We start from the raw sequence: 56757 nt of genomic DNA on the forward strand, positions 1-56757 counted from the left end.
CCCGAACCTCGGCGATCTCCTCCGGTCCGGTCGATGGGACCTCTTCGGTACACACGTCTGACACCCCTTTCGTTCGCTCGACCATACCGAGTGCCGTCGCGCTCACCGGGACAGGTCGTTGACGGCCCGCCCGGAGCACCCGAATGTGAACCCATCTTGCCGATCACCGTTGGAGGTTGAATGTCTCAGGCCAAGTCCGAAGTGGGGTCGATCAGTGCCGTCGAGGAACTGCTCGCAATCGAGGAAATCAAGCGTGTGTTCGCCGCGCGCCTACGCTGCATGGACACCAAGCAGTGGCACGTCTACCCAACCCTGCACACCGCAGACGTCGTCAGCGAGACGTGGGGCGGACTCCCGACAGACAAGCAACCCAAGACCGGTGACACCTCGAACCAGGTAGTGGGCATCGACAAACTCACCGCGGCAATTCGGAACATGCTCGACGGCGACATCCCCCTCACCACGGCGCACCACGCACACACTCCCGAAATCGTGCTGACCTCGCCCACCACCGCAACCGGCATCTGGGCGATGGAGGACATGCTGTGGTGGAACGACGGCGAGAAAGAACTGCACCTACACGGCTACGGCCACTACCACGAGAAATACCGCAAAGAAGACGGCAAGTGGCTGATCAGCTACCGAACCCTCACCCGGCTCCGTGTCGACCAGGACCCCGGATTCTTCCGATTCATGAAAGCGCTGTGACGAAGTGACCAACCCGCTGTTCCAACCGCTCCGCATCCGTTCGCTCGAACTGTCCAACCGCATAGTCATGTCGCCGATGACGCGCACGTACTCCATCGAGGGCGTGCCCGGCCGCGACGTTGCCGACTACTACCGCCGACGAGCTGAGGGCGGCACCGGACTGATCGTCACCGAAGGCGTCGCGATCGATCACGAGACTGCTGTCGACCACGCCAACGTCCCCAACCTCCACACTCCCGCTGCTCAGGCCGGATGGCGGAAGGTAGTCGACGACGTGCACGCTGCGGGCGGCAAGATCGTGCCTCAACTCTGGCACGTCGGACCTCTGTGGGGCGCGATGACGCAGATGGACCCCTCACTCAAGCCGATGCGCCCCTCTGGCGAATGGGGCCCGCTCGGCGTCACCTCGTACTCCGCTGCCTACGTCGAACGCGCACAGGCGAGCACCGAAGCGATGACCGAGCAGGACATCCAGGACGTCATCGACGCGTACGTCCGTAGCGCGAAGCACGCCGTCGAACTCGGCTTCGACGGCATCGCGATCCACGGCGGTCACGGCTACCTCCTCGATTCCTTCTTCTGGGAGGGCACCAACCAGCGCGACGACGCGTGGGGAGGCGACCTGGAGCGTCGTACCAGGTTCCCGGCCGCCGTCGTCGCCGCGATCCGCGCGGCCATCGGACCGGATCTGCCGATCATCTACCGTTTCTCACAGCACAAGCAGCAAGATTTCACCGCGAAGATCGCCGAAACCCCCGAAGAGTTGGGCGTCATCCTGGGCGCGCTGGTCGACGCCGGAGTCGACGTTCTCGACGCCAGCATCAGGCGTTTCGACGTGCCGGCCTTCGAAGGCAGCGATCTCTCGTTGGCGGGTTGGGCGAAGAAGCTGACCGGCGCCGTCACGATGGCCGTCGGCAGCGTCGGTATCGGAAAGTCGCTGCGGGACAGCCGCATCGAAGGCGTCGCACCTGTAGTCGACAACATCCCACAGCTCGAGGAGCGCATCGGCAGCGGAGAGTTCGATCTGATCGCGATCGGCCGTCTCCATCTCGCCGATCCTGCATTGGCAACTACCCTGCGCGCCGGTGGCCCGCTACCGGCGTTCGATCGAGCGGTGCATGAGGGCAGCTTGATCTAGGGGCTCCGCCCCTGTGCGCCTTTCCGGTAGTTCGCACTACCAAAAAGGCGCACAGGGCCGAAGGCCTTTATGTTCGACCCATGACTACTTTCAACGCCTGGGTCGCCCGCGACAGCGACGGCACCATCGACTTCGCCCCCGAAACCGTCGACGAATCCTTCCTCCCGGCAGGTGAGGTCACCATTCGCGTCGAGTACTCGAGCGTCAACTACAAGGACGCGCTCGCGGTCACGCCGAAAGGCGGGGTGGTTCGCGAGTACCCGATCGTCCCCGGCATCGACGTCGCCGGCGAGGTCATCGCCTCCGAGTCCGACGCATTCGCCCCGGGAGACAAGGTCGTCGCACATGGCTACGAGATCGGGACCGCCCGCAACGGCGGCTACGCCGAGATCGCCCGTTTGCCTGCCGAGTGGGTCGTGAAGCTCGACGGCATTTCCACCGCCGACGCTGCCGCGATCGGCACGGCAGGATTCACCGCAGCCATGAGCGTCCAAGCCATTCTGGCCAGCGGAGTGAAGCCAGCCGACGGTCCCGTCCTGGTGACGGGTGCGAGCGGCGGAGTCGGCACCGTCAGCGTCGACCTTCTGGCAAGCGCGGGCTTCGACGTGATCGCCTCCAGCGGCAAGCCCGGCGCGGCAGACCTTCTGACGTCACTCGGTGCGTCTTCGGTGATCGGCCGGCTTCCCGAGGATCCCGACGCCAAGCCTCGCCCGCTCGGAAAATCTCAGTGGGCGGCGGCCGTCGACTGCGTCGGTGGAAAGACCCTCGCTCACGTTCTGAGCACGATCAACTACGGCGGTGTTGTCGCTGCCAGCGGATTGACCGGCGGCGCCGCGCTGCCTACGACCGTGCTGCCGTTCATTCTCCGCGGAGTCTCACTGCTGGGCATGGACTCGGTATTGATGCCGATCGAACCCCGTCGCGCGCTGTGGACCCGGCTGGGCTCCGACTTGGCCCCACGTCATCTGAAGGAGATCACGAACCTCGTTGCCGTCCGCGACGTCGTCTCGGTGATCGATCAGGTACGCGAAGGCAAGTACACCGGCCGGGCGCTGGTTCAGGTTGCCGACGGATTCTGAACCGCTCAGAAAAGTGTGAACAGATCTGCCGGTTCTTCGACCGTCGTGGACTTCTCCTTGTAAGGAGAGTTCACGGCGGTCGGTTCCTTCTTCACCGGGGCAGCAAGCGGGACCGATGCGATGTCCCCCGAGACGATGGCGCGTGCGGCTTCGCCGGCCAGCTTGTCTGCCATTTCGTTGTAGTGGTTGCCGACGTGCCCGCGCACCCAGCGAAAGCGCACCGGACCGACTCGATCGGTGATGGCTCGATCGATACTCTGCACCAGTTCGAGGTTCTTGACCGCCCCGCCGCTCGCGGTCTTCCAGCCCTTGCGCTTCCAACTGGGCAACCATTCGGAAGCGCACTTGATGGCGTACTGCGAGTCGGATTCGATGAGTAGAGGATCAGCACCGGGATGGGCGACGACGGCCTCGAACAGAGCACGCAACTCTGCAATCTGGTTGGTGCCGGACGCTTCTCCGCCGGACATGCTCGGACCCTCGTGATTGACCCACGCCCAGCCGATAGCCCCACCGGGGTTTCGCAGACAGGATCCGTCGGTGCTCACGATGATCATGGCTCGGACAATACGTTGCGCCACCGACACACGCCTTAACGGAGGATGGACGGTGGCGATACGCTGACCTCGATGACGCCGCTATCTCCGGTCGACGAAGTCACGGTGACTTCTCAGCGACCGCTCGATGCCGCGCTGACGCTCAGCCCGCATCAGCGCGGACCCGGCGACCCCGCACATCGACGGTCAGCCGACGGAGCGATCTGGCGAGTTTCCCGCCAACTTTCGGGTCCTGTGACCTACCGCATCACCCAGTCGGATCGCCATACGGTCCGGGTACAGGCCTGGGGTCCCGGCGCCACGGAATTCCTGAACGGCGCCGAAGCGCTGCTCGGTCTCGACGACGAAGCCGAAGATTTTGCCCCCGAACATCCCAAGCTCGCCGAAGCTCATCGACGCTTCCCTCATCTGCGCATCGGCCGCACCGGCCGCGTCATGGAAGCTCTCGTTCCCGCGATCCTCGAGCAACGAGTCCACGGCATCGACGCATTCGCCGCGTGGCGCCGCCTGCTGACCAAGTTCGGGGAGCGCCCACCCGGCCCCGCGCCCGACGGAATGCGGGTTCCACTCACCGCGGACCAATGGCGTCGAATGCCGTCATGGGAATTCCATCGCGCGAACGTCGATCCCGCGAGGTCCAAGACGATCGTTCAGTGCGCTCGCGTCGCCGACCGCCTCGAGCAGGCATCCACGTTCCCCAGGACCGAGGCGACCAAACGGTTGCGAGCGGTACCCGGCGTCGGGATCTGGACTGCCGCCGAAGTGGCTCAGCGTGCATTCGGCGATTCCGATGCACTCTCGGTCGGCGACTACCACCTTTCTGCCGTCGTCGGGTGGTCACTGCTGGGTGAACCGATCGACGACGCCCAGATGGTGCAGTACCTCGCTCCCCTTCAACCGCATCGATACCGCGCCGTGAGGCTTCTGCAGGTCAGCGGGCAAGCCGTCAAACCCAAGTTCGGTCCGCGAACTGCCGTTGCCGACCACCGTTGGCACTGAGCATCAGGAGTTGGAAAATGTCGACCCGATACGCACACATCGCCTTCTCCCCCGCTGCGGTGGAGCGTCAGCGGTCGACCGGAAGTTTCACCGTGTACGGTTCGAAACTCGATCAGCCCGACGAGGGCCCGATGGAATTCGATTTCCGCGCGCAGGGATTCGTGAAATCCGTGGATTCCTTCTTCATGTCCACGGTGACGCCCGACGGTTGGCCGTACGTCCAACATCGCGGCGGCCCGCGCGGATTCCTGCATGTGTTGGGCCCGAATCGAATCGGATTCGCCGATCTCCCCGGCAATCAGCAATTCGTGACGCTCGGCAATCTGGAAGAGAACAATCGCATCTCGCTGTTCGTCATCGATTACCCGACGCGAACGAGATTGAAGATCTACGGGCGCGCGCAGGTGATCGAAGCGGACGAGGACCCTGCACTACTGCAACAGCTCTTGCAAGTCCCCGGCGGCACCATGACGGCAAAAGCCCAGCGTTCCATCGTCATCGACGTCGAAGCGTTCGACTGGAACTGCAGTCGAAACATCACGCCACGCTTCGACAAGGAGCGCATGGACGAATCCCTCGCTCTGGCACGCCAACCCCTGCAAGCCGAGGTAGATCGGCTTACTGCCGAGGTCGAAGAATTGCGTGCGCGGTTGTCGAAAAACGAATGAGACTAGGCGGTTTCAGGGCACTCGGAGTCGGGTAGCCACCAAACACGGCCCGTCGCGCGGAGACGACGGGTCCCGTTGTGCCCGAGGAGGTCCGCACGATCGATCCAGACGGTGGAGTTCTGGTTAACGAACTGCACCGCCACCATTCACGACTGGTTCCACACAGACAGATTGGCCGTCCCCATGAAACTGTCCCGAACTCTCACCATGTCCGTACTCGTCGTCGCCGCAGTCGGCGCCGGAGCCGGCACCGCGGTCGCAGCGCCCCCGAATGCGGGCTTCGATCCGTCCCAACCCCTACTGACACCGACCGCAGAGTCGAACAGCCAGGCGGCGTTGATGCTCTTCCCCGGTAACGATCCGAAGCAGGCCGCGTTCGACACGATGGCCAACGAGGTCAATATCGGCTGGAACAACGGTGGTCTGCAATCGACCCTGATCGGAGCCAACCTCGGCGTCGGAATCGGCTGCCTGTCGATCTTCCCGAACTTCATCGCCGGCTGCATCGTCGGTGGAGTCATCGGCACGGTTGCCGGAGTCGGCGCAGGAATCACCAACGGAAACCCGAACGCTGCGCCGGCCGTCGAGAAGTTCTTCGCGACTCCTTGAGTAGCGCTCAGCTGTGCGTGTGCCCGGGGGTGGGTGTCTCGTCGTGAAAATGTGTGGCGCCGATCGAATGCAGCAGCTGGTGAACGGTGTCGTCCGCCAGTTGGTATCGCATCGATCGGCCGTCGCGGGTCGCGCTCACCCACCCCTGGCTACGCAGTAGCCGCAGCGCATGTGAGACGGCTGTGCCGCTCATCCCCAGCGCCACGGACAAATCCGTGACGCAGATACCCGGTGCGTGATGAAGGCAGAGCAACAGACGCAGACGATTGGTGTCGGAGAGAAGCTCGAAGCGACCGGACCAACTGGTGACGTCCAAACCCTCGAGTGCGGCCCTGGCGCGACGAACATCCTCGACGCTCAGCGCGCCACTGGTGTCTGCTGCGCCTGCATTCGTCAACCGACTGCCTCCGTAGAACTTCCGATCCCCCGCCGCAAGTGTACCCAGAAGCGAACCTCGTCAGGCAGACTCCACCACGGCCGCCATACCCTGGCCACCGCCGATACACATGGTCAACAGCGCTTTTCCGCCGCCGCGTCGGCCGAGTTCGTGAAGCGCGGTTGTTGCCATACGCGCACCCGTCGCTCCCACGGGGTGCCCGAGCGAGATGCCGGAACCGTTGACGTTCAGGCGATCGAGGTCCTCGAATCCCCATTCCTTCACGACGCCGAGAACCTGGCACGCAAACGCCTCGTTCAGCTCGACCAGATCGAAATCGGCAAAGCGTGCCCCGGTGCGAGCAAACAGTTTCGAGACGGCGGCAACCGGCCCGAGGCCCATCAGCGCCGGTTCACAACCGGCCGCGGCCCAACTGTCGAGGAACCCGATGGGTTCCAGCCCCAGCTCGTCCAGACGATCCTCGGCGACAACCAACATCGCTGCCGCAGCGTCGTTCTGCTGGCTGGCGTTACCGGCGGTCACGACGCCTCCCTCGGTCACCGCACGCAGCCGTGCCAGGGTTTCGAGTGAGGTATCCGGACGGATCCCCTCGTCAGCACGAAACTGTGTGACGTTCCCTTTTCGATCCGTCAGTTCGACGGCGACGATTTCGGCATCGAAGCGGCCGGATTCTCTTGCCAGTGTTGCCTTTCGGTGGCTGTCGACAGCGAAGGTGTCCGACTCTTCCCGCGTGATCCCGCAGCGTGTCGCGACGTTCTCCGCCGTTTCGATCATTCCGCTGATCCGGCCGAAACGCCACTCGGGTTGCGAGCGCTCGCGGCCACGATCGAGGCGGTCGAACAGTTGCAGCCCACCGGATCTGGTGCCCCACCGCGCTCCGGTGGTGTAGTGCTCGATCCCGCTCATCGATTCGACGCCACCCGCGAGAACCACGTCGGCCGCACCCGTCTGGACCATCATGGCCGCGGTAACGATGGCCTGCAGACCCGTTCCACATCGGCGATCCGTCTGGAAGCCGGCTACCGAAATCGGCAACCCGGCCTCGAGCGCCGCCCACCTTCCGATGCACGGTGCCTCCGAATTGGCATACGACTGCCCCATCGCGACGTCGTCGATGCGGGACGGATCGATTCCGCTACGACGCACGGTCTCCTTGACGACGGTGGCAGCCAGACTTTCCGCAGGCACGTCACGAAGTGCCCCTCCGAAACGGCCCACCGCGGTTCTGACCGGCGCGACCAATGCTGCTCGTTTCACAACTGACCTCGAATCTCGTTCTGGAAGAATGGAAAAGGATTCAGGAGACCAACAGGCGCACGGTATCCGCTACCAGCGCAGGTTTACCCGCTCCTTCGATTTCGATCGTGTACCGCACGACTATCGTCGCGCCCTTCGCGGTGCGCTCGAAGGAAAGAATCTCCGCACCTGCCCGCACCGAAGAACCGACCTTGACCGGTTCGGGGAATCGCACCTTGTTGCTTCCGTAGTTCACGGTCATGGAGATTCCGTCGACACGCATCACCTGAGCGCCGAGCACCGGCAATAACGAAAGAGTCAGATAGCCGTGGGCGATGGTGCCGCCGTACGGACCCTGCGCTGCGCGCTCGGGATCCACGTGAATCCACTGGTGATCCTCGGTGGCGTCGGCGAACTTGTCGATCCGATCCTGTGTGACCGGGAACCACGCGCTGTAGCCCAAGTGCTCACCGACAGCCGTCTCTACTTCGTCGATTCCGTTGAAAATTCGCATAGTTCTCTCCTGAAAGGTGTTGAACAGCAAAGAAAAGTGCAGCGCTAATGTGCGCCGCGGCGCAGCGTCAATGTGCGCCGCGGCGCAGCGTGACCCGATACGTGTACTGCTCCGGCAAGAAATAGCTCACCGACAACTCGTTGGCAACGCCCTGCGCGTTGGAGTACAAACGGTCCACCCGCAACATGGCGTGGCCGATTTCGCAATCGACGTCCCTGGCAACGTCCGCCGTGGCCGGGGACACCGTGATCGATTGTGCTGCTTCGACAATCGGACTGTCGATCAGCGGTTCCAGCAAGCCGATCACCGTATTGGCGCTCACCGCACCGGCCGCCATGGCGGGCAGGTCGATGATCTGCCGCGCGATCGCCTCCGGCAGATGCGCCGTCGTCTGCACGAACGGAACTCCCTCGTGTATCCGCCGGAAGACCACGGTGTACACGACGTCGGTGTCGAGCCGAAGCCGACTGGCCGCCTCGATGTCCACGCGCCGGTGCAGCGGTGACACCACTTCCATCGTCGTGTCCCGCGAAAGGTTCATGAGATCTTCGATGGATCCGAGATGACGGAGATAGCGGCCGCTGTTCTCGGTCACGAACGTTCCGCGCCCGGGTACTCGGTACACGATGCCCTCGGCAACCAGATCGTGAAAGGCTCGGCGGACCGTCTGCCGACTCACGCCGTGATGCTGCGCCAGTTCGGATTCGGTGGGCAGTTGAATGCCGTCGCGGTAGGTACCGGCAGAGATCTGCTGACGAAGCTCACGAGAGAGGCGTTGGTACGCCGGCTCCGTCTCTCTTTCCTTACCGCTCATAGCGACATGATCCTACTTGCTCACCGGTCCGTCACAGACCGCCGCGGGCAACCAGCTGCGAAACGATCACGTTGCGCTGAATTTCGTTGGTTCCCTCCCCGACGATCATCAGTGGTGCATCACGGAAATACCGCTCGACGTCGTACTCCGTCGAATAGCCGTAACCGCCGTGGATGCGGACGGCGGACAAAGCGATTTCCATCGCCACCTCGGAGGCGTACAGCTTGGCCATGCCCGCCTCCATGTCGCACCGCTCCCCACTGTCGTACATCTGCGCCGCGTGCCACGTCAGCTGCCGTGCGGCCGTCAGCTTCGTTGCCATGTCGGCGAGGTAATTGCCGATCGACTGGTGCTTCCAGATCGGCTGGCCGAAGCTCTCGCGCTGCTGCGCATACGCAAGTGAATCTTCGAGTGCGGCCGTGGCGACGCCCAGTGCGCGGCAAGCCACCTGGATACGGCCGGTCTCGAGCCCCTTCATCATCTGCCCGAAACCCTTTCCGGGAGTACCGCCCAGAATGGCCGACTCGGAGATGCGGTAATTGTCGAAGGACAGTTCACAACTCTCGACGCCCTTGTATCCGAGCTTCGGGAGGTCGCGGGAGACGGTCAGCCCTTCGCCGTGCTCGACGAGAACGATCGAGATGCCCGCATGACGAGGGCTTGCGCTTGGATCGGTCTTGCACAGCAAGGCGATCACGCCGGATCGGCGGGCATTGGTGATCCATGTCTTGGCTCCGTTGACGACCAGATCTGTGCCGTCGCTCTTGGCGTTGGTTGTCATGGCCTGCAGATCGGAACCTCCGCCGGGCTCGGTGAGGGCCATCGTTGCCCGGATCTCGCCGGTTGCCATTCGCGGCAGGTACTTCACCTTCTGTTCTTCGGTACCGAACAGCGAGATGAGCTTGGCGACCACAGTGTGCCCGCCCATCGCTCCCGCCAGGGACATCCATCCGCGCGACAGTTCTTGCGTCACCTGCGCATAACAGGGCATGGACACCGGCGATCCGCCGTACTCCTCGGGAATCGCGAGCCCGTAGATCCCGATCTGCTTCATCTGATCGATCCACTTCTCGGGATACTCGTTCGCGTGCTCCACCTCCTGGACCGTGGGCTTGACCTCTCGGTCGACGAACCGGCGCACGGTTTCGATCAGGAATGTCTCTTCGTCGTTGAGCTTGAGCATGAATCCGCCTCGACTTGAAATAAGTTTGTACGGCCATATTTCGATATTGTTCGCGCAATGTCAATACCGCGCCTTGACATCGATACGCAGCAACTGCCAGCATCGAGGCAGTTCGGTGCACATCAACGCCGTTCACGGCAGCTCATCCACTTCACAACTGGCCGTACATTTGATTTCCAGATCGAGGTAATCGACACACTATGGACGAGAACCACTACCGCGCCACCAGACGTCGCGCGTCCCTGGTCGCGCCGGGTTCAGACGAGCGCAAGGCACGCAAAGCACTCTTCTCGAACGCAGACGAGGTGATTCTCGACCTCGAAGATGCCGTCACTTCGGCGAACAAGGACCTGGCGCGAACCCTCGTGAGCACCTTGGTGCACGAGTTCGGTAGGGCGCGCACCATCTCGGTCCGAATCAACGGCCTGACCACACCATGGGCCCGCGACGACCTGATCGCCTGCGGCGCCCTCGGAGAATCGCTGACGAGCGTGATCGTCCCGAAGGTCGAGTCCGCCGACGAACTACTCGAGGCCGAGCACATCCTCTTCACTGCCGGTGGGCACCACACCACCCTGCAAGCCCTGATCGAAACTCCGCTCGGCGTCCAGAATGCCGACTCCATCGCCCGCGCGACTCCTCGTCTCCAAGCCGCAATCATCGGATACGCCGATCTCGGTGCAGCGCTCGGCCGTTCACGCTCGGCACTGCCTGAACACTGGCTTGCCGTCCAGGACAGAATCCTGATCGCCTGCCGCGCAGCCGGCGTCGCAGCCATCGACGGGCCCTTTCTCGGCATCACCGACGACGACGCTTTCCGCCGCGCCGCGCACTGGACCAGCGCTCTCGGGTTCGACGGCAAATGGGTCATCCACCCGGCGCAGATCGACTCGGCCACTACCGCATTCACTCCTTCGGACGACGCCGTCAATGACGCCCGACGGGTACTGACCGCACTCGAAGAAGCCGAAACCCTGGGTTCGGGTGCCGCCCAACTCGACGGCCAGATGCTCGACGAAGCTGTGGCCGTGGCAGCGCGTCGTACGCTTGCCCGAGCCGAAGGAGTCACCGTATGAGCGAGCACTACGTGGGAGGCCCGTACTTCGACGAGCTCACCCATGGTCAGATCTTCGACGAAGCCCCCGCGGTGACGTTGACCAGTGGACTCGCCGCCTCCCATCAGGCGATCCTCGGTGACCGCATGCGCTTGCCTCTCGACGCACACTTGTCGTCGAGCGTCACGGGTTCCGGTGCACCAGTGGCAAATCCAGGACTGGTCACCGACATCGCCATCGGCCAGTCAACCGTGGTCACACACCACGTCAAGGCGAACCTCTTCTACCGTGGACTGCGATTCCACCGTTTCCCGGTACTCGGCGACACCCTGTATACGCGCACCGAGGTTGTCGGTCTACGCGAGAACTCGGCCAAGCCGGGACGCGGCGCCACCGGACTTGCCGCGCTACGGATGACGTCTGCTGATCAGAACGGCAACACGGTCCTCGACTTCTACCGCTGCGCCATGCTCCCCCTGAGCCCCGACCCGATCGAGGCGAGAACTCGCCACGCCGACGACCTCGGGGCGATCGGTCCGTCCGAACCGGCTCCGTACGTATCACCTGACGGTTGGGACCTCGACACGTATCGAGAGCGGGTACCCGGCAGGCACTTCGATTCCGATTTGGTGGGCTCCGTCTTCCACAGCAGCGGCGACGTCGTCTCCAGCGCACCCGAACTTGCCCGGCTGAGCTTGAACATCGCAGCGACGCACCACGACGATCGCGTCGGCGCCCACGGTCGCCTCGTCTACGGCGGCCACACCATCGGGATCGCACTCGCCCAGGCGACTCGCGCTCTGCCCAACGTGGTGACGGTTCTCGGGTGGCACTCGTGCGATCACACCGGACCCGTTCACGAGGGCGATACCCTCACGAGCGAACTGCACGTCGAAAACTCGTCGCCCCTCGAACACGGAACCGCAGTGCAACTGCGTTCGCTCGTGTTCTCCCACAATGCTTCTGCAACACAAACTCCGGTTCTCGACTGGCGTTTCACCGTGTTGATGGCATGAGCACACACTCTTCTATCACGGAGGACCACACATGACTCAAAGCCCAGGCCCGCTGTCCGGGCTTCGCATCGTCGAGGTCTCGAGCTTTGTCGCCGCGCCGCTGTGCGGACTGACGCTCTCCCAACTCGGCGCCGAGGTGATCCGGATCGACCCGATCGGAGGTGCCTCCGATTACAATCGCTGGCCCGTCACAGACAAGGGCGAGAGCATCTACTGGACCGGACTCAACAAAGGCAAACGGTCACTGTCAGTGGACATGCGCGCCGAACGCGGCCAAGAACTGATACGCCAACTGGTCACGGCGCCGGGACCTGGCGGCGGAATCCTGGTCACCAACGCCGGCGGCCGTAAGTGGATGAGCCACGACTCCCTGGCCCAGTTGCGTAGCGACGTCATCACCCTCGAGATCCTCGGACGCCGCGACGGCAGCCCCGGAGTCGACTACACGGTCAACGCCGCCTTGGGATTTCCACAGATCACCGGCCCCGCCGACTACGCCGGAGTTGTCAACCACGCACTGCCCGCCTGGGACGTCGCATGCGGGCTCTACGCCGCCCTGTCGATCACTGCCGCAGTGCGCCAACGTGACTCGACCGGACATGGATCTCGGATCACGCTCCCACTCGAAGACGTCGCATTGGCCACCGCGGGAACCCTCGGTTACCTCACCGAGGTACAAGTGAACGGTCGCAGTCGCGAGTCCGGCGGAAACGCCGTCTACGGCACGTACGGAATCGATTTCGTCTCCAGCGACAACGAACGGTTCATGATCGTTGCACTCACTACCCGCCATTTCCGCGACCTTGCGTCGGTCACCGGCACCACGGCGGCTGTCGACGCTGTCGAAGCTGCGCTCGGAGCCGACTTCTCCACCGAAGCGGATCGCTACCGTCATCGAGAGGTACTCACTGCTCTGTTCTCACATTGGTTCCGGGAACACAGCGGCGCCGAGATCGCTGCAGCGCTGGACACATCGTCGGTTCTGTTCGAGAGGTACCGCAGTTTCGAGGAAGTGGTGAAATCTGGCGAACTGGAGAACAACCCGATGTTCTCCGCACTCGATCAACCTCGAATCGGAAGCTACCTGGCTGCCGCCAATCCTGCCTCGTTCGACGGCGCACACCTGGGTACCGGACCCGCCTCCGAGGTCGGCGGCGATTCGATCGCGGTGCTCGCCGACATCCTCGGAACCAACGCCGATCACGCCTCGACGCTGATCGCGGACGGCGTGGTCGGGGTTCCGGCGAACTGACCTACCCGGAAGATGTTTTCGGCCTCGGAACACTTGTTCCGAGGCCGACAACATGTCGAGAGTGCGTCAGAGACCAAGATCCTTCGCGATGATGGTCTTCATGACTTCACTTGTGCCACCGTAGATTCGTGTGACACGCGTGTCTGCGTAAAGACGCGCGATGGGATACTCGGTGATGTAGCCGTACCCGCCGTGCAATTGGAGGCACTTGTCGATCACTCGACCTGCCGCCTCGGTGCAGAACAGTTTCGCCTTCGCTGCGTCGGGAATCGTCAGAGTGCCGCGGTCATGACATTCGAGTGCGTTGTCGGACACCAGCTGGATGGCATCAACCTCGGTAGCGCATTCGGCCAGAACGAATTTGGTGTTCTGGAAGGCCGCGACCGGCTTGCCGAACACCTTGCGGTCCTTGACGTAGTCGATGGCAAAGCGAAGCGCTGCACTGGCAGTGGCGGCCGCTCCGAACGCGATGGTCAACCGCTCCTGAGCCAGGTTGTGGGTCAGATAGCTGAAGCCGTCGCCCTCTTCTCCGAGTCGGTCCTCGACGGGCACCTTGACGTCGACAAACGAAAGCTCCGCAGTGTCGGAGGTCTTGAGCCCGATCTTGTTGATCTTGCGCCCCACCGAGTATCCGGGCGACGACGTATCGATCACCAGAATCGACAACCCCGTGCGCCGGTTCTCCGCTGTGCTGGGCGCGGTACGGCACACCACCAGGACGCGGTCGGCAAGTACTCCACCGGTGATGAACGTCTTGGAACCATTGACCACGTAGTGCGTACCGTCCTCCGACAGCTTGGCCGTGGTCGCGATGTTCGCCAGATCCGATCCTGTTCCCGGTTCGGTCATCGCAATCGCGAACATCAGATCTCCGGAAGCGAAGCCCGGCAACCAGCGGCTCTTCTGTTCTTCGTTCGCGTACTCGAGCAGGTAGGGCAGGATCAGGTTCGTATGCACCGACTGCGAGCCGAACGACGCCCCGGCGGCAGCAACTTCCTCGGCGACGACGACGTTGAACTTGAGCGACTTCTCGCCGCCTCCGCCGTATTCTTCCGGCACCTGAATTCCGAGTACGCCCAGCTCTCCGAGTCGTCGGTAGAAGTCACGGGGCGGGTGACCGTCCTCTTCCCACTTCTCGTGGACCGGGGTTACTTCCTTCGCGATGAAATCGCGAACGGTTGCCCGGAATGCCTCGTGATCCTCGTTGAACACGGTGCGCTGCATGTATGAACTCCAGTCGGTCAAGGGGACAGGGTGATCCTGATCTCACCTTGCCTCAATGTTCCGCATTCGATCCAACACTCATCGGCTATGCGTCCGATAGGGCGTACCAATATGGCCTGACCTGCGATACATAGGCAACCGCTATCGTTCCGATCATCGACGCGACATTGCTCAAAGTGATCCAGAACACGTTGAATGAGTCAGCCGGCAAACACACCACCATCGATCGCTTCGAGGCCGCGCTTCGAGCACGATCGCATCCGCCCACCAGTCTCGAAGGGACGCCACGTGACCCCCATCGCGCCACAGCGTAACGACGTCCAGCCCGAAGCAACAGCAACGCCAGATTCGTCAGCAGTTCCCGTCTTCGGTACCCGCAAGCGTGCGTGGACGATGACCGGGCTCGTCGTTTTCCTCTACATCGTCAACTACGCGGACAAGGCAGTCCTCGGAATCATCGCTCAGCCCCTCGCTCGTGAGCTCGGACTGAAGTCTTCGCAAATCGGCATGGTCGGCTCGCTCTTCTTCCTGATGTTCTGCATCGGTGGATTCCTCGCCGGACCGCTCAACAAGTACCTGACCCTGCGTTGGGCGCTGTTGATCCTGGCCGCAATCTGGTCCGTGGTCATGCTCCCCCTCGTTCTCGGCGCCAGCCTCGCGATGTTGATCGTCTCGCGCATGCTCCTCGGATTTGCCGAAGGCCCCAGTTCGGCGCTGATGCACACCGCGGCGTACTCGTGGCACCCGCCGGCCAAGCGCGGCCTTCCCGGCGCAATGCTCGCCGGATCCGCCTCTGTCGCAAAGATCGCCCTCGCGCCGGTACTGACCTTCATCGCCGTTCATTACGGCTGGCGCGCAGCGGTTCTCTCGCTCTCCGTTCTCGGTCTCGTGTGGATGGGTTGCTGGCTGGCCGGTTGGTCCGAGGGCCCGTACACGAGCAAGGCCGTCAAGGCGACCAAGACTGCAGATACAGAAGCAACCGAGGCAGCCGGGACAGCCACGAAGGCGGTCACCGAGCCCAACGTTCCGTGGCGCAAGATCCTGCTCTCCCGCACGTTCGTCAGCTGCTGCTTCCTCATCGCGACCATCTACGCGCTGACCACCGTCGTTCTCACCTGGTTGCCGTCGTACTTCGAGGTCGGCCTCGGATACAGTGCGATGCAGGCCGGTTCGATGTTCGCGCTGCCCTCGATCGTCGGTCTCGTCCTCATGATCACCTCCGGTTCCGTCACGGACAAGTTGATCGGCCGCGGCTTCACCTCTCGTACGGTTCGCGTCATCGTTCCCTGTGTCGGCGTTCTGATCTGCGGATCGATTCTCCTGTTCCTGCCACAGATCTCCACTCCCATCGTCGCTGTCGCCATGGTCTCGATCGGCTACGGGTTCTCGGCAATCACCTTCCCGCTCATCAACGCTGCGATCTCGGAGCTGTGCCCGCCGCAGCAGACTGCCGGAACGATGGGATTCTTCCTCGCCATCATGTCGATCGGTGGCCTGATTGCTCCTTACGCAACGGGAGTCATCGTGGACAACGCTGCAACCCCGGCCGACGGTTACGCCCAGTCCTTCCAGGCAATCGGCGTCATCGGAGTGATCGCCGCGGTTCTGGTCCTCGTCTTCGCCAATCCCGAGCGCGATCGCAAGCTCATCCGAGGCTGAGTACTCCACGTATAGCCATTCGCTAACAAAGCCATTCACCGAAAGACATTGCCGGGTCGACCCGCTCGTGATCGACTCGAGACACGCCCCGACCGCACAGTCGCAGAACCGGGCACGAACAGCAGGAGAGATACATGCGAGATGCCGTCATCGTCGACGCAGTACGTACACCGATCGGCCGTCGCGGCCGCGCCCTCTCGGAGATCCATCCGGCCGAGTTGTCCGCCCATGTACTGCGTGCGCTCGCTGAACGGACCGGACTCGACGCGGCGACGGTCGACGACGTGATCTGGGGTTGCGTCAGTCAGGTCGGCGAGCAGGCCGGAAGCATCGCCCGCACAGCGGCACTCGCTGCCGGCTGGCCCGACAGCGTTCCCGGCGTCACGCTGACCCGGGCCTGCGGATCGAGCCAGCAGGCAGTTTCCTTTGCTGCGGCCACCGTCATCTCCGGTCAGAACGACGTGGTCGTAGCCGGAGGCGTCGAATCGATGTCACGAGTACCGATGGGTACCGCCAGCAAGAACGGTGAGCATTTTCCGGCTTCGGTACTCGAACGCTACGGGGTGGACGGTTTCAGCCAGGGGACCGGCGCCGAGATGATGGCCCGCAAATGGGCACTCACACGAACAGCTCTGGACGAATACTCCCTCCGCTCACACGAACTCGCGGCCCGTGCCACCGATGAAGGGGCATTCACCGGGCAGATCACTCCGATCGCGGGCTTGTCCCAGGACGAAGGCATTCGGCGAGGCGGAAGTGTGGAGTCGCTCGCGAAGTTGCCCCCGGCCTTCGACACCGACGGTGCCATCCACGCCGGCAACTCTTCTCAGATCTCCGACGGGGCGGGCGCCACACTCGTCACGACCAGCGAGTACGCCCGGGCACGCGGGTGGAAGCCGCTCGTTCGTATTCACACCGCAGTGGTCGCAGCCGACGACCCGGTCATCATGCTCACCGGTCCGATTGCCGCCACCGCAAAGGCATTGGACCGCTCCGGATTGTCCATCGACGACATCGGCGCCTTCGAGATCAACGAGGCATTCGCCCCCGTCCCGCTTGCCTGGCAGGCTGAAACCGGCGCAGCCATCGATCGTGTGAATCCGCTCGGCGGCGCTATCGCGGTCGGCCACCCACTCGGCGGATCAGGTGCGATCTTGATGACTCGCCTGGCACATCACATGCGCGACAACGGAATTCACTACGGTCTCCAGTCGATGTGCGAGGCCGGCGGCATGGCCAATGCGACCATTCTCGAATTGATCTGACCCGACAACGCTTTCGGGCCGACACGTCATCCAGCAGGAAAGAAGAATTGATTCATGAAACTCGAGGGACTTTCCACCGCGATCACCGGCGGCGCTTCAGGCCTCGGCCTGGCAACCGCTCGACGGTTGCTCGACGCCGGAGCGCAGGTCACGTTGATCGATCTGCCTTCGTCCGACGGTAAGCAGGTGGCGGCCGATCTCGGTGCTGCCGCACAATTCGCCCCGGCCGACGTCACCGACAGCGAACAATTCGCCGAAGCACTCGACGCGGCGCACGAGCGCGGCGGCCTCCGCGGCGTCGTCCACTGCGCGGGTGCCGGGCGTCGTATGCGCATTCTCGACAAGGACGGAAAAGCCGGATCGGTCGAAGATTTCGAGTTCGTCGTCAAGCTGAATCTTGTCGGTTCGTTCAACGCACTCCGTCTCGGCGCCGAGCGGATGGCGGAACTCGACGCAGTGGACGGTGAGCGAGGTGCCATCATCATGACGGCGTCGGTCGCAGCATTCGAAGGTCAGATCGGTCAGATCAACTACACAGCGTCCAAAGCCGGCATCGTCGGTATGACGGTCACCGCTGCCCGCGATCTCGCCAGCCGCGGAATCCGCGTAAACACCATTGCTCCCGGCATCATGGACACTCCCCTGCTGGCGCGCCTACGCGAAGACGTGCGCACGGCCCTCGAAGCCTCTGTTCCCAATCCCTCACGACTGGGTCGTCCGGACGAGTTCGGCCAGCTCGCCGTCTCGATGCTCGAGAACGGCTACCTCAACGGCGAGACCATCAGACTCGACGGCGCTATCCGAATGGCTCCCCGGTGACGGGCATCAGCGTGATCGCCAATCCACAACTGCGCCACAACATGCACTACCCGGATACCACCATGGCCTACTGGGCACCCAGCATGGCGGCGCTCTACGGTGATCGCCTCGCCGTCGTGGACGGCGAGCGCACGTGCACGTTCCGCGAACTCGGTCAGCGCAGTGCACAATTCGCCGGCGCACTGCGGCAGGCCGGGGTCGGCGTCGGCGATGTCGTGTTGCTACACCTCGGCAACTGCGTCGAGTTCCTCCAGGCCTACTACGGCTGCCTGCAGGCCGGGGCGACAGTCACATTGGTCAATCCGCTGCAGCCAGAACTTGGACTGCGCAAGCAGATCGAGGAGACGTCCGCCGTTGCTGCGGTCACTCAGAGTTCGCAGCTGCACACACTGCTCGCGGCCTCTTCCGGAACCTCCGTGCGTACGATCGTGATGGTCCAGGACACCGAGGGCGCGCTCGACACACCGGAGTCGGTCGTCGCATTCGACGCCTTCATCGCCGATTTACCCACCGAATTCACCCCTGCCTCCGTCCGAAGCGACGACATCGCACACATCGCGTTCACCGGCGGAACCACCGGAGTATCCAAAGGTGTTCGTGTTCTTCACCGCAACGTCGTCGGCAACATCACGCAGATGTGTGGGTGGAGAACCGGGCACGAGTTGGAGGCAGGTCCGGACGGTCTCGTCACGCCTCGACGCATCGACGGCCTCGACGTGCTCGGTCCGACGCCCGGGACCGGGGCGACCATCGTGGTCTCACCTCTCTTCCACGCACATTCGTTGCTCAACACGTCGTTCCTGTTGATTTCCGGTCTCACCCAGGTGTTCGCCGGTCGGTTCGAACCCGGCCGGATGCTCGAGCTGATCGAAAAGCACGAGGCCACCTATCTCACCGGGTCTCCCGCCATGTGGCACGCACTGTCGGTTCATCCCGACGCTACGGTGCGCAACACCGACAGCGTGTGCGTCGTGTCTTCGGGTGCCGCCCCGATCGACAGTGTCACGCTCGCCGCACTCCGCCGGGCATTTCCCAAAGCGCTCGTCGTCGAAGGGTACGGGCTGACCGAGGCCACCTGTGTGGTCACGGCCGCTCCGCTGATCAACGGCTCGGAATATCGGCAGAGCAGCGTCGGCCTCCCGATCTTCGACACCGAAATCCAGATTCGCGATCAGCTCGACCGGAAGACCGTTCTAGGCGAGAACGAACGCGGCGAACTCTGGGTGCGTGGGCCTCAGGTCACCGACGGCTATCTCGGACACCCGGAAACCACCGCAGAACAGTTCGTCGACGGCTGGTTGGATACGGGAGACATCGCGTACCTGGACTCGGACGGATACCTCTTCATCTGTGACCGGGCCAAGGACATGCTCATCTACAAGGGGTACAACGTCTATCCGCGGGAACTCGAAGAGATTCTGGTTTCGCACCCGGCGATCTCGACTGCCGCGGTTGTCGGCCGCGAAGTGGGGAGCAACGGCCAGGAACCCGTAGCCTTCGTGGTGATGATTCCGGGCGCCGAGTTCGACGCCGAGCAGATCAAGGCGTTCGTCGCCGAGCAGGTGCTGCCGTACAAGAAGATTCGCGAAGTCGTCGAGGTAGAACTCCTTCCGACATCGGCTGCCGGTAAGGTCCTCAAGACCGACCTCCGCTCGAGACTTCTCGAATCCGTCGATCAGAAAGGCGGTTCCAGGTGACAACCTTCGCAGACCTGACGTCGCAACTGCGTGTCCCGGTTCTCGCTTCACCGATGTTCATCATCTCGACCCCTGACCTCGTCATCGCGCAGTGCACCTCTGGCATCATCGGGTCCTTCCCGGCACTGAATGCTCGTCCGCAGTCAGCACTTCGGGATTGGCTCAAACTGATCACCGTGGCTCGTGAGGAACATGATCGTGAGCACCCGGAGAATCCGTCGGCGCCATTTGCCGTCAACCTCATCGTCCACCGGTCCAACAACCGCCTGGAAGAGGATCTGGCGACCATCGCCGAGTTCGAGGTTCCGATCGTCATCACGTCCCTCGGCGCTCGCACCGACATCAACGACGCAGTCCACGCATACGGCGGAATCGTTCTCCATGACGTCATCGACAATCGCTTTGCACGCAAGGCGATCGAGAAGGGCGCCGACGGACTGATCGCGGTAGCTGCCGGGGCCGGTGGTCATGCCGGTAGGCAGTCGCCGTTTGCCCTGATTCGGGAGATTCGTGAGTGGTTCGCCGGTCCACTGCTGTTGTCAGGTGCCATCGCTCATGGTGATTCGATTCTCGCTGCGCTCGCGGCCGGGGCCGATTTGGCATACGTCGGATCAGCTTTCATCGCAACCGAAGAGGCTAACGCGGATCCTGCGTACAAGGAGATGATCGTGGGTTCAGGGGCCTCCGACATCGTCTATTCCAACCTGTTCACCGGAGTACACGGAAACTACCTGCGGGGCAGCATCGTTGCCGCCGGCTTGGACCCCGACAACCTGGCCGAATCCGATCCATCCGCAATGAGTTTCGCGACCAACGACACCGATACCAAGGCCTGGCGTGACATCTGGGGCGCCGGACAGGGCATCGGAACGATCGATGCAGTCCTTCCGACGCATGCAGTAGTAGAGTGTCTCGCCGCCGAGTACTCTGCCGCGCGAGAACGTATCTGCCGACTCTAGTGCTGTGACCGGCGTTCGTCGGACAGGTACTCGTGGATCAGGTTCACGAATACCTGTCCCACCGGCGACAACGTCGAGGGGTCGAAGGCGAGACCGTACGCACGCAGGAATCTCGGCTCGCAGGCCCGTTCCACCACCTGACCAGGCATCGATTTCGCCACCGAGCGCTCGACCAACGAGCCGCCGAGTCCGGCGATGACCATCGGGAGCCGCGACTCCCGTTGCTCGGTCACCACCGCGAGTTCCGTTCTGGTACCGGCCTTTCGGATCGAATCTTCGATCGCGTCACCCATCGCTGCCCCGCGAGGAACGAATACCATGGGAATGTCCGGCATTTCCGAAAGGCGTACCGGCCCCTCGGGTAGTTCCGTTCCCGCCGGGTAGACCAGGCGGTATTCCTGCTCCCCCAATTCGACGATTTCGAGCCCTTCGCCCGCCTCGAGCGGCAGATGAGCCACCGCGAATTCGCAGTGGCCGTCCCGGATGAGACTTTCCAGATTGTCCTCACGCTCGAGTTCCGAGAATCTGACTCGTGCTTGCGGATACCGTCGACAGAACTCCGCAATCAGATCGACGATCGTCCCCGAGGTCAGTGCAGGGAAAGCCATGATGTCGAGGCGACCGACGATGGCGCCATCGGATGCCGTCAACTGTTCAGCCGCCGCAGCTACGTCTCGCAAAACCTGCCGACTCGGGCCGACCAGACTGCGACCGGCAGCACTGAGCACCATGCCGCGCCCGATGCGGTGGAACAGCCTCACTCCCAGTTCACGTTCGAGCCCGCGCAACGCTTGTGACACGGTCGGCTGAGCAACGCCGAGAGCCGCTGCGGCGCCGTTGATCCCCTTGTTCTCGACCACTGCGAGGAAGTACTCCATCTGCCGGAACTCCACAGTTCACTCCTCTTCCGTGGACGGAACGGCGGAGGTGGCCATTTCCGCAGCCGTCGCGATGAATGCAGCGGCCGCCGGGGATTGCTCGCCCGAGCGATAGACGATACCGACGTCGCGTGTCAGCGGCGGATCGAAGGAGAAGGCGCAGACGTCTGTCATCTGCTGTTGTGCAACCCTTCTCGGCACTACAGTGGCGCCGATTCCGCGGCGAACCAGTTCCCACGTGGTCACAGGGTGGACACAGTCCACGACTACGTTCTCGGCGCCTTCGCTGAGCAAGCCCCGGAACTGATTCGATTGATCACCGAGATCGACCACAAGCGGCAAACTGTGCAAGAGCGCTCGCGGAACCGGATCCGCCAACGGCGTTGCAAGTCGGCCGGACAACGACGCATGGGTGGCGAGCACCAACTCCTGAGTGGCAATCGGAGCCGTGACCAAACCTTCGTACCCGATACTCAGATCGGTGACGCCGACCTCGGCCGACCCTCGCCGCAACGCATTGTCGACCCCGGCCGGGCCGTACGTGTCGAGAACACGCACGACGATCTTCGGGAAGTTGGCCCGGAATCGCCGGACCAACTCGACCATCGGATCGATCGAGAACGCCGAGTACGAGACGACGTCGACACGACCGAACTCGAGTTCGCGAACGGCGGTCACTTTCGCCTTCGCGCGCTCGACGTCGGCAAGGATTCTCCTGGCCGCGAGATCGAACGTGCGGCCCGCGTCGGTAAGAACCAACCGCCTGCCCGTCCGGTCGAACAGCGTGGCGCCGAGTCGACGCTCGAGCGTACGAATTGCCTGTGACAGCGAGGGCTGCGAAATGTAGAGAGCCTGAGCGGCCTTCGTTATCCCACCGTGGTCGACAACAGCGACGAAGTAGGTGACGAAGTGCAGATCCACTCATCCATCATACGACCAGCGATCCGTCGCTCAGTCCACCCGAGTTGCCCCTGGTACGGCCCACTCTCCGGTGAAGATCGGCTCCCGCTTTTCCACGAAGGCACGAACCGCGTCGGTGGCATCCGTCGCAAAATTGACCGCTTGCGCCCTCGCCTCGTTGTCCAAGGCCTCCCGCAACGAGAGGGAGGTGTGATGTTCGAGCATGGCGGCAGACTGACTCAGTGCGGCCGGCGGGCCGGCGGCGAGCCGCTGCGCCAGTGTTGACGTGTGTTCGTCCAGCTCGGCCGGTTCGACCAGATAAGTCACCAACCCGAGCTCGTAGGCTTCCTGTGCGTCGATCGTCTCGGCAAGCATCACCAGTCGCTTGGCTTGTTGGAGGCCGACCAGTCTCGGCAGGATCCACGAACCACCGAAGTCGACAGACAACCCCCGTTTGGCAAAGATCTGGCTGAACTTCGCACCCTTGGCCGCCACGACGAAGTCGCAGAGCAACGCCATGTTCCATCCGGCTCCGACGGCAAACCCGTCGACCTTCGCCACCAGAGGTTTGGGAAACTCACTCAGTGCGATTGCCGTTGCGTTGATGACACGCATGCGATCGAGCGGGTGCGACGAGCCACGCTTGTCCAGATCGGAGCCCGCGCAGAAGGTCCCATCCGCGCCGGTCAGGATCACCGAGCGAATCTGCGCGTCCTCTTGAAGTTCGAGGACTGCTTCACGTAGAGCGATCCAGGCGTCGAGATCGAGAGCGTTGCGGCGGTGCGGCCGACAGAGAACAATCGTCGCGACAGCACCGTCTCGTTCGATGCTTACGGCCGCACGCTCGATCGTCTCGGCACTCATGAACCACTCCACACGGGAGAGCGCTTCTCGGCAAATGCCGTGGCGCCCTCCTTGGCATCACGAGAGGTGAAGACCGGATCGATGAATTCGCGTTGCGCGACAAAGGCATCCGGATCGGTGTACTTGGCGGACATTGCCAGTACCTGCTTGGTCGCGCGAACAGCCAGTGGACCGTTAGCCGCTACTCGGGCCGCAAGCTCGCGTGCGACGGTCAGCGCGTGTCCCGGTTCGGCGAGCCGATTGACCAAGCCGTGATGATGCGCCACGGTGGCACTGAGTGGATCCCCCGTGATCGCGATTTCCATGGCCAACTGATACGGAAGAATTTTCGGCAGACGTAGGAGTCCGCCGGCGGCCGCGGCAAGTCCCCGCTTCACTTCGGGCAGGCCGAATTTCGCGTCCGTGGACGCCACGATCAAGTCGGCCGCCAAGGCCAGTTCGCAACCGCCGGCGAGTGCCCAACCTTCGACGGCTGCGATCAGCGGCTTCGACGGCGGTGCCTCGGTCAGACCGGCAAAACCACGACCCGGTAGCGATGGCCGCTCTCCGCGCGCAAATCCCTTCAGATCCATACCGGCGCAGAAGGTTCCACCAGATCCGGTCATAATGCCGATGGTGAGATCGGGGCGTTCCTCGAACTCGTCGATCGCGGCGGCGAGTGCCTGTGCGAGTTCCAGGTTGACCGCGTTCTTGGCCTCGGGACGATTGAGGGTGATGACGGCAACGCCGTCGGCGAAGTCGGTGAGCACGACGCTCATGTTCGGTTCCTACTTCCGTGATGAGATTCTTGAAAGGTCACTGCGCGCGAATGCTCCAGCGCACGGGTGTGCCGCCGGACGGTGTCACGATCTCCCGCTTGGCCAAAACAACAAGATGAGCATGGGTTTCGCGGACTGCCAAGCGAAGTAGTCGCGGCGACATCTGTTCGAACGGGCGAGACCAGGAGATCGTGCGTGAGAGTTCCCAGGCCGTGGATTCAGGCTCATCCTGCACCGCAGCCACGATCTCCGCCAATCGCTCCTCGTGGTGCCCCATCAATTGACGTGCACGATCGGCGATCCCACGGAATCGATATTCATGTGCCGGAAGCACTTCGCACTCGCCCAGTGTTGTCGTCGCCTCGAGCGAGAGAAGATAACGATGAAGTGGGTTCTCGAGTTCACCGGGAATCGTGGAGATGTTCGGGCTGATCCTCGGCAGCATGTGATCGCCGCTGAACAACAAGCCTCTGTCCTCTTCCACGAAACAGAGATGTCCGGGAGTGTGCCCCGGTGTCCATTGGGCGCGGAGATTCCAACCGGGTAGGTCGAGTGAATCCCCTTCTCCCAGAACAATGTCGATGGTTTCGTGCTCGGCGAACCGCACCAGGTCGACCCGAGACGCGTCGAGCACTTCGGCCGGTGCGCCGAGTTCGGACAACTGCAGGTTCCAGCCACTGATGTCGTCGCGGGTCTGTTCGGGCCCGTGGTACCCGAGGAGCGTCGCGTCGGCCACGTGCATCGCAAGTGTCGCGCCGCTGACCTGCCGAAGACGCGGCGCCAGGCCGAAGTGATCGGGATGCAGGTGCGTGATTGCCGCATAGCGCACTTCGGAAACGTGGTATCCGATCGATGCTATGCCGTCGACGAGAGCCTGCCAGGACTGTTCGTGATCCCAACCGACGTCGATGAGGGCAAGTCCGTCGTCGAGCGCGAGTGCGTAGACGAGTACGTAGCGCAAAGGGTTGTCCGGCATAGGAACAGGGATCGACCACAATCCGTCCCGCACCTGTTCGACCGGTGGAAGGACTTTGTTCGCCCATGCCTCACGTTGTGCGACACCGACGTCTTCGGTCACGATCATGATGCTTCTCCGCTCGCGTTCAGCATGGTCCGCAGGCTCGACTTGAGCAGTTTTCCGCTCGCGTTGCGAGGTAGGGAGTCCACGAAATGGATCTGGCGAGGTTTCTTGTACGACGCCAACTTCGCTGTGCTGAAAGCGATCAACTCGTCGACGCTCGGCACGTCGGCACCGTCGACCAGTTTGACCACTGCGGTCACGGATTCACCCCAGCGCTTGTCGGGAACCCCGACCACCGCGACCTCGGCGACCGAGGGGTGCTCGGCCAGAATGGATTCCACCTCGATCGGATAGACGTTCTCTCCGCCGGTGATGATCATGTCCTTGAGTCGATCGGTGACGAACAGATACCCCTCGTCGTCCAGATGGCCGGCGTCCCCCGTTCGGAGGAAACCGTCGTGGGTGAACAATTCGGCGGTCTCACGGTCACGTCGCCAGTATCCGCGAGTGTTGTTTCTACTGCGCGCGACGATCTCACCGGAATTATTGGGCGGCAATTCCTCACCAGTGGTGACGTCTCGAATCGAGATCTCGACGCCGATCATCGGCTTGCCCGCAGAGCGAAGCAACTCCGAACGCGGCCCGCTCACATGATGGTCGTAAGCACGAAGGACGGATACCGAACCCGTCGTCTCAGTCATCCCGTATCGCTGAACGAATTTGCAGTTCAAGACAGTCATCGCGTGGGCGAGGAGCGCCGGAGTGATCGGTGACGCCCCATAGGCGACCACCTCCAGGCTGGTCAGATCGAAACTGTCGAGAGTCGGCAGATCTACCAGCGTCTGAATGACTGCAGGCACCAGAAATGCGTGGGTGACGCGGTGGGTCGCGATGGCATCCGCGACCCGAGCCGGCGCCATGTCTCCGAGCAGCACCAAAGGCACTCCGGCCGACAAGCATGTACTCATCCAGCCGGCACCGGCGATGTGAAAGAGGGGAAGTGCATCGAGTGCGACTGCATTCGAACCGAATTCGTAGACATCGAACCCCTCGGGCTCGTTGTACAGATTCCGGTGCGTGGCCACGACGCCCTTGGGCCGGCCGGTTGTCCCGGACGTGTACAGCTGCAGAACTGCTGCGTCCGGATCGTGCCCGTGTCCGGGGTCGACACCGGTACCTGATGCCACGAACTCCGCCCAGGTTCGCGAATCCGGCAGGCCCCCTGCAGCTCCCACGGTTATGACCTCGATGTCCGGCAACGCTGCGGACATCGCCGCCGCCCCCGCGGCGAACTCGTCATCGACGATCAAGACGTCGAGCTCCGCGTCCTCGGCGATGTCGACGAGTTCGAGTGGGTTGAGCCGCCAGTTCAACGGTATGAACACAGCGCCTGCCTTCGCACATGCGATGAAGGTTTCCGCACCTTCGAGCCCCATACGCAGTAGCGCACCGACACGAGCACCCGTTGTGGTCACTTCTGCCAGCGCACTCGCCAAGGTGCTGGTCTCGCCATCCAGCTCAGCCCAAGTCAACGTTCGGTCGCCGCACGTGATTGCCGGATCGGACGGCCGTGTCGACGCCGAGTGGCGTATCCGGTTGGGTAGGTGAAGCTCGCTCACATCACGCTCCTGTGTTCCAGGTACTCACCGAGCACGAACCGCGGTCGGTGGTACTGGAACAGTCGACCATCGCTATGGCCTGCGCCACAAAGACGAGAAGGCGCACAGAGCCATAGCTCAGACCTATGTCCGCAGGTCGCAGCAAGTCACCGCCGCCAAGGCTCCGTCATCTGGGAGAATTCGTCAGATGCAGGCACCCGGCATGGACATACGCAGCGCGCAGTATCTCGTCGCGGTCGTCGATCACGGCAGCGTCACTGCCGCCGCGGACGTCCTGCGTATCTCGCAACCGTCCCTCTCGCAGGCCGTGCGCAACCTCGAACGAGCTCTCGGAGCCACACTCTTCGAGCGCACCACTCGCGGTCTGGCTCCCACCACGGTCGGACTGGCAGTTGCCGATTCTGCCCGTACGTTGCTCGCCGACGTTGCTCGGGCCGAGGCCGCGGTGGCTGCGGTAACCGCCTTGCGCGCCGGGGAACTCGCCATAGCAGTTCAGTCCGATCTCGCCATCGACCCTGTTGCAGAGGTCGCCGGACGCCTCCATCTGACGGCACCCGGAATTCGGTTCTCCACGAACGCCTCCGCCAACGCACAGGACGTGCGCGCGCTCGTCAGAGCAGGTACGTGTGAACTCGGGTTTCTCGAGACCCACCCGGGTACCGAAGTCTCCGACGGGCTTCGAGAAATTGCCGTGAGCACCCAGGAAACGGTCTTGTCGATCCCCATTCGCCTGGCCATAGACCTCCCCGATCCGGTTCCGCGCACCGTGGTCGCGCGCCTGCCAATGGTGGTCGAGGCATCCGCAGTTCGGCGCGGGCACTCGATCGACGACGATCTGGAACTCACCGACGTCGTCGTGGAAGTGCCAGATCGCCTTGCTGTCCGGGAAATGGTCGGGCAAGGTGTAGGCGCCGCGCTGCTGCCCAGATCGATCGCCGAACAAGACTCACCGGCATCTGAGGTTCGCTCGCTTTTCCCACCGATCACCCGGCAGACGATCTTGGTCTACCGCGACGGCCCGCTCTCACCGGCCGGGTCTGCGTACATCGAGAACATCTCCCCACGTCACAAGCCCTCCACGAACAGCCTGCCCAACGGCGAGAGCGTCTCCGGATCGAACTCGACGCCGTAATTCAGTGAGATCGCCGGCTCCACCGGAAATATCTCCGCGCCGGACGCGACCGACCTCTCGGCCAACGAACGCTCCATGAATGCCATGCCCAAACCAGCAAAGACGAACGCGCCGACGGTCTCCCGCTGCGCCAACTCCGTCGACATCCGAGTCCGGGCCCCGGCGGCCTGCAGAGACGACTCGATGGCAAGCCGAGCCCGCGAGTGTTTGAGCACACCCACCACGGGGAGATCGGGCAATGCCGTCAATGACACCGGCTCTCCCGCAGCGGGTTTCACACCATTCGGCCAGACGTCGAGATGAACCCCCGACGGCACTGCCAGCCAGTACTCGTTCACCCCCAACACTTTCGTGGACAGCGCCGACATGTCGGGTGGCCAATAGCTGAAGACCACCTCGCACGCGCCGTCTGCCAACACCTGCTCAGACGTTGCACCCTGCGGCAACTCACCGACCCGAACGGTCACAGCAGGCCACCGCTCACGAAAGTCTGCCACGATGCGTGCGATCGGACCTTCGAGACCATGTGCCGCGGAGCAGATGTCGAGCCGGCCACGAGGCTCGTCGGCCGTACCGATCGCGACGTCGAACGCGGCCGCGCTGCTGCGAGTCATCTGCCTCGCCGGCCCTACCAACGCCCGACCTGCTGCCGTCAGCACCAAACCGCGACCGACACGGTGAAACAGTTCGACTCCGAGTTCGCGCTCGAGGCCACGAATACCCTGCGACAGCGACGGCTTGGTGACCGACAGATTCTGCGCAGCCGTCGACAAGGACTCACCACCGGCAACGGCAAGGAAGTACTCGATCTGACGTAGGTCCACTCCATCGACTTTGCCATAAACGCAGACAGGTATACCGGTACCAAGCACTGCAGGGTGTTCACACACGCTTCATTAATCGGACATTCAGGACACACCTTCTTCTACCCGGCGCCACCTACCGTAATTGGTCCAGACCAATTACGGATAGGTCTGAACCACCGCGTCGAAGACAAGGAATCCTCGTGAGACGTACGACCATCGCGATAGCAGCCGTGACAGCGGCTCTCGCCGTTCCCGTCATCGCCCCCGCCGAATCCCACGCCGAACCCGGCTGGGGCAGTTCGTCCTTCGAATGGGGCAGCTCTTCGGGCGAGAACAACACGCCGCCCGCAGCGCCCGGCGTCAGCGTCCCCGGCGGACGGTACGAGCACCCCGTCGACCTGACCTTCACCGCCGAGCGCGGCGCCACCGTCCGCTACACCGTGGACGGAACGACACCCACCACCGACAGCCAAGCTGCCACGCCGGGACGTCCGCTGCACATCGCACAGGACACCAACGTCACTGTCGCAGCTTTCCGCGGCGATCACGCGAGCGCGGCCGTCTCGTTCGGCTACCTGATCAAGACCTCGGAAAAGCCGCTGGCTCAGGTCGTCGTGATGTCCGACGTCCACGTCGGCGATCACGCGAACAACGACAAGAAGTACGAAAGCTTCTTCGACACAATCGGTTCCATCTTCCCGAAACCCGACGCTATCCTCTCCAACGGGGACATGATCAACGACAACGGAGACGGCAAGGGGCCCGACCACAAGATCGTCGCAGAAATCTTCCAGGCAAACCTCGCCCGGAAGGGCATGAACGACACACAACTCCTGATCTCCAACGGCAATCACGATGCAAGTCTCGCGGCGATCAGAGCCGGATACCCGGCGGAGTGGTTCCCGGATTCCGGTGGCGGATACTACGAATCCGACGTCAATGGTGTCCATCTCTTCACGGTCAACACCGAAACCTACAACAATGATTCAGCGCAACGCAATTGGCTGAAGTCCCGCCTGACCGAAATCACCGCGGAGTCCGGGAACCTGACCAAGCCGATCCTGGTCCAGGGACACCGGCCGGCAAGCAACACAGCCATGGACGGCCAGCAGGCGTCGAACCCTCGATTGACCGAAGACCTGAGTGCCTTCCCTCAGGCAATCTTCTTCTCCGGGCACTCACATCTGAACAACAACGACGACCGGTCGATCCATCAGCGTGACTTCACGTCGGTCAACGACGGCTCGATGTCGTACATCGAAATCGATCACGGCTACCAGATGGTGACCGAGTCCGGTCTCGCGAACCGTTTCGAATCACCCACTGCCCAAGCGCTCTTCGTCGAGGTCTACCAGGACCGCACGGAAATCAACCGAATCAACATGGCGGCAGACAAGCACGACATCTACGCCGGTGGCGCGTGGTCAGCCAACTGGCAGCCGCCGTACTCGAGCGCGGGCACGCTGAGCGGTTCGGGGTGGACGGTCGAACTCGACGGGTCGACCAACCAGCAGATCAAGGACAACTTCCGCTACACCTCGGGCGCACGGAACACGCACGCGCCGGAGTTCACCTCGAGCACTCCGCTCTCGGTGACGACCGGCGAAAACGGTGCGACCGCACTGAGGATCGCGCAGGCCAAGGACGATCAGATGGTGCACCACTACGCCGTCGAGGTCACGGACACAGCCACCGGAGCGAAGGTGGTCTCGTCGAAGGTGCTCTCGGACTTCTACTTCATGCCGCGGCCGAACAGCCTCGACATTCCGATTCCCGATGCCGCAGCGGGCACCGCATACGAAGCCCGCGTCGAAGCCGTTGACGCATACGGCAACCGGTCACCGGTGACAACCCTGGCCTTCACCCGCTGACCCGACACGACAAAGCGGCACCGCGCATATTCGCGGTGCCGCTTCTCGGCTCAGTTGTACGTGCGAAGCAGGCCCTTGCTGATGATCTGCTTCTGGATGTCGCTGGTGCCTTCACCGATCAGAAGGAACGGCGCCTCACGCATCAACCGCTCGATCTCGTATTCCTTGGAATAGCCGTATCCGCCGTGGATACGGAAGCTGTCCTGGGTGACCTCCGAGCAGAATTCACTCGCCAGATACTTCGCCATACCCGCGGCGACATCGTTGCGCTCACCCGAGTCCTTGAGCCTGGCAGCGTTGACCATCATCAGATGTGCCGCTTCGACTTTGGTGCCCATCTCGGCGATCCGGAACGCGATGGCCTGATGCTCGGCGATCGGCTTGCCGAAAGTCTCGCGTTGCTTGGCGTAGGTGACAGCCAGTTCGAAAGCGCGCTGGGCAATTCCGCAGGCACGCGCGGCGACGTTGACCCGGCCGACCTCGACGCCGTCCATCATGTGCCGAAATCCCGAGCCAGGGGTGCCACCGAGAACCTCCTCGGCTCCGATCTCGAAACCGTCGAAGATCATCTCCGTGGTGTCGATTCCCTTGTACCCCATCTTCTCGAGCTTGCCCGGAATGGTCAGGCCCGGGAGTACCTCGCCGAAACCTGCGGGTTTCTCGATCAATATCGTCGTCAGATTGTTGTGCGGCTTCTCCGCGCCCTCGTCCGTCTTGACCAGGACTGCCACCAAGGTCGAGGAACCCCCGTTGGTCAGCCACATCTTCTGGCCGGTGATCACGTAATCGCCGGAGTCCGTCCGCTTCGCCTTGGTCGATATGGCAGCAACATCGGAACCGAGGGCAGGCTCCGACATGGAAAATGCACCGGTGAGTTCCCCGGAAGCCAAACGCGGCAGGTACTTCGCCTTCTGTTCCGGCGTCCCGTGCGCCGAAATCATGTGAGCCACGATGAAATGCGTGTTGATGACACCGGACACGCTCATCCATCCACGGGCCAATTCTTCGACGCACAGCGCGTAGGTGAGCAATGATTCGCCGATACCCCCGTACTCGGGGTCGATGGTCAGTCCGAACAGACCCATGTCCTTCATCTGCTTGACGATGTCGGTCGGGTACGTATCCGAGTGTTCGAGTTCCTGCGCCGCGGGGATGACCACACGATCGACGAACTCGCGTACCGCCCCGACGATATCGGTCTGAGTTTCGGTCAATCCCGCCGTCTGCGCCAAACGAGTCACTGTTCCACCTGTCAGTCGGTACTTCGTGCCCTCCCGGTCGACGAAATTGATTCGACTCCAGGAACTTTCATCCCGCCGCGACGTGTGTGCGGCAGAGACGCTGTATCCATTCAATCCCCGAACGGTATATGTGTCAAAGTCGATTTCGCATACGAACCGTATGGCGGAAACTATGTCCGAACAGGTCGTTCCTGCTGTTGACAACCGCGCCACGCGTGCTGGATATTCGAGTGGCCAGGTCGCGACGGGCCCTTCGATCGGCCCGTTCACGCGACGCATTCCCCACCTCTCCTCGAGACAGGCGCATTCCATGCACGACGCAGTCATCTGTGAACCCGTTCGCACCCCGGTGGGCGGATTCGGCGGAGTCTTCAAGGACGTTCCCGTCACCACACTCGCCGGCACTGTTGTGCGTGGCCTCGTCGAACGAACCGGCATTGCGTCCACCGATGTCGACGACGTCATCTTCGGTCAGGGGTACGCCAACGGAGAGGCCGCGGCCATCGGGCGAATCGCGGCACTCGACGCCGGTCTCGACGTGTCCGTTCCCGGAATACAACTCGATCGCCGTTGCGGTTCGGGATTGCAGGCGATCATCTACGCCGCGATGCAGGTACAGACCGGGATGAGTGATCTGGTCATCGCCGGCGGCGCGGAGAGCATGAGCGGAACCGAGTTCTACTCCACCGACATGCGTTGGGGCACAAAGCGCCCTTCCGTCGAGTTCCACGACCGATTGGCCAAACCGCGCACGAACTCCGGCGGAGTCAACTTTCCGGTGGAAGGCGGCATGATCGAGACCGCTGAGAACTTGCGCCGGGAGTACTCGATCACCCGCGACGAGCAGGACCGATACGCGGTGCGATCGCACGAACGGGCCGTTCACGCCCAAGACAGTGGGTACTTCGACGACGAGACCATTCCCGTTTCGGTGCCCGGACGCCGTGGTGAGCAGACGGTGGTCACTCGCGACGAGCATCCGCGCCGAGGGATTCAGTTGGCCGATCTCGCTGCACTGCGCCCCATTCGAGGTCGCGTCGATCCCGAAGCCACTGTCACCGCCGGTAATGCGTGCGGCCAGAACGACGCCGGCGCAGCCGCCATCGTCACTACTGCTGCCAACGCCGAACGGCTGGGCCTGCGACCGTTCGCGAAACTGGTCAGCTGGGGTGTGGCCGGTGTGGAGCCGAACCGGATGGGCATCGGCCCGGTTCCTGCCGTGGCGAAAGCACTCTCCCGGGTCGACCTGTCACTCGACCGCATCGACCTCATCGAAGTCAACGAGGCCTTCGCGGCCCAGGTTCTCGCGTGCGCCAAGGCCTGGGGATTGAGCGCCCAGGACATCGAGGAACGGTTCAACGTCAACGGTTCCGGCATCTCGCTCGGACATCCTGTCGGCGCTACCGGTGGGCGGATCCTTGCAAATCTGCTGCGCGAACTCGACCGGCGCCAGGGACGGTACGGGATCGAGACCATGTGCATCGGCGGCGGACAAGGGATTGCCGCGGTGTTCGAGAACCTTCGACGCTAGAAGCGTTAACCGATCGATCCGTCGCGGCGAAGTTCCGCGATCCGGTCGCCCGTAAGTCCCAACTCGGCCAGCAGAGAATCCGTCTGCTGGCCGAGTGCTGGAACGTCACCCATGCGCATTTCGACATCCGAATACGTCATCGGAGGCAGCACGGCATCGATCGGACCGTTCTCGGTGCCCACGGACCGCCACCTGGCACGCTTCTCCAGCTGCGGATGTTCCAGCAGACCGGCCATGTCGTTGAGTGCCGCGGCCGGAACACCAGCGGCGGCCAGACGCTGATCCAGATCTGTCGTCGAGTACAGACGCGTCAGAGAGCCCACCAATTCGTCTACCTCGCCACGGTTTTCGACGCGCACGATGTTGGTGCGGTAACGCGGATGATCGACCAGATCCTCTCGCTCGAACACGTCCACCATCAGCGCTCGCCATCCACGATCGTTCTGGACGCCGATCAGGATTTCGCCGTCGGCCGTGGGATACGAATCGTAGGGAACGATCGCGGCATGGCCGAGACCGACACGTGGAATCTGCTTGTCCGCATACATTTTCATGTACATCGGATGGCCCAGCCACTCGACGGTGGAATCGAACATCGAGACCTCGACGAGCGCTCCCTTGCCCGTTCGCTCTCTACGGAACAGGGCGCTCAGAATCGAAGTCAGCGCGTACATTCCTGCCGCGATGTCGGAGACCGGGATGCCGGTCTTGGTGGCCGTCTCCGGTGTGCCTGTCACGGAGATCATTCCGGTCTCGGCTTGGACCAACATGTCGTAGGCCTTGCGCTCGCGCCGCGGGCCGGCACTGCCGTAGCCGGACATGTCGATCACGATGAGCCGTGGGTATTTATCGCGCAGTTCCTCCGCGCCGAACCCCAGTCTCGCGGCTGCGTCGGGAGCCAGGTTCTGCAGGAACACATCGGCTCGCGCGACCAGATCGAGAAGGATCTGCCGGCCGGCTTCCGACTTCACATCGACGGCGATCGATTCCTTGGAACGGTTGAGCCACACGAAGTGTGATGCCTGACCGTGAACCGCCTGGTCGTAGTGACGCGCGAAGTCACCCTCGCCGACGCGTTCTATCTTGATCACCCGCGCACCCATGTCCGCGAGATGTCTGGTGGCGAGCGGTGCCGCCACCGCCTGTTCGAGTGCAACTACGGTGATTCCGTCGAGCGGAAGATCCGAGTTCGGCTGTCCCATGTCAGTAGTCACCCCAGAAGTTTTACACCCAGAATTCTCACACTCTGAATTCTTGCACTCGAACAGGACGGATCAGATGTGGCGGCCGCCGGTGATCTCGAGAACCGTGCCGGTCATGTAGCTCGAGAGGTCGCTCGCGAGGAACAGCACAACCGAAGCAACTTCCGAAGGCTCGGCTGCGCGCCCCATCGGAATCTCGGCAAGCTTCTCGTTCCAGATCCGTTCGGGCATCGCCTCGGTCATCGCCGTGCGGACCAGTCCGGGCTGAACGGCGTTGACGCGAACATTCTTGAACGCGACCTCTTTTGCCGCGGCCTTCGTCAGACCGACGATCCCGGCCTTCGCGGCCGAGTAGTTGGTCTGCCCGAGCATGCCCACCTTGCCGGAGATCGACGAGATGTTCACGATCGCGCCCGTCTCACGCTCGCGCATGCGGGCGGCGGCAGCGCGTGTTCCGTTCCAGGCGCCCTTGAGGTGAACTGCGATCACGTCGTCGAAGTCCTGCTCGGTCATCTTCCGCATCGTGGCGTCGCGCGTCATGCCGGCGTTGTTGACCATGACATCGACTGGACCGAAAGCGCTTTCGGCCAGATCGAGCATGGCCTCGACCTGTCCGGAGTCACGCACGTCGCAGGAAGCGAAACGGGCGACCGACTCTCCACCGAGTTCGGCGACCGCAGCCGTTCCCACGGTTTCGTTGATGTCGCCGAGAACGACGGTCGCGCCTTCCTTGATGAAGGTGCGCGCAATTTCGAGCCCGATGCCCTGGGCTCCACCGGTCACTACCGCAACCTTGCCGTCCAACAATCCCATGTCCACTCCGTTCGTGAGGTTAAAGCTCGTCTGGAAAATGTGTCAGCGCTGGTTTTGCTTTTTCGCTTGCGCCACGAGCCCACCACCGAGAATCAGACGCTGGATCTCGCTGGTTCCCTCGTACAGGCGCAACAGGCGAACTTCACGGTAGATGCGTTCGACCGGAACACCGCGCATGTACCCGTTGCCCCCGTGGATCTGCACGGCGAGATCTGCGACCTTGCCCACCATCTCGGTGCAGAAAAGCTTTGCCGCCGAAGGCCCGAGACGGCGATCCTCACCGCTGACGTACCGCGCGGCCACCTCGCGCACCATCGCGCGCCCTGCCATCACACCGGCTTGCTGGTCTGCCAACATCGCTTGAACCAGCTGGAAGTCGCCGATCGCGGTGCCGCCCTGTTCCGTGACCACGGAGAACGCGACAGATTCGTCGAGCGCTCGCTGTGCTGCTCCCACCGAGAGCGCCGCGATATGGACTCGTCCGCGCGCGAGAGACGTCATCGCTGCGCGGTATCCGGTGTCCTGGTCGCCACCGACGAGGGCCGACTCGGGAACCCGGACGTTGTCGAAGGTGACCTCGGAGGTCCAAGCACCTTCTTGACCCATCTTCTTGTCCTTGGGACCGACCGTGACACCTGGCGTGTCAGCCGGAACCAGGAACACTGCAATTCCCGGACCATCGGAATCCGCCGGGCGAGTGCGCGCGAACACCACGAACAGCTGCGCCAGTGGAGCATTGGTGATGAACCGCTTGTTGCCGTCGATCACCCAGTCGGATCCATCCAGCACTGCCTTGGTCCGAAGGCCGGCCGGGTTGGAGCCCGCGCCCGGTTCGGTGAGAGCAAAGGAAGCCACGACATCACCGGAGGCGATGCGCTCGAGCCACTGAGCCTTCTGCTCGTCGGTACCGAAGCCGACCAGCACCTGTCCGGCAATTCCGTTGTTGGTACCGAACATCGAACGCAGCGCCAGAGACGTGTAGCCGAATTCCATTGCCAGTTCGACGTCTTGGGTGAGGTCGAGTCCGAGCCCACCCCATTCCTGAGGGATCGCGTAACCGAAGAGCCCGATAGCTGCGGCCTTCTTGCGTATGTCCTCAGGAATGGCGTCGGTGTCGGCTATCTCCTGCTCACGCGGAACTACTTCCTTACGGATGAACTCCCGCGCAGTCGCCAAGATATCTGCGAAGTCATCTGCGTCGACCTGCATTCCCACCACTCACCTTGCTGTTTCCGAAGTCCATGCCGTCCCCCGAAGTCAATACCGTGAGGCAATCGGAGTCAAAGACCTGAAAACGAACCGAAGGTAAGGCAGAACCTATAGCAAGCTTCAGACGGTGCGCAGTTCCCGCTTCAGTAGCTTGCCGCTCTGGTTGCGCGGAAGCTCGGCCACGAAACGGACATGCTTGGGCACCTTGAACGGAGCGATTCGCTCCTTGACGTGGGCAATCAACGCCTCGGGCGTCAACTCGTCGTTGCCGTCCTTGAGCACGACGATCGCGGTGACGGCCTCGATCCACTTCTCGTCGGGCGTACCGATCACGGCAACTTCTGCCACGGCGGGGTGCGTGTAGACCGCATCTTCGACCTCGCGTGACGCCACCAGGATGCCGCCGGTGTTGATGACGTCCTTGATCCGGTCGACGACCGTGATGAACCCTTCTTCGTCCCGCACGACCAGATCGCCCGAATGGAACCAGCCGTCACGGAAGGCCTCGGCGGTGGCTTCCGGATTCTCCCAGTAGCCGTTGCACAGCTGCGGTGAGCGGTAGAGAACCTCGCCGGCCTCACCGTCGGCGACATCGTTTCCGTCGGCGTCGACGACGCGGGTTTCGACGAAGAACACCGCGCGACCACAGGAAGACGGGCGATCAGCATGCTCGCTGGGCTGGAGAACTGTTGCCAGTGGGCCGATTTCGGACTGGCCGAAGCAGTTGTAGAAACCGATGTCCGGGTAGCGCTCGCGCAGACGATTGAGCACGGTGACCGGCATGATCGAGGCGCCATACTGCGCCTTCTTCAGCGACGACAGATCGCGGGTCTCGAGGTCCGGATGGTTGGCCAGCGGCACCCACACGGTCGGCGCCAGGAACAGCGATCCGATCTTTTCGGCTTCGACACGGCGCAGGATTTCCGGGATGTCCGGCGCCTGCATCAGACTGACCGTCGCGCCGACGGACAGGTAGGGCAGCATGAAGACGTGCATGCCCGCGGAGTGGTACATCGGCATGCAGATCAGCGGGTTGTCGTTCTTGTCGAGGCCGAGCGCGATCACCGAGGACACGTACTCGTGAACCAGTGCACCGTGAGACATCATGGCGCCCTTGGGCTTCGAGGTGGTGCCCGAGGTGTACAGGAGTTGCGCCAGATCGGTCGACGTCGCACGCGGTTCGAAGACCGGCACCTCGCCTGCCTCACCGATCGTGACGACGGACAGTTCCGCGTCCCGCAGTGCGATCACGTGATCGAGATCGAGGTCGGAGCGTACCGAGTCGAGTGTCGGCGCCAATGCCGGATCCACCAACACCGCGCGGGCGCCTGACTGCGCCACGAGGTACCGGAGTTCCTCCCCCTTCAGTGCGTAATTGACGGGAACATGCACCAAACCTGCTCGTGCACAGGCAAGAAATCCGATTGCATAGGCGTCGGAGTTGGTTCCGTATGCCGCGACGCGGTCGCCGTGTTCGAGCCCCAGACCGAGCAAGTAGGCGGCGACCCGCGTCACCGCGTCGTCGAGTTCGCGGTAGGTGCGAGTGCGATCTTCGAAGACGACGGCTACACGGTCGGGGTACTTGGCTGCCGAGCGCCGAAGCACTCCGTCGACAGTGTTGGTGCGTGGATCCAGGCTCATGCGCCTCAGGTTATAGGACGTCCAACTAAACCGGAAGAGCGATCGTTACTTATTGCGCCATTCGGGCTTTCGCTTGTCTACAAAGGCCTGCATACCTTCCTGAGCGTCGCAGGTCACGGCGTTGGTTGCCATAGTTTCCGCCATCGCCTCGTACGCCTGCGCTTGTGGCAGATCGATCTGGCGATAGAACGCCTGCTTACCGATCTTCACCGTCAAGGGGCTGGCCGTCGTGATCTTGGCGGCCAGTTCGCGCACCTCTCGGTCCAGGTCTTCGGGCGCGACGACGAAGTTCACCAGACCCCAGTCCGCAGCGGTGTCGGCGTCGATCGTCTGCCCGGTGAGCAACATCTGCATCGAGCGCTTGCGCCCTACTGCCCTGCTCAGCGCCACCATGGGCGTCGAGCAGAACAGTCCGATCTTGACGCCCGGCGTGCCGAAGACAGCATTCGACGCAGCAACAACCAGATCACACGACGCGGCCAGTTGGCAGCCCGCCGCGATAGCCGGGCCCTGTACTGCGGCAATCACCGGCTGCGGAATCCGCTGTACGGTCTCCATCATCTCGGTACAGCCGTCGAAGATCGCCCGCTCGTCCTCGAGGGTTCTCCCGATCATCTCCGTCAGATCGTGTCCGGCGGAGAACACCGGGCCTTCGGCGCGCACGATCACGACCCGCACGCGCTCGTCTACAGACAATTCGACAAGGGCAGCCGTCACCTCACGCATGGTCTCCGCCGAGAGCGGATTGCGCCGCGCCGGCCGATCGAGCGTCAGGAAACCGAGTCCCACCGATTCCTCGACGGAAATCTTCACTGCAGTGTCTTCTACCTGTGTCTGCGACATGTGTTCTCTCTACCAATCGAATCCGTCCCGGTCAACGAGACGAAAAGGACATCCACTCGCACCGCGTCGATACGGTCCGGTCAATACTTCGCCACTACGAGGAGTGCCCATGAGCACCGATGCCGCCGTCACCACTGATCTCGAAGAGATTCTGCGCGCTCAGCAGGAAGCAACTCGAGCCGCTGGTCTTCCGTCCGCGCAGACACGACGCGAGCGCATTCAACGCGTCGTCGATCTCCTGGTGGCAAACCACAAGGATCTGACCGAGGCGATCAACGAAGACTTCGGCGGCCGAATCCCGGCCTACTCGGTGATGAATGACGTTCTCGGGTCGATGGTTTCACTCAAGCACGTTCGTGATTCGCTCGAAGAGTGGATGATTCGCTCACCGAGAGCTACCGGAGCGATGCAGGACCAGTTGGGTGCCACGGCGTACGTGTCGTACCAGCCGAAGGGTTCGATCGGCATCATCGGAACCTGGAATGCTCCCCTGTTCACTCTCCTGAGCCCGCTCGCCTGCGCCCTCGGAGCAGGAAATCGCGCCGTTCTCAAACCGTCGGAGATCGTGCCCAATACTGCGGCCGTCCTGGCCGAGGCGTCTCGTCGAACTCTCGACCCCGTGGAGGTCGCGGTGGTGACCGGCGGCCCGGAAGTCGCTGATCTGCTGACGTCGCTGCCTTTCGACCACCTCGTCTTCACCGGCAGCACGACCGTCGGAAAGCTGGTCATGGCCAATGCTGCGAAGAACCTGGTGCCGGTCACCCTCGAACTCGGCGGCAAGTCACCGAGCGTCTTGAGCCGCAGTGCCGATATCAGCTCTGCTGCTTCGCGTTTGGCTATCGCGAAGTCCACCAACGCCGGTCAACTCTGTGTCTCTCCCGATCTGATCTACGTTCCGCGCGAGAACACGGAAGCATTCATCGACGCGTTCACCGACCAGTTCACGGGACTGTTTCCCACGATCGCCGACAACAAAGACATGGTCTCGATAGTCAGCGATCGTCACCTCGCACGCATCGAGGGGTACATCGCGGACGCCGAAGAACGTGGGGCACGGATCATCACCGTTCCCGACGAAGAACTCTCCGCAGACACTCGTCGTCGCCCACTGCGAATCGTGGTCGACCCTCCGACCGACGCGCAGATCATGAAGGAGGAGATCTTCGGGCCGGCCGTCGTCGTCTTGCCGTACGACCAACTCGACAACGTCGTCGCCGACATCAATTCACGACCGAAACCGTTGGCGCTGTACTACTTCGGAACCGATCTGGACGAGAAGGAATCCGTACTCGAACGCACCGTCTCGGGCGGCGTCACCATCAACGACGCGATGTCTCACCCCGGGCTGAGCGACGCACCCTTCGGCGGCGTCGGGGCTTCGGGCATCGGGCACTACCACGGCCGTGAGGGTTTCCTGGAGTTCAGTCACGCGCGAACGGTATTCGAAGCAGCGCAGCATGACCCACGCGGTGAATGGGGAATGCTCCCGCCGTACGGTGAGGGTTTCGAGCAGATGATGTTGGCTCAGGTAACGCCCTAGGGCCTCCGGCCCCGTGCGCCTTTTTGGTAGTTCGCGCTACCGGAAAGGCGCACCGGCAAGGCCGCGACTGAGGAACTCCACCAGCTGACCCGGCTCGGTGTCCTCGGACTCGATCAGTTGGATCAACTCCTTCTTGTCTTCTACCGCAAGCGGTTCGATGCCACCGAACGTGCGCATCGTGGACCCGGCCGGAAGAACACGAGCACACACGAGTGTGCCTGGCTCGAGGTTCAGCGAGCCCCACTCGTCCGTGACCTTCACCAGATGCCCGTTGCGGACGTCGCTGAGGGTCACCAACTGTCCCGGCTCCGTCGAGGCGACCTTGTACACCGAGCGCGGAATCGACAACCACTGATCGGCCAGTTCGCGTTCGTCGGCAGGCAGCAGTTCTCCGCGGCGCTCGACAAAAGCCGCGAAGATACCCGCATCGAACAAGGCAGCGTCGACGGCCAAACCACCTTCGACGGCCAGCGTCAGTGCTTCTTCGCTGTTGAACTGCTCGGCACGGATGAGCGCAAGATCGAACACGGCGTCGAAGTACTCCGGCGTGCGCGAGAACAACTGAGCCTTGACGTAGAGCCAGCTGGCCCGGTCGTCGAACGTCACCTCGGACTTACCGAGATGGCAAACCTTGAACTTTCGACCGGAACCGCACCAGCACTTGTCATTTCGTCCGAGTTCGGGGTGCTCGGCCGGGGCGTAGCGCTGAAGAACCTCGTGCAGAACCTCGGACTCGCCACCCTCGATTCGGCCCAGCAAAGCCAGCGCGCGCGTCACATCGCTTCGATCGGCGGCCAGTAGCGCCAGATCGAAGATCGCGGGAGTCCAGTCGGGATCGAGATCGTGCGCTGATTCGTACGACGCCTCAGCGGCCAGGATCTTGCCGAGACGATCCGAAGCCTTGCCCGCCAGCCAGTGCGCTGCCGGCTTGACACGACGCGACCCTTTTTCGTCGAGAGCAGTTGCAACAGAATGCAATACGGAATCATGATCGTCGAGTTCGGACAACAGCTCCAACGCTGCCGCAGCCGCGGGCGGCTCGGCGAGGCCTGCGAAGGCCTGCGGATCCTCCTTGATCTGCTTGCGCGCCCAGTCCGAGACATCGTCGACGCCTTCAGCTTTCGCGGCCATGACCACATCGACGAAGGCGATCACCGACGCGGCTTCTTCGGGGTGCAGATTCTCGCGGACCTCGAGCATGCGAGCCCGGTTCGCCAGGTGGTACGCCTCGAAATCGAATCCGTCGACCGCAACGTAATCACCGTCGCGGACGTAACCTGCCGCCTCGAGCATTTCGCCCAGCGGTGCGGTCGGCTGACGGAACAGCGACGGCTCGTCGAGCATCAATTGCCAGACAATGGCATCGAGGGTGTCAGCACCGGTGTCTGCGAGGACCGTCCCCAGACTCTCGCCGAATCCGGGTGCGGGATCCAGTACCTCGGGGATGGTGCAGAGTGTCAGCTCACGGTCAGCGACGAACAATCCGATCAAGTCACCTACCGAGCACTCGGCAAGGGTGTCGGTGTCGAGCAGAAAGCCTTCGTCGTGTGGGAACTCCGGATCTTCGATCCCACGATCAGCCAAAAGATCGTCGTCGGTCCCGCGGTGCACGACGCTGATGCCGTGGATTTCGTCGTCGTCACGATCGAGGAAAACCCGCAGCATCATCAGATCGGGGTTCGCGTCGAGAACGCCGGACTTGATCTCCGCTTCGGTGAGGCGATGGGTCAACACTCGATGCTCGAACAACGTGTCGAGTGCGGCGTACCGCTCCTCACTCAAGTATCCGAGCAACGGGTCCTCGACGTACTCGACGAATTCGGTCATGTCCTCGGCTGTACCGTGCCCGGCGTCAGCCAACAGGGTGCCCCAGTCCGCCGCTGTCTGCGGGCCGTGCTCACGCAACAACTCCATCGCGGCTTCGGCGATCAAGTCATTGGCATCCATCGGTTCGTTCACCTATCCAACTTTAACGGGGTCGACTCGATACATCGTCACCGGTCATCGGTCGAGTGATCGGCGCCTCCACGCAACTCGCGCACCAGTTCTTCGGCCTCGAGATCTTCGGAAGCGAGAACCTCGAGCACCCTCGCAGCCTGCGATTCCATTGCCATGACCACAACACCCACCGCAAACGCTCCAGTGGGGGCCGTCAGGACCCGAGCACTGATCACATCACCTGGCTTGCCTTCGACCGAGTGAGCAACCGTGACGGTCTCCTTGGACCCACGATCGAGCAGCACGACGCCGGTGTCGGACGTTTCGATCACCTCGTACACCGACCTCCGGATTCCGAGCCACTGTGCGGCTGTCACAACTTCCGCCTCCGGAAGTAGTTCGCTGCGTCTGGCCAAGAATTCGGCAAAGATTCCACCCTCGAACAGAGCGACGTCCAGTGCCGATCCGTCGAAGATCGTGGCCGCGATCAGTTCGTCCTCGGAGAGATTTTCGTTTTCGAGATCGTCGAGCCCGGTCACGATGTCGACGAATTCGGAGGCAAACGCAAACAGGCATGCCTTCTTGTACAGCCACCGACCGTCCGCCTTGACGGATTCATCGGCCTTTCCGAGGTGGCAGACCTTGTACTTGCGGCCGGAACCGCACCAACACTTGTCGTTTCGCCCGAGTTCCGGGTGATCGGCTGGGACGAAGTCCTGCAGTACGGCGTAGAGATTCTCTTCGGTTCCGCCGTCGATCCGCCCGAGCAGTGACAGCGCCCGGGTCGCATCGCCGCGGTCCGACGCGAACTGAGCCAGCTCGAACAAGGCCGGACCCCAACCGGATTCGGCAAGGAGCGCTTTCTCGTAGTGCGCCTCCGCTTCGAGGACGCGCCCCAGCCGATCGACAGCCTTACCGGCGAGCCAATGAGCCGCCGCCCGCACCGACCGTGGCCCTCGCTCGGCCAGTTCGGAGGCAAGCGCTTCGAGGATTGCGTCGGTCACCGGGTCCTGATTCCGAAATCCGAGATCGAACACGGCCACTGCAGCACCCGGATCTGCCAGTGAGACAAAAGAGTCCGGAGCAGCGTTCACATGACGGTGGGCCCAGTCCGCGATATCGAAGTCGGCGATGACCGCGTCGGTGTATCCGCGGTCCGCCAGATCGACAAACGCAACGGCAGAGACTGCCTCGTCGTGGGTCAGGTCGTAGGTACTGGCCACCAAGGCTGTCCGAATCTGCAGGTCGTAGGCGTCGAAGTCGAATCCCCGCCGAGCCAGTAGCTCACGCTCGTGCTCGTAACCTGCCACCTCGAAGATCTCACCCAGCGGCGCAACAGGAACCGTGAAGAGTGACGGATCCTCGATCAGGAGTTGCCAGCACACAGAATCCAGGGCCTCGACTCCGTCCTCCTCGAAGAGTTCGCCGAGCGCCGGAGCAAGATCGGGTTCGTCCTCGATCTCGACCAGACGAAACGCAAGTGTTCCGTCTTCGACAGCCAAGCCGACGAGATCACCGTCGGCGCACTCGCCGAGGGTTCCGGCCGGAAGTACCACAACTCGTCGACTCCGGAAGGGAGCAGCTCCGCGTTCGGAGGCTGCTTCTTCCGCCAGGGCCACCCGGATCGCCCCGTCGTCGTCGCCGAATGCCAAGATCGGTTCCAGGTCGGGGCTCGCGTCAAGGATGTCCGACGCAATCTCGACTTCGCTGAGCCTGTGAGTGAACACGAGCCCTTCGAGGACCGTGTCGAGAGCGACGTACTTTCCGTTGGGCAGGTACCCGAGCATCGGTTCGGACAGGTACTCGAGTACATCGGCCAACTCGGTCGCAGTTCCGTACTCCTCGAGATGGGTCGCCCACTCTTCGAGACTCAGCGGGCCTTGCTCGCGCAGTACAGCCAAAGCAGCGGAGGCAATGGAACCGGCAGCGTCGTCGTCGAAATCAGTCACCCGCCAATGGTAGGCGACCTATTGCAGCCCACTGAGCCCCTCGCCCAGCACGGTCGCACCGAGGATCGTCAGGATGACCGTCATCATCACCGCGTTGTTGGCGGTCATCCATGCCTTCGCGGACGCGAGGATCTCGTCGGCACGCTTGCCGGAGAACACCTTCACCAGGATCGGCAACGCGATGCCGACGCTCGCGATGACCGTGAAGATCACCGCGGCAACAATCTGTTGGGCAACGACATTCGTGGCGACCGCGATAGTGGCCGCACCGGATACCGCCAGCGCTGCATTCTTGGGATTGACCGCCGCGGACAAGAACGCCAACCCGAACGCCTTCCGCGGAGTCAACCCGTCGACGCTCTTCATCCACTTCGGAACTGTCGGCTCACTCCCGTTTCGCGGACGCGCGCGCCACTGCTTGTATGCCAAGCCGAACAGGACAAGACCCAACACGATTCGTACGACGCTCGACCACACGGAAGTCTGCGACGACTGCGACTCCGCAAACGAATAGTCCGCGATCACGATGGTCACCGCGACGACTGCCGAGATTCCGAGGACCCACCCGAGTAGAAAAGATGCCGCCCCTCGATGTGCTCCAGCGGTGATCATGACGAGCACGATCACCGCCATGGGCATCGAGACGAAAAGCAGGCCGAGGGCAATCGGAAGAGACAGACCGATCGCAGCTAGCACCGAAAACCTCCAGTTGAATGCACGATCGACGATCGATTCGAGGTCGAAATCACGACGTCGGAGGCAGCATGACCTCGATGAGATGCGGGCCGGGTTCCGCCAGCGCTGCGGCAAACTGTTCGGCCAACTCCTCCGCTGTGTTCGCCCGCGACGCGGGCACTCCCAACCCCTCGGAGATCTTGACGTAGTCCATGTTCGGAGATGACAGATCCAGCATCGACTGTGCGACGACGCCGCCACCTTCTGCGCCGACTCGTTGCAGTTCGCCACGCAGGATGGCGTATGCGCGATTGTTGAGCAGAATCGTCGTGACGTTCAACATCTCTCGCGCCTGCGTCCACAACGCCGTGATGGTGTACATCGCGCTTCCGTCGGCTTCGAGATTGATCACCGGTCGCTCCGGCGCTGCCACAGCGGCGCCCGTCGCCACCGGGATGCCCTGGCCGATGGCACCTCCGGTGAGCGTGAGCACGTCGTGGCGCGGCGCTCCGGCAAGGGCGATCGGGATCGCCCAACCGGAAGTCGCCGCCTCGTCGGAGATGATGGCGTCGCCTGGCAGCAGGGCGCCGATCACGTCGGCCCAATTTCGAACGTCCAGAGGCCCGCTCGGCAGCGCCGGCCGATTCGCTTCCTGCAAAACAGGTTCGACTCCCGGTGCCACGAGTTCGGCCACTGCTTCCAGTGCACCGGCAACATCGTCGCCGACGCTTGCCAGCGTTGTCACCGCAGCACCCTCCGGTGCCAGATCGCTCGGTTTTCCGGGATACGCAAAGAACGAGACCGGCGAAACCGCTCCGGCCAGAACCAGCTGAGTTGTTCCGCGAAGTTGTTCGGTGGCGTGCTCGGCGAAGTATCCCAAGCGCTCGAATGACGGTAGCCCCGCACCTCGTTGAAGCCTGGCTGGAAAAGTCTCGATCAGAATCTGTGCACCGGTCGCGACCGCAATTCGGGAAGCGGCGCGCAGCCCAGCTTCGGAACAGGCTGCGCCGCCCAGCAGTAGCGTGGCGCGACCCTCGGCATTGAGCGCGCCTACCACCGAGTCGATCTGTTTTGCAGAAACTTCCGCCCGCGGCGGTATGTCCCGAGGACCCGCAAGAACTCCACCTTCGCCCCACGAGACGTCGGCAGGGAGGACAAGTGTGGCAATGCGTCCGGGCGGATTCATCGAGGCGGCAACGGCGTCGGCCGCGTCGCTACCGACGGTCGCGGTGGATTCGGAACGTCGACTCCACCCCTCCAACCATTCGGTCAGCGCATCGATGTTCGATTCGAGAGGAGCGTCGAAACCGTGGTGGTAGGTCGCGTGGTCCCCGACGATGTTCACGATCGGTGTGTGGGCGCGGCGCGCGTTGTGAAGGTTCGCCAGTCCGTTCGCCATACCGGGGCCCAGATGGAGCAGCGTCGCGGCAGGCTTTCCGGCGATCCGTGCGTAGCCGTCCGCGGCACCGGTCACGGCGCCCTCGAACAAGCCGAGTACCGCCCGCATCTGCGGAACGGAATCGAGTGCGGCGACAAAATGCATCTCGGACGTTCCTGGATTGCCGAAGCACACCTCGACGCCCGAGTCGACCAGGCTTTGGATGAGCGACTGTGCACCGTTCATTTCGATCACCTCTTCTTCATGAAAAGCTGCGAATGCTTCCTGCGCTTCATCGTGAGCAACCGAACTCCCGGTGCGTGCTCCTCGATCCGAACAGTCATCCGTACCTCCGTCGTGGCCGAGAGTCTCGATTCAAGCTACTCGGTCGGGAGTTCAGCGTTCGTAGCCCTTGCGCATATCGTCGACGATGCGTGGCCGGTCGAGCGTCGAGGGTTCCAACTCCCGCCTCGGGCGATCGCGAGGAAACACCGAGGCCGACGCCAGCGTCGGCTCGTCGAGGAACCGTAGTTCCGGCACATCAGCGGGCAGACGAAGCTCGGGCGGCGTGGAACCTCTTTGCGCGAGCACATATCCCCAGTCACCGAAGCTCGGCACGAAAACGTGATAGGGCGAGACGCTCAGTCCGACAGCCGATACCGTCGACACCGTTCTCCAGTACGCATCCGGTGTCGAGTACGGGCTGCCGGACTGGACGACCATCAGCCCGCCCGGATTCATCGCGGCAGCGGCAAGTCCGTAGAACTCCATCGAATACAAGCGGCCAAGTGCGGGGGTGTCAGGATCCGGGAGGTCGACGATCACCGCATCGAAACCCGGTTCCGGACGCTCTCGCAGCCACCGAAACGCGTCGTCGAGTACGACGTCCACCCGTGGATCCTCGAGCGCTCCCTCGTTCAGATCACGAAGACGCGTGTTGGCCAACTCGATGACTGCCGGATCGAGTTCCACTTGAACGATCTGCTCGACGCTGTTCATTCGCAGCACTTCCCGTGCAGCGAGGCCGTCACCGCCGCCCAGAATCAGCACGCGCCGGGGGTCGTTCACCAGGGCCGGATACACCAGCGACTCCGTGTACCGATGCTCGTCGACACTGGAGAACTGCAGGTCTCCGTCGAGGAACAGGCGCACGTCGTTCCCCCGCTCGGTGACGACGATTTCCTGGTACACCGATCGCTCGGCGGCCACCACGGGATCGGTGTAGAGCCGCTGCCTCGACGTGGTCTCGATGTCCGATGCTGCGATCAGCAACCATCCGATCAAACTTGCTGCCAACAGCATTGCGACGACGGCGATCGATCGTGCGCGCAGGCTGAGCTGCCACCGAAGGAGTATCAGCGCGACCACTGCCGCAGCCACGAGATTGATCATGCCGGTGAGTGCGGCACCGCGAATCATTCCCGCCCACGGCAACAGTACGAACGGCCACAGCAGACCACCGATCAATGCGCCGAGGTAGTCGGCGGCATTGAGGTTGGCCAGTACCTTTCCGGTGCTCTGTGCGTCGTTGTCGCTGCGACCGGACTGCAAGAGCGTCATCAGCAGAGGCACTTCGGCACCGACGAGGATGCCGATCAGCGCGGTCGCCGCCACCAGAACTGCTGCGCTGGAACCGAAGAACGTGAAGGTCACGTACAGCGTGACGGCACTGAATCCGCCGATCAGCCCGAGCAGTATCTCGACCGTCACGAACGAAACGGCAGCGTGTCCCAGCAGAGGTTTGGCGGCCAGCGCTCCGATACCCAGAGCCGCAACAAATCCCGCGACGATCAACGACGTCTGGGTGATGCCGCCGCCGGTCAGACTCACGCTGAGTGTCAACAGGGCCAGCTCGTAGATCAGGCCACACGCAGCGCACGCCGCAACAGCCGCAAGGAGAAGGACGCGTGCGCGCGGGCCGAGCATCGTCGAACGCTCGTCAACTGTCACATCGGGATCAGCGGCAACCATCAGGTGAGCGCTGCGGCGTTCACCAAACCGATGGACAGCAAGCTCACACCCACAGCCCACGCGGCGCCACACATCTTCGGATCCTGCACCAGCGCAACCAACTTGCCGGGAAGGAATGCGTTCATCAATCGCAGCGCGATCGCTTGCAACACGATCGCGAACAGTCCGTAGACCGCGGAGTCGGCGAGTCCCTGAGCAAAGCCGTCCGAACTGGTCAGGATTGCCGTCACCACGATGATCGCCAGCGCAAGATGATTGGAGGCCAACAGAATCGCAGCGTTCGGGTTCTTGTCGACGTAAACCTGGTGGCGGAGATTTCCGGGTGTCATGAGGTCGAGGACCAGGAATCCCGTCGCCAGAACCGCTGCACCGACGACGAAGTAGGCGAGGGTGCCGAGAACGCCCCCGACGAGCAATGCCGGATCCACCGTTCCGATCTCGACGGAAGTGGATGCAAAGATGTTCGTCACGCCGTTCTCCTTCTCATTGAGCATTACCGTCATTTGGCACTACCCGAGCCGCCGCTGCCACTGCTTCCACCCGCCGGGGATCCCGGGTTGAAGCCCGGTCCCAGGTACGCGTATCCGCCGCTGCGATACGTGCCGTCGATGTCCTCTACCTTGATGGTGCTGCCACCGCCCGAAGCCGAACTGACAGTGACGATGTCGTCGTCGTAGCGCAGGTATTCGTTGCCGCCGTCAGCACTTCGCGCCGCTGGTTCGTCCGCGTCGACAATCCGTGAGACGGTCGTGCCCACTGGATCTTTCGACGAGTACAACACGACGTCGCCATCCTGGGACGTCTTGGAATAGTTGTCCGCGATGAAGTCTTTGGCTCCACCACCGCACGCCGACAAGACAATTGCGGCCGCCAGCATCACCGGAGCCAACCACGTCCGCCCCCTCACGGCTGCCACCTGCTGCGTGTCTTCACGATCACTCCTGTCCCCTCCCCCGGGTACAAATGCCAACTCTGCCAACTCCACCCCTGGCGGTCTCGCACGCCATACAAAGCGGTCAAAGCCGTGTCGTCACCGGGAAAGGATCCGCAGATCCAACCGTCGTGGCCGGCGGACTCTTTCAACGACGCAGCTTCCGAGTCGAATTCGACCCGATCCATCACCAGTGAGGAAGACTCGAACCGGTAGTTTTGCGTGGACTCCACTGCGGGCAGTGGTTCACCGCCGACTGCAAGAGCATCGCACGAAACCTGTTCGGTCAGTTTCTTTCCCGACACCCAGGCCGTCACCACGTGCGAAGCCCCCAGCACTCCGAGGGTCAGCGTCGCGTCGGAAGTTCCGATCACCAACTCGGCGAGGGTCGGTGGCGCAGGAGCTCCCAGTACCAACCCCAGTGCCGAGGCATCCACGTCGGTCGGCTCCACGTCGAGTAGATACAGGCTCATTCCGGGGGGCCCGAGTGGATGACAGTGAGTTCGCTGCGAGTGACCGCCCGTCCCGTGGAAACCTCCCACGACTGTCCGCGCGCCCACTTCTCGAACGCAATCAGGCCGGTCTTGTCTGCGGTCGCATAGTCCGCGTATTCCATCGAGCCGGAAGGGGCCGTACCCGTCGTACCCTCGGCCGTGAACTTCGCCGTTCCACTTTCGATCTTGCGGTGAACCTTGTCGTCGAGAATGACGTCGCCGTTCGGGACCAGGTTGGTTCCTTCTCGACGCATCCAGAGAGTCATCTCCAATTCGCCCTCGTCGTCCTCGACCGTCAACCAACGACGACCGGTCGAACCGTCGAGAAGGTGCTCACGCCAGATGTACCCCTCTTCGTCGAGCGTGATGGTCCCTCGAACAACATGGTCGATACCCGCGTACGTGATGATGTCGCCGACCCCGATCTTGTGGGGGTCGTACACCTCGGGATAGTCGGCGAGCGGGTCGACGCGAGCACTCGGCTTACCCTGGCGTCCACGCAGGACCACAAACACGACGGCAGCGATCACTACGAGTATCAGGACAACTATCAGCACGTTGGTCAACGGTTTCTCCGAAATCGTCTCGGCAGGGTTGCCGCGGGCCATACCCTACCGATCCGTTCTCAGCCTTTTCGGATGAGACTGCCGGCAATCCGGCCTGTCGCCGACCGGACAGGTCTCCAGCGCCGCGGGCAGATCGAAAGACTGCCCCGGCGCACCTTTGCGTTTACGCTCAGCCCGAGGAACTCCGCGCGAACGAAAGCCGGTCGACTGACGATGAGCAAGAACACGGAGCCGTCTGCCCGCACCGTCATGCACACACCACGATTCTGGTTGACACCATTGATAGTGGTCACCCTCTTGATGTCTGCGCTGGCAGCGTTGTACATGGGCGGAATACTCGACCCCAAGAAACACCTGGACCAGTTCCCGATCGCCCTGGTCAACCAGGACGAGGGCGACACCCTCCCCGGTGGCGACCCCGCCGACCGCGAGAACTTCGGAAACGACATCGTCGCCGGCCTCGAAAGCGGAATCGACCACCAGAAGATCGACCTGCAGCAGATCGGTATCGCCGAAGCCCAATCGCGGTTGAACTCCGGCACGCTGTACGGCGCGATCGTGATTCCCAGTGATTTCACGAAGAGGACGATCATCCTGGCGGAGGCCAGCGTCGTCGCCGGTGACGTAGAGCAACCGATCATCACGATCTACACCAATCCTCGCGCCGGTTCCGTCTCGGCATCGCTGGTCCAGTCGATCGGAACCACAGCCCTCGCCTCGGTCAACAAGAACATGGGCGAGCAACTCACCGCCCTTGTCACCGCGCAGTTGGAAGCGGGAGGCACCGGAACCCAGATCTCCGGAGCGAGCCGCCTGCTGCTCGAAAACCCGGTGAACGTACTCACGGTTGCCCACGATCCGCTTCCCGACGGAACCGGATTCGGTTTGGTGGCATTCTATTTCGCGCTGCTGTTGGTCCTTGCGGGATTCACCGGAGCAACCGTGGTCAATTCCTTGGTGGACGGCATGCTCGGATACGCGCCTACCGAATTCGGTCCACTCTTCGTTCAGAACGACGTTGTGGGTATCAACAGGTTTCGAACGCTGCTCGTCAAATGGGCATTCATGATCGTGTTGTCCGGCATAGTCTCCGCGTTGTTCCAGTGGATCAGTCGCGCCCTCGGAATGCCGGTCACTCACGGGCTTGCATTGTGGGAGTACGGCGCGCTGGTCATCACAGCGGTGGGCATCACGGCGATGTCGGTGATGGCCGCGTTCGGCTCGTTGGGCATGTTGATCAACCTGTTCGTGTTCGTCATTCTCGCGCTGCCCTCGTCCGGTGGCACCATCCCCCTCGAAGCCAGCCCCAGGTTGTATGCCTGGCTGGCGCAATTCGAGCCGATGCACCAGATCTACATGGGCACGCGATCGATCCTGTTCTTCGGCGCACGCGGTGAGGCAGGCCTGCTGCATGCCGTCTGGATGACGTTGGTGGGTCTACTGATCGGCGTCGTACTCGGCATCGTGACCACCCGTTTCTACGACCGCAAGGGCTACGAGCGCACCCATCGCCGCAAGGTGGCGTGACATGGTACCCAGCCGGGATTTGATCGAAACCTGTTGAGCCGATTCAATGTGATTGCGCGTTTCGGGAATCTTCGAGCCCCTTCCGCACGTTGTACAACTATGGCTAATTACAAAACAGTCAATCCCGCGACAGGTGAAACCGTCAGGGAATTCGATACTTTGGATGACGCCGGAGTTGAAGCCGCACTTGCGAACACGCATCGCGGCTACTTGACCTGGCGCAACAGTGCGCCACAGCAGCGTGCGGCAGTCCTGAGCAAGACCGCCGAACTGTACACAGAGCGCGCAGACGAACTGGCCCGAATGATCTCCTTGGAGATGGGTAAGCCGGTCCGCGAGGCCAAGGGCGAAGTACAACTCTCGGCCGCGATCTATCAGTGGTATGCAGACCACGGTCCGGCACTGCTCGAGGAAGAACGACTCGACGTTCCCGGGGCCGAGGAGTCGGTTGTGTACCGGCGACCGATCGGCGCTCTCATCGGCGTCATGCCGTGGAACTTCCCGTACTACCAAGTCGCCCGCTTCGCGGCACCGAATCTGATGCTCGGTAACACGATCATTCTCAAGCACGCATCGAACTGTCCGCAGTCGGCGCTGCTGATGGAAGAGATTCTGCGACAAGCCGGATTGCCGGACGACGCCTACGTCAACGTCTTCGCGACCAACGAGCAGATCGCGGACATGATCGCCGATCCCCGAGTTCAAGGTGTGTCACTGACCGGCAGCGAACGCGCCGGAACCAGCGTCGCCGAAACTGCCGGACGCAATCTCAAGAAGGTCGTCCTCGAACTCGGCGGATCAGACGTGTTCATCGTCCTCGATTCCGACGACATGGATGCCACCGTCAAGTCCGCAACCAAGGCACGTCTGTCCAATGCCGGCCAGGCCTGCAACGCGGCCAAGCGTTTCATCGTCACCGAAGATTTCTACGACGACTTCACCAACAAGTTGGCGACGTCCTTCGAATCCGTCACTGCCGGTGACCCGTTGGACGAATCCACAGTCTTGGGTCCGCTCTCTTCGCAGAGCGCGGCAGATACTCTGATCGAGCAGATCGACGACGCTGTGTCCAAGGGTGCCACGCTGCTGACCGGTGGAAAGAAGATCGACGGCCCGGGCGCCTACGTTCAACCGACATTGCTCGCAGACGTGACACCGGACATGCGGGCCTACAGCGAAGAACTGTTCGGACCTGCCGGAGTCGTCTACAAGGTCAAGTCGGCCAGCGAGGCTGTGGAACTTGCCAATTCGTCGGTCTACGGCCTGAGCGGATCCGTCTGGAGCAGCGATCTCGATTCCGCCCGGTCGGTCGCTGCAGATCTCGACGTGGGAATGGCGTTCGTCAACGAGCACGGAACGACGTTGCCCGGTCTGCCCTTCGGCGGAGTCAAGCGCTCCGGAGTCGGCCGCGAGCTCGGTCCGTGGGGAATGGACGAGTTCGTGAACAAGAAGCTGCTCCGCGTCTCGAAGAAGTAGTTCGACACAGAAGTAGCTCGACACAGAAGTAGCTCGGCGCAAAGGAAGGCCCTGACCTCGATGGAGGTCGGGGCCTTTCCTCATAACCCACGGACCAGCAAGCGGGTCCGCTGCCTGGTCACTCGCTTGCCGGCGTGGCACCCCCACGAGTGAGGCTCCACCCGAACCTCGTCGCGATGACAGCTGACACCCAGCCCAACAGTGCACCCACCAGTGGAGCAGCGACGGCGGTGTAGATCGCCTCGTTGGAAACACCAACCGACACGGCGGAGTCACCGACGAAGGCGAAATCGGTTCGGGAGGCGAAGGACGCCCACTCGATCAGGCCGGAGACAACAATAATCAGGAACCCCAGCAGGAAGCCGAAGCCGGCCAGCAGAACGTGAAGTGCGCGCATCCGGTCAGTCTGCCTGTAACACCCACCCAGATAAAACCGACCTGCTGGTATGACACTTTCACGTATCGCTCGCACTTCCGTGATCGCCGCCGCCCTCTGCGCGGGCGCAGCCATCTGTTCCGCGACGTCAGCTTCCGCGGACGTAGTCGACGTCACGATCCTTCCGGGTCTCAGCAGCGGGCCGACGACGTCGTACGGAGCGGGCTGCACGTATCTGGTGGTTGCCAGGACAGCAGCGTTGAACGAGCCGAACGTCTCGATTGTCGACATGAACCGAGCGTCGACCATGTTCCCGCAGGAACTGATCTGGGACACCGTCAATCCCTACTTCACCTTGCCGGTCGTACTCGGCCACGCCGTCACGCTGTGGACTCCGACTGCACCGGGCGAACACTCTCTGATGGCCTACCAGACGTCCGCGGGCGGGCCGGTCACAACGGTCGATGTCAATCCGGCGACACCGATCGGTCCGGGGTGCGTCGTCGCACCCTGATCCGCTAGCCCTCCAAGAAGTCGACGAGCACCCGGTTGATTTCATCGGCGGGAACCATCGGAATGCTGTGATGCGAAGAATCTTTCAGCACCTCGACACGCGCTGCGGGAACCCTCTCCCGCACTGACTTCGACACGATTTCCGCATCATGCACCCGTCCGTCTTGTGCGAGGACCACCAGCAACTCGACATCCAGTGCGCTCAAGGCCTCCTTCGAAGGACGTCGAGGCACTACGAGATCGGGTCGCGGTAGATCCGAAGTGCCCACTTCCACAAGAGACAGCCAGTCGGAGTCGATACTCAACTCGCCTGTCTCCCATTCCAACAGTCGCCGTCGGCGCGCTCGCGACGGGGAGAGCAACAGCGGAAGCGCACGCAGAAGGTAGCCCGCCTTCATGCCGGAGAAACTCGAATTAGGGTCGAGCAGAACAAGTTTGCCGAGACGATCAGGTCGATGCAGCGCAAAGGCCAACGCAATCATCGCGCCGTAGGAATGTCCGATCACATCGACGGTGCCGGCCCCGGTGCAATCGACTATCGAGTCCATCCACTCGATCAGATCGTCGACGGACTTCATCCGATCGCCATTCGGAACGCTGAGTCCGGCATCACCCAGCGTGTCGACGGCAAAAACACGCCGGGATTTCGACAGCGCCCCAACGTTGTCGAACCACACCGTCGAAGTGGCACCTCCCCCGGACAGAAGGATCAACGGCCGCGAGTCTGCATGCCCACAGACGTTCACATGCGTGTTACCGAACCGCCCCGCGAGATCCACACCCAGCGGTTTCTGCGGCCATTTGGTCAGTACAGCGTCGTATGCGCGATTGAAGTCCATCCCCCACCCCCATTTCTCTCGATTATCGAGATAGTAGACAATCAAGAGACAACACACCAGGGCTGGAGGCATCCTTGAGCGTCGGCGATGCAGAAGACGAAGCGATGGCGATCGTCCACTCGCTTCGCGCACTTACCGTCGACTTGAACGTGGCGGTTTCCGGCTTTGCGAACAAGTACAAAATGCACTCCACCGACGTGCGCGCGTTGATCTGCCTTCTCGATGCCGAGCGCTCGGACACACCGGCGACACCAGGCTGGCTCGGCGCACAGCTGGGTATCAACTCGGCGTCGGTGACCGCGCTCGTCGACCGGATGGTCAAAGCGGGCCACGTAGCTCGGGAGCGGGACTCAGCAGACCGTCGACGGGTGCTCTTGCAGGTCACACCATCGGCGGTCACTCTGGGCGAGAGCTTCTTCGGCCCCCTCATTTCACGCGCTGCGAGCACCGTCGGGAATTACACCGCCACAGAGCGAGCCACCATCGCGAGTTTCATCGCCGCGATGCGAGCGGACGTGGAGCGGACTCGAGTCGATAGGGAGCCCTCCCTGTGACTCGCATACTTCCCGCGGGAGAACGCGCATTGCTCGTGGACTTCGATTCCGAAGCTGGCGTTCTCGCGTTCACCGAAGCACTGACGCGTAACACCCCGGTCGGGGTCGAAGACTTCCTCCCCGCAGCTCGCACGGTCCTGGTCACGTGCACCCCGGCGGCAGATCTCACGTACGTCCGAAAGCGCTTGAACGATCTCGAGCAGACCGATTCTGCCGCGACCACAGACGAGCATTTCGAGATGGATGCACTCACCATCGCCGTCAGGTACGACGGGCCCGACCTCGACGACGTCGCACAGTCACTTGGTATGAGCCGATCCGAGGTGGTTGCGGCCCACACCGGGGCAATGTGGCGTTGCGCCTTCATCGGATTCGCACCCGGCTTCGCCTACCTGACTTCAGGCGACACTCGGCTCGACGTTCCGCGTCGAACGCAATCACGAACCGCTGTGCCTGCCGGTTCCGTCGCCCTGGCCGCTGGATACAGCGCGGTCTACCCGCGTGCATCACCGGGTGGCTGGCAGATCATCGGGAGCACCGATGCCGTGATGTGGGATCTGAACGCCACACCACCGGCCACCGTTCAGCCCGGCAGACGCGTGCGCTTCGTGAACGAGGAACAACGATGAACGGCCTCGAGATACTCGACACCGGGCCGCTGAGCCTGATCCAGGACCTCGGACGGATAGGTCATCTTCGCTCGGGTGTCGGGGTTTCCGGTGCGGCAGACAGGCGATCTCTCAGGCTTGGCAATCGGCTCGTCGGCAACAACGAGGGCGCAGCCGGTGTCGAGGTCCTCCTGGGTGGGCTGAGTCTTCGGGCGCAGCAACCGACAACGATCGCGTTCACCGGT

At 62.6% G+C, this 56757-nt stretch carries 56 protein-coding genes (2 of these 56 cut by a window edge); 24 read left to right on the plus strand and 32 right to left on the minus strand.

Going from position 1 to position 56757, the window contains the following annotated elements; genetic code table 11:
- On the minus strand, positions 1-55 hold the 5' end (the start) of the coding sequence (locus ACBG85_RS24520) for an amidohydrolase family protein (protein WP_372025202.1). 851 nt of this gene lie to the left of the window's left edge; 55 of the gene's 906 nt are visible here — the first part of the coding sequence; it begins with the start codon at positions 53-55; its stop codon lies off the left edge, out of view.
- A 125-nt stretch (positions 56-180) separates the two neighbouring features.
- Here ACBG85_RS24520 and ACBG85_RS24525 point away from each other — a divergent pair, with 125 nt between their 5' ends.
- The 3 genes from ACBG85_RS24525 to ACBG85_RS24535 all read left to right on the plus strand — a co-directional run bounded on the left by ACBG85_RS24525 (position 181) and on the right by ACBG85_RS24535 (position 2925).
- Positions 181-708, plus strand: a complete 528-nt coding sequence (locus ACBG85_RS24525; protein ID WP_372025204.1) for a nuclear transport factor 2 family protein — start codon at positions 181-183, stop codon at positions 706-708.
- Positions 709-712: 4 nt separating this feature from the next.
- Positions 713-1846: a 12-oxophytodienoate reductase gene (locus tag ACBG85_RS24530; protein WP_003940612.1), complete on the plus strand. Its 1134-nt coding sequence runs from the start codon at positions 713-715 to the stop codon at positions 1844-1846.
- 80 nt (positions 1847-1926) lie between these two features.
- Positions 1927-2925, plus strand: coding sequence for an acryloyl-CoA reductase (locus ACBG85_RS24535; protein WP_054826039.1), 999 nt, complete (start codon positions 1927-1929; stop codon positions 2923-2925).
- 5 nt (positions 2926-2930) lie between these two features.
- Here the strand turns inward: ACBG85_RS24535 and ACBG85_RS24540 are convergent, their stop codons facing one another.
- Positions 2931-3482, minus strand: coding sequence for a ribonuclease H (locus ACBG85_RS24540; protein WP_054188389.1), 552 nt, complete (start codon positions 3480-3482; stop codon positions 2931-2933).
- A gap of 45 nt (positions 3483-3527) precedes the next feature.
- On the opposite strand from ACBG85_RS24540, the gene ACBG85_RS24545 reads away from it, so the two are divergent.
- The 3 genes from ACBG85_RS24545 (at position 3528) to ACBG85_RS24555 (ending at position 5758) form a co-directional block, all read left to right on the plus strand.
- Positions 3528-4481, plus strand: coding sequence for a DNA-3-methyladenine glycosylase (locus tag ACBG85_RS24545; protein ID WP_064443706.1), 954 nt, complete (start codon positions 3528-3530; stop codon positions 4479-4481).
- 17 nt (positions 4482-4498) lie between these two features.
- Entirely contained in the window at positions 4499-5149 is a 651-nt protein-coding gene (locus ACBG85_RS24550) for a pyridoxamine 5'-phosphate oxidase family protein (protein ID WP_003940212.1), read from the plus strand.
- 111 nt (positions 5150-5260) lie between these two features.
- Positions 5261-5758, plus strand: a complete 498-nt coding sequence (locus tag ACBG85_RS24555; protein WP_003940625.1) for a hypothetical protein — start codon at positions 5261-5263, stop codon at positions 5756-5758.
- Between the two features lie 7 nt (positions 5759-5765).
- Here the strand turns inward: ACBG85_RS24555 and ACBG85_RS24560 are convergent, their stop codons facing one another.
- The 5 genes from ACBG85_RS24560 to ACBG85_RS24580 all read right to left on the minus strand — a co-directional run bounded on the left by ACBG85_RS24560 (position 5766) and on the right by ACBG85_RS24580 (position 9902).
- A complete protein-coding gene (locus ACBG85_RS24560; RefSeq protein WP_003940184.1) occupies positions 5766-6155 on the minus strand; it encodes a metalloregulator ArsR/SmtB family transcription factor in 390 nt (129 codons plus the stop codon).
- Positions 6156-6215: 60 nt separating this feature from the next.
- Positions 6216-7412, minus strand: a complete 1197-nt coding sequence (locus ACBG85_RS24565; RefSeq protein WP_050654613.1) for an acetyl-CoA C-acetyltransferase — start codon at positions 7410-7412, stop codon at positions 6216-6218.
- Positions 7413-7452: 40 nt separating this feature from the next.
- Positions 7453-7905, minus strand: a complete 453-nt coding sequence (locus ACBG85_RS24570) for a MaoC family dehydratase (RefSeq protein WP_003940415.1) — start codon at positions 7903-7905, stop codon at positions 7453-7455.
- 67 nt (positions 7906-7972) lie between these two features.
- Complete coding sequence (locus tag ACBG85_RS24575; RefSeq protein ID WP_042448526.1) at positions 7973-8719, minus strand: GntR family transcriptional regulator; 747 nt, start codon at positions 8717-8719, stop codon at positions 7973-7975.
- A gap of 31 nt (positions 8720-8750) precedes the next feature.
- Positions 8751-9902, minus strand: a complete 1152-nt coding sequence (locus tag ACBG85_RS24580) for an acyl-CoA dehydrogenase family protein (protein WP_003940468.1) — start codon at positions 9900-9902, stop codon at positions 8751-8753.
- Positions 9903-10102: 200 nt separating this feature from the next.
- Between ACBG85_RS24580 and ACBG85_RS24585 the strand changes: the two genes are divergently transcribed.
- Genes ACBG85_RS24585 through ACBG85_RS24595 form a run of 3 tightly spaced genes read left to right on the plus strand, consistent with a single transcriptional unit; the run spans position 10103 to position 13225 of the window.
- The gene (locus ACBG85_RS24585) at positions 10103-10978 is read left to right on the plus strand and encodes a CoA ester lyase (RefSeq protein WP_030537187.1); all 876 of its coding nucleotides are present in this window, start codon (positions 10103-10105) and stop codon (positions 10976-10978) included.
- Positions 10975-11973 carry a MaoC family dehydratase gene (locus tag ACBG85_RS24590; RefSeq protein WP_030537188.1) on the plus strand — a complete coding sequence of 333 codons (999 nt, stop codon included), beginning with the start codon at positions 10975-10977 and terminating at the stop codon, positions 11971-11973. The genes ACBG85_RS24585 and ACBG85_RS24590 overlap by 4 nt, the downstream gene beginning before the upstream one ends.
- A 31-nt stretch (positions 11974-12004) precedes the next feature.
- A complete protein-coding gene (locus tag ACBG85_RS24595; protein ID WP_054188392.1) occupies positions 12005-13225 on the plus strand; it encodes a CoA transferase in 1221 nt (406 codons plus the stop codon).
- Between the two features lie 66 nt (positions 13226-13291).
- Here ACBG85_RS24595 and ACBG85_RS24600 read toward each other — a convergent pair whose 3' ends face one another.
- Positions 13292-14449: an acyl-CoA dehydrogenase family protein gene (locus tag ACBG85_RS24600; protein ID WP_003940617.1), complete on the minus strand. Its 1158-nt coding sequence runs from the start codon at positions 14447-14449 to the stop codon at positions 13292-13294.
- A gap of 195 nt (positions 14450-14644) precedes the next feature.
- Here ACBG85_RS24600 and ACBG85_RS24605 point away from each other — a divergent pair, with 195 nt between their 5' ends.
- From ACBG85_RS24605 to ACBG85_RS24625, 5 genes are all read left to right on the plus strand, one after another.
- Positions 14645-16108 (plus strand): MFS transporter, encoded by a 1464-nt coding sequence (locus tag ACBG85_RS24605; RefSeq protein ID WP_174519483.1) that lies wholly within the window; start codon positions 14645-14647, stop codon positions 16106-16108.
- Between the two features lie 134 nt (positions 16109-16242).
- Positions 16243-17373, plus strand: coding sequence for a thiolase family protein (locus ACBG85_RS24610; RefSeq protein WP_064687746.1), 1131 nt, complete (start codon positions 16243-16245; stop codon positions 17371-17373).
- 54 nt (positions 17374-17427) lie between these two features.
- Positions 17428-18192 carry an SDR family NAD(P)-dependent oxidoreductase gene (locus tag ACBG85_RS24615; protein ID WP_007729494.1) on the plus strand — a complete coding sequence of 255 codons (765 nt, stop codon included), beginning with the start codon at positions 17428-17430 and terminating at the stop codon, positions 18190-18192.
- 41 nt (positions 18193-18233) lie between these two features.
- Positions 18234-19889, plus strand: a complete 1656-nt coding sequence (locus ACBG85_RS24620) for a class I adenylate-forming enzyme family protein (RefSeq protein ID WP_050654636.1) — start codon at positions 18234-18236, stop codon at positions 19887-19889.
- Positions 19890-19942: 53 nt separating this feature from the next.
- Positions 19943-20848, plus strand: coding sequence for an NAD(P)H-dependent flavin oxidoreductase (locus tag ACBG85_RS24625; RefSeq protein WP_372027908.1), 906 nt, complete (start codon positions 19943-19945; stop codon positions 20846-20848).
- Here ACBG85_RS24625 and ACBG85_RS24630 read toward each other — a convergent pair.
- From ACBG85_RS24630 to ACBG85_RS24655, 6 genes are read right to left on the minus strand one after another with little or no spacing between them, the layout of a single operon-like run.
- Positions 20845-21741: a LysR family transcriptional regulator gene (locus tag ACBG85_RS24630; RefSeq protein ID WP_003939949.1), complete on the minus strand. Its 897-nt coding sequence runs from the start codon at positions 21739-21741 to the stop codon at positions 20845-20847. The genes ACBG85_RS24625 and ACBG85_RS24630 overlap by 4 nt on opposite strands.
- Positions 21742-21744: 3 nt before the next feature.
- A complete protein-coding gene (locus ACBG85_RS24635) occupies positions 21745-22647 on the minus strand; it encodes a LysR family transcriptional regulator (RefSeq protein WP_007729501.1) in 903 nt (300 codons plus the stop codon).
- Between the two features lie 30 nt (positions 22648-22677).
- Positions 22678-23490 (minus strand): enoyl-CoA hydratase/isomerase family protein, encoded by an 813-nt coding sequence (locus ACBG85_RS24640; RefSeq protein WP_075835472.1) that lies wholly within the window; start codon positions 23488-23490, stop codon positions 22678-22680.
- The gene (locus ACBG85_RS24645) at positions 23487-24248 is read right to left on the minus strand and encodes a crotonase/enoyl-CoA hydratase family protein (RefSeq protein ID WP_372025212.1); all 762 of its coding nucleotides are present in this window, start codon (positions 24246-24248) and stop codon (positions 23487-23489) included. Before ACBG85_RS24645 ends, ACBG85_RS24640 begins: the two co-directional genes overlap by 4 nt.
- A gap of 37 nt (positions 24249-24285) precedes the next feature.
- Positions 24286-25332, minus strand: a complete 1047-nt coding sequence (locus tag ACBG85_RS24650; protein ID WP_030537195.1) for an MBL fold metallo-hydrolase — start codon at positions 25330-25332, stop codon at positions 24286-24288.
- A complete protein-coding gene (locus ACBG85_RS24655) occupies positions 25329-26888 on the minus strand; it encodes a long-chain-fatty-acid--CoA ligase (protein ID WP_003939977.1) in 1560 nt (519 codons plus the stop codon). The genes ACBG85_RS24650 and ACBG85_RS24655 overlap by 4 nt, the downstream gene beginning before the upstream one ends.
- 187 nt (positions 26889-27075) lie before the next feature.
- Between ACBG85_RS24655 and ACBG85_RS24660 the strand changes: the two genes are divergently transcribed.
- The gene (locus ACBG85_RS24660; protein ID WP_372025214.1) at positions 27076-28020 is read left to right on the plus strand and encodes a LysR family transcriptional regulator; all 945 of its coding nucleotides are present in this window, start codon (positions 27076-27078) and stop codon (positions 28018-28020) included.
- Here the strand turns inward: ACBG85_RS24660 and ACBG85_RS24665 are convergent.
- Positions 27954-28844: a LysR family transcriptional regulator gene (locus ACBG85_RS24665; protein ID WP_336871707.1), complete on the minus strand. Its 891-nt coding sequence runs from the start codon at positions 28842-28844 to the stop codon at positions 27954-27956. The two genes, ACBG85_RS24660 and ACBG85_RS24665, sit on opposite strands and share 67 nt — an antisense overlap.
- A 182-nt stretch (positions 28845-29026) precedes the next feature.
- On the opposite strand from ACBG85_RS24665, the gene ACBG85_RS24670 reads away from it, so the two are divergent.
- Positions 29027-30697 carry a chitobiase/beta-hexosaminidase C-terminal domain-containing protein gene (locus ACBG85_RS24670; RefSeq protein WP_372025216.1) on the plus strand — a complete coding sequence of 557 codons (1671 nt, stop codon included), beginning with the start codon at positions 29027-29029 and terminating at the stop codon, positions 30695-30697.
- Positions 30698-30747: 50 nt separating this feature from the next.
- Here ACBG85_RS24670 and ACBG85_RS24675 read toward each other — a convergent pair whose 3' ends face one another.
- Positions 30748-31938, minus strand: a complete 1191-nt coding sequence (locus ACBG85_RS24675; protein WP_007729528.1) for an acyl-CoA dehydrogenase family protein — start codon at positions 31936-31938, stop codon at positions 30748-30750.
- Between the two features lie 310 nt (positions 31939-32248).
- Between ACBG85_RS24675 and ACBG85_RS24680 the strand changes: the two genes are divergently transcribed.
- Positions 32249-33469, plus strand: a complete 1221-nt coding sequence (locus ACBG85_RS24680; protein WP_211920934.1) for an acetyl-CoA C-acetyltransferase — start codon at positions 32249-32251, stop codon at positions 33467-33469.
- Positions 33470-33474: 5 nt separating this feature from the next.
- Here ACBG85_RS24680 and ACBG85_RS24685 read toward each other — a convergent pair whose 3' ends face one another.
- From ACBG85_RS24685 to ACBG85_RS24705, 5 genes are all read right to left on the minus strand, one after another.
- A complete protein-coding gene (locus ACBG85_RS24685; RefSeq protein ID WP_007729534.1) occupies positions 33475-34671 on the minus strand; it encodes a CaiB/BaiF CoA-transferase family protein in 1197 nt (398 codons plus the stop codon).
- Positions 34672-34743: 72 nt separating this feature from the next.
- Positions 34744-35484: a 3-oxoacyl-ACP reductase FabG gene (fabG, locus tag ACBG85_RS24690; protein ID WP_003940214.1), complete on the minus strand. Its 741-nt coding sequence runs from the start codon at positions 35482-35484 to the stop codon at positions 34744-34746.
- A gap of 42 nt (positions 35485-35526) precedes the next feature.
- Positions 35527-36693: an acyl-CoA dehydrogenase family protein gene (locus tag ACBG85_RS24695; RefSeq protein WP_007729538.1), complete on the minus strand. Its 1167-nt coding sequence runs from the start codon at positions 36691-36693 to the stop codon at positions 35527-35529.
- A gap of 120 nt (positions 36694-36813) precedes the next feature.
- On the minus strand, positions 36814-38334 hold the full coding sequence (locus ACBG85_RS24700) for an acyl-CoA synthetase (protein ID WP_063315749.1): 1521 nt from the start codon (positions 38332-38334) through the stop codon (positions 36814-36816).
- 45 nt (positions 38335-38379) lie between these two features.
- A complete protein-coding gene (locus ACBG85_RS24705; RefSeq protein ID WP_003939812.1) occupies positions 38380-39177 on the minus strand; it encodes an enoyl-CoA hydratase in 798 nt (265 codons plus the stop codon).
- 109 nt (positions 39178-39286) lie between these two features.
- On the opposite strand from ACBG85_RS24705, the gene ACBG85_RS24710 reads away from it, so the two are divergent.
- Positions 39287-40717, plus strand: a complete 1431-nt coding sequence (locus tag ACBG85_RS24710) for a coniferyl aldehyde dehydrogenase (RefSeq protein ID WP_063315748.1) — start codon at positions 39287-39289, stop codon at positions 40715-40717.
- A 36-nt stretch (positions 40718-40753) separates the two neighbouring features.
- Here ACBG85_RS24710 and ACBG85_RS24715 read toward each other — a convergent pair whose 3' ends face one another.
- The 9 genes from ACBG85_RS24715 to ACBG85_RS24755 all read right to left on the minus strand — a co-directional run bounded on the left by ACBG85_RS24715 (position 40754) and on the right by ACBG85_RS24755 (position 50661).
- A complete protein-coding gene (locus tag ACBG85_RS24715) occupies positions 40754-42676 on the minus strand; it encodes an SEC-C domain-containing protein (protein ID WP_372025218.1) in 1923 nt (640 codons plus the stop codon).
- Positions 42677-42711: 35 nt separating this feature from the next.
- Positions 42712-44604, minus strand: coding sequence for an SEC-C metal-binding domain-containing protein (locus ACBG85_RS24720; RefSeq protein WP_372025220.1), 1893 nt, complete (start codon positions 44602-44604; stop codon positions 42712-42714).
- Between the two features lie 18 nt (positions 44605-44622).
- Positions 44623-45300 (minus strand): GAP family protein, encoded by a 678-nt coding sequence (locus ACBG85_RS24725; protein WP_058037630.1) that lies wholly within the window; start codon positions 45298-45300, stop codon positions 44623-44625.
- 49 nt (positions 45301-45349) lie between these two features.
- A complete protein-coding gene (locus ACBG85_RS24730; RefSeq protein ID WP_082661362.1) occupies positions 45350-46912 on the minus strand; it encodes an acetolactate synthase large subunit in 1563 nt (520 codons plus the stop codon).
- 141 nt (positions 46913-47053) lie between these two features.
- Positions 47054-48628: a polyamine aminopropyltransferase gene (locus ACBG85_RS24735; RefSeq protein WP_064074246.1), complete on the minus strand. Its 1575-nt coding sequence runs from the start codon at positions 48626-48628 to the stop codon at positions 47054-47056.
- Positions 48628-49131 carry a DUF350 domain-containing protein gene (locus ACBG85_RS24740; RefSeq protein WP_042448576.1) on the minus strand — a complete coding sequence of 168 codons (504 nt, stop codon included), beginning with the start codon at positions 49129-49131 and terminating at the stop codon, positions 48628-48630. Before ACBG85_RS24740 ends, ACBG85_RS24735 begins: the two co-directional genes overlap by 1 nt.
- Complete coding sequence (locus ACBG85_RS24745; protein WP_037128670.1) at positions 49128-49544, minus strand: DUF4247 domain-containing protein; 417 nt, start codon at positions 49542-49544, stop codon at positions 49128-49130. Before ACBG85_RS24745 ends, ACBG85_RS24740 begins: the two co-directional genes overlap by 4 nt.
- The gene (locus tag ACBG85_RS24750) at positions 49532-50032 is read right to left on the minus strand and encodes a DUF2617 family protein (protein WP_372025223.1); all 501 of its coding nucleotides are present in this window, start codon (positions 50030-50032) and stop codon (positions 49532-49534) included. The genes ACBG85_RS24745 and ACBG85_RS24750 overlap by 13 nt, the downstream gene beginning before the upstream one ends.
- The gene (locus ACBG85_RS24755; RefSeq protein ID WP_042448586.1) at positions 50029-50661 is read right to left on the minus strand and encodes a DUF4178 domain-containing protein; all 633 of its coding nucleotides are present in this window, start codon (positions 50659-50661) and stop codon (positions 50029-50031) included. The genes ACBG85_RS24750 and ACBG85_RS24755 overlap by 4 nt, the downstream gene beginning before the upstream one ends.
- A 171-nt stretch (positions 50662-50832) precedes the next feature.
- Between ACBG85_RS24755 and ACBG85_RS24760 the strand changes: the two genes are divergently transcribed.
- Positions 50833-52146, plus strand: a complete 1314-nt coding sequence (locus ACBG85_RS24760) for a YhgE/Pip domain-containing protein (protein ID WP_372025225.1) — start codon at positions 50833-50835, stop codon at positions 52144-52146.
- Between the two features lie 99 nt (positions 52147-52245).
- Positions 52246-53622, plus strand: a complete 1377-nt coding sequence (locus tag ACBG85_RS24765; RefSeq protein WP_039973099.1) for an NAD-dependent succinate-semialdehyde dehydrogenase — start codon at positions 52246-52248, stop codon at positions 53620-53622.
- A 118-nt stretch (positions 53623-53740) separates the two neighbouring features.
- On the opposite strand, the gene ACBG85_RS24770 is transcribed toward ACBG85_RS24765, so the two are convergent.
- Positions 53741-54019: a hypothetical protein gene (locus tag ACBG85_RS24770; RefSeq protein WP_003939940.1), complete on the minus strand. Its 279-nt coding sequence runs from the start codon at positions 54017-54019 to the stop codon at positions 53741-53743.
- A gap of 49 nt (positions 54020-54068) precedes the next feature.
- On the opposite strand from ACBG85_RS24770, the gene ACBG85_RS24775 reads away from it, so the two are divergent.
- Entirely contained in the window at positions 54069-54512 is a 444-nt protein-coding gene (locus tag ACBG85_RS24775; RefSeq protein ID WP_065455866.1) for a hypothetical protein, read from the plus strand.
- 4 nt (positions 54513-54516) lie between these two features.
- Here ACBG85_RS24775 and ACBG85_RS24780 read toward each other — a convergent pair whose 3' ends face one another.
- A complete protein-coding gene (locus tag ACBG85_RS24780; RefSeq protein ID WP_372025228.1) occupies positions 54517-55350 on the minus strand; it encodes an alpha/beta fold hydrolase in 834 nt (277 codons plus the stop codon).
- Positions 55351-55424: 74 nt separating this feature from the next.
- On the opposite strand from ACBG85_RS24780, the gene ACBG85_RS24785 reads away from it, so the two are divergent.
- The 3 genes in view from ACBG85_RS24785 to ACBG85_RS24795 are tightly spaced (each overlapping or abutting the next) and all read left to right on the plus strand, a layout consistent with a single transcriptional unit that may run on beyond the window.
- On the plus strand, positions 55425-55904 hold the full coding sequence (locus ACBG85_RS24785; RefSeq protein WP_221742397.1) for a MarR family winged helix-turn-helix transcriptional regulator: 480 nt from the start codon (positions 55425-55427) through the stop codon (positions 55902-55904).
- Positions 55901-56533, plus strand: a complete 633-nt coding sequence (locus ACBG85_RS24790; RefSeq protein WP_058037624.1) for an allophanate hydrolase subunit 1 — start codon at positions 55901-55903, stop codon at positions 56531-56533. Before ACBG85_RS24785 ends, ACBG85_RS24790 begins: the two co-directional genes overlap by 4 nt.
- Positions 56530-56757: the start of a biotin-dependent carboxyltransferase family protein gene (locus tag ACBG85_RS24795; protein ID WP_058037623.1), read on the plus strand. Its footprint extends 636 nt past the window's final position; only the first 228 of its 864 coding nucleotides appear in the window; the start codon lies at positions 56530-56532; the stop codon falls past the right edge of the window. The genes ACBG85_RS24790 and ACBG85_RS24795 overlap by 4 nt, the downstream gene beginning before the upstream one ends.

Source organism: Rhodococcus sp. NyZ502 (assembly GCF_041464245.1).
In the GTDB taxonomy this organism is placed as follows: domain Bacteria; phylum Actinomycetota; class Actinomycetes; order Mycobacteriales; family Mycobacteriaceae; genus Rhodococcus_F; species Rhodococcus_F qingshengii.

What these genes read in the sequence shown, in the direction of transcription:
- ACBG85_RS24525 (WP_372025204.1), top strand. Translation starts at nt 181, where the DNA reads ATGTCTCAGGCCAAGTCCGAAGTGGGGTCGATCAGTGCCGTCGAGGAA.
- ACBG85_RS24535 (WP_054826039.1), top strand. Translation starts at nt 1,927, where the DNA reads ATGACTACTTTCAACGCCTGGGTCGCCCGCGACAGCGACGGCACCATC.
- ACBG85_RS24540 (WP_054188389.1), bottom strand. Translation starts at nt 3,482, where the DNA reads ATGATCATCGTGAGCACCGACGGATCCTGTCTGCGAAACCCCGGTGGG.
- ACBG85_RS24545 (WP_064443706.1), top strand. Translation starts at nt 3,528, where the DNA reads ATGGACGGTGGCGATACGCTGACCTCGATGACGCCGCTATCTCCGGTC.
- ACBG85_RS24550 (WP_003940212.1), top strand. Translation starts at nt 4,499, where the DNA reads ATGTCGACCCGATACGCACACATCGCCTTCTCCCCCGCTGCGGTGGAG.
- ACBG85_RS24570 (WP_003940415.1), bottom strand. Translation starts at nt 7,905, where the DNA reads ATGCGAATTTTCAACGGAATCGACGAAGTAGAGACGGCTGTCGGTGAG.
- ACBG85_RS24575 (WP_042448526.1), bottom strand. Translation starts at nt 8,719, where the DNA reads ATGAGCGGTAAGGAAAGAGAGACGGAGCCGGCGTACCAACGCCTCTCT.
- ACBG85_RS24580 (WP_003940468.1), bottom strand. Translation starts at nt 9,902, where the DNA reads ATGCTCAAGCTCAACGACGAAGAGACATTCCTGATCGAAACCGTGCGC.
- ACBG85_RS24585 (WP_030537187.1), top strand. Translation starts at nt 10,103, where the DNA reads ATGGACGAGAACCACTACCGCGCCACCAGACGTCGCGCGTCCCTGGTC.
- ACBG85_RS24590 (WP_030537188.1), top strand. Translation starts at nt 10,975, where the DNA reads ATGAGCGAGCACTACGTGGGAGGCCCGTACTTCGACGAGCTCACCCAT.
- ACBG85_RS24595 (WP_054188392.1), top strand. Translation starts at nt 12,005, where the DNA reads ATGACTCAAAGCCCAGGCCCGCTGTCCGGGCTTCGCATCGTCGAGGTC.
- ACBG85_RS24600 (WP_003940617.1), bottom strand. Translation starts at nt 14,449, where the DNA reads ATGCAGCGCACCGTGTTCAACGAGGATCACGAGGCATTCCGGGCAACC.
- ACBG85_RS24605 (WP_174519483.1), top strand. Translation starts at nt 14,645, where the DNA reads ATGAGTCAGCCGGCAAACACACCACCATCGATCGCTTCGAGGCCGCGC.
- ACBG85_RS24610 (WP_064687746.1), top strand. Translation starts at nt 16,243, where the DNA reads ATGCGAGATGCCGTCATCGTCGACGCAGTACGTACACCGATCGGCCGT.
- ACBG85_RS24615 (WP_007729494.1), top strand. Translation starts at nt 17,428, where the DNA reads ATGAAACTCGAGGGACTTTCCACCGCGATCACCGGCGGCGCTTCAGGC.
- ACBG85_RS24620 (WP_050654636.1), top strand. Translation starts at nt 18,234, where the DNA reads ATGCACTACCCGGATACCACCATGGCCTACTGGGCACCCAGCATGGCG.
- ACBG85_RS24625 (WP_372027908.1), top strand. Translation starts at nt 19,943, where the DNA reads ATGTTCATCATCTCGACCCCTGACCTCGTCATCGCGCAGTGCACCTCT.
- ACBG85_RS24640 (WP_075835472.1), bottom strand. Translation starts at nt 23,490, where the DNA reads ATGAGTGCCGAGACGATCGAGCGTGCGGCCGTAAGCATCGAACGAGAC.
- ACBG85_RS24645 (WP_372025212.1), bottom strand. Translation starts at nt 24,248, where the DNA reads ATGAGCGTCGTGCTCACCGACTTCGCCGACGGCGTTGCCGTCATCACC.
- ACBG85_RS24650 (WP_030537195.1), bottom strand. Translation starts at nt 25,332, where the DNA reads ATGATCGTGACCGAAGACGTCGGTGTCGCACAACGTGAGGCATGGGCG.
- ACBG85_RS24660 (WP_372025214.1), top strand. Translation starts at nt 27,076, where the DNA reads ATGCAGGCACCCGGCATGGACATACGCAGCGCGCAGTATCTCGTCGCG.
- ACBG85_RS24680 (WP_211920934.1), top strand. Translation starts at nt 32,249, where the DNA reads ATGCACGACGCAGTCATCTGTGAACCCGTTCGCACCCCGGTGGGCGGA.
- ACBG85_RS24685 (WP_007729534.1), bottom strand. Translation starts at nt 34,671, where the DNA reads ATGGGACAGCCGAACTCGGATCTTCCGCTCGACGGAATCACCGTAGTT.
- fabG (WP_003940214.1), bottom strand. Translation starts at nt 35,484, where the DNA reads ATGGGATTGTTGGACGGCAAGGTTGCGGTAGTGACCGGTGGAGCCCAG.
- ACBG85_RS24695 (WP_007729538.1), bottom strand. Translation starts at nt 36,693, where the DNA reads ATGCAGGTCGACGCAGATGACTTCGCAGATATCTTGGCGACTGCGCGG.
- ACBG85_RS24700 (WP_063315749.1), bottom strand. Translation starts at nt 38,334, where the DNA reads ATGAGCCTGGATCCACGCACCAACACTGTCGACGGAGTGCTTCGGCGC.
- ACBG85_RS24705 (WP_003939812.1), bottom strand. Translation starts at nt 39,177, where the DNA reads ATGTCGCAGACACAGGTAGAAGACACTGCAGTGAAGATTTCCGTCGAG.
- ACBG85_RS24710 (WP_063315748.1), top strand. Translation starts at nt 39,287, where the DNA reads ATGAGCACCGATGCCGCCGTCACCACTGATCTCGAAGAGATTCTGCGC.
- ACBG85_RS24735 (WP_064074246.1), bottom strand. Translation starts at nt 48,628, where the DNA reads ATGGTTGCCGCTGATCCCGATGTGACAGTTGACGAGCGTTCGACGATG.
- ACBG85_RS24740 (WP_042448576.1), bottom strand. Translation starts at nt 49,131, where the DNA reads ATGACGGTAATGCTCAATGAGAAGGAGAACGGCGTGACGAACATCTTT.
- ACBG85_RS24750 (WP_372025223.1), bottom strand. Translation starts at nt 50,032, where the DNA reads ATGAGCCTGTATCTACTCGACGTGGAGCCGACCGACGTGGATGCCTCG.
- ACBG85_RS24755 (WP_042448586.1), bottom strand. Translation starts at nt 50,661, where the DNA reads ATGGCCCGCGGCAACCCTGCCGAGACGATTTCGGAGAAACCGTTGACC.
- ACBG85_RS24760 (WP_372025225.1), top strand. Translation starts at nt 50,833, where the DNA reads ATGAGCAAGAACACGGAGCCGTCTGCCCGCACCGTCATGCACACACCA.
- ACBG85_RS24765 (WP_039973099.1), top strand. Translation starts at nt 52,246, where the DNA reads ATGGCTAATTACAAAACAGTCAATCCCGCGACAGGTGAAACCGTCAGG.
- ACBG85_RS24770 (WP_003939940.1), bottom strand. Translation starts at nt 54,019, where the DNA reads ATGCGCGCACTTCACGTTCTGCTGGCCGGCTTCGGCTTCCTGCTGGGG.
- ACBG85_RS24775 (WP_065455866.1), top strand. Translation starts at nt 54,069, where the DNA reads ATGACACTTTCACGTATCGCTCGCACTTCCGTGATCGCCGCCGCCCTC.
- ACBG85_RS24780 (WP_372025228.1), bottom strand. Translation starts at nt 55,350, where the DNA reads ATGGACTTCAATCGCGCATACGACGCTGTACTGACCAAATGGCCGCAG.